45 protein-coding genes and 1 pseudogene (1 of these 46 running past the window's edge) are annotated in these 57,671 nt (G+C 41.1%); 29 read left to right on the forward strand and 17 right to left on the reverse strand.

Annotated elements, in window-relative coordinates; all coding sequences use genetic code 11:
- Both QQJ93_RS14705 and QQJ93_RS14710 read right to left on the reverse strand, forming a co-directional pair.
- Positions 1-588, reverse strand: the beginning of a protein-coding gene (locus QQJ93_RS14705; RefSeq protein ID WP_089123099.1) for a nitrate reductase subunit alpha. Its footprint begins 3,189 nt before the window's first position; the window shows 588 of its 3,777 coding nt (coding positions 1-588); it begins with the start codon at positions 586-588; the stop codon falls past the left edge of the window.
- Between the two features lie 368 nt (positions 589-956).
- Complete coding sequence (locus QQJ93_RS14710) at positions 957-2,351, reverse strand: NarK family nitrate/nitrite MFS transporter (protein WP_089123098.1); 1,395 nt, start codon at positions 2,349-2,351, stop codon at positions 957-959.
- Between the two features lie 298 nt (positions 2,352-2,649).
- On the opposite strand from QQJ93_RS14710, the gene narX reads away from it, so the two are divergent.
- The 10 genes from narX (at position 2,650) to QQJ93_RS14760 (ending at position 15,206) form a co-directional block, all read left to right on the forward strand.
- Positions 2,650-4,479, forward strand: coding sequence for a nitrate/nitrite two-component system sensor histidine kinase NarX (gene narX / locus QQJ93_RS14715; RefSeq protein ID WP_160117480.1), 1,830 nt, complete (start codon positions 2,650-2,652; stop codon positions 4,477-4,479).
- Positions 4,480-4,491: 12 nt separating this feature from the next.
- Complete coding sequence (gene narL / locus QQJ93_RS14720; RefSeq protein ID WP_089123096.1) at positions 4,492-5,145, forward strand: two-component system response regulator NarL; 654 nt, start codon at positions 4,492-4,494, stop codon at positions 5,143-5,145.
- A gap of 239 nt (positions 5,146-5,384) precedes the next feature.
- Positions 5,385-5,981 (forward strand): class I SAM-dependent methyltransferase, encoded by a 597-nt coding sequence (locus QQJ93_RS14725; RefSeq protein ID WP_089123095.1) that lies wholly within the window; start codon positions 5,385-5,387, stop codon positions 5,979-5,981.
- 7 nt (positions 5,982-5,988) lie between these two features.
- Positions 5,989-7,083 (forward strand): HNH endonuclease, encoded by a 1,095-nt coding sequence (locus tag QQJ93_RS14730; RefSeq protein WP_089123094.1) that lies wholly within the window; start codon positions 5,989-5,991, stop codon positions 7,081-7,083.
- Positions 7,084-7,297: 214 nt separating this feature from the next.
- The gene (locus QQJ93_RS14735; RefSeq protein ID WP_089123093.1) at positions 7,298-7,987 is read left to right on the forward strand and encodes a GntR family transcriptional regulator; all 690 of its coding nucleotides are present in this window, start codon (positions 7,298-7,300) and stop codon (positions 7,985-7,987) included.
- Between the two features lie 35 nt (positions 7,988-8,022).
- The gene (gene prpB / locus QQJ93_RS14740) at positions 8,023-8,925 is read left to right on the forward strand and encodes a methylisocitrate lyase (protein WP_089123092.1); all 903 of its coding nucleotides are present in this window, start codon (positions 8,023-8,025) and stop codon (positions 8,923-8,925) included.
- A 313-nt stretch (positions 8,926-9,238) separates the two neighbouring features.
- Positions 9,239-10,369 (forward strand): bifunctional 2-methylcitrate synthase/citrate synthase, encoded by a 1,131-nt coding sequence (gene prpC, locus QQJ93_RS14745; protein ID WP_089123091.1) that lies wholly within the window; start codon positions 9,239-9,241, stop codon positions 10,367-10,369.
- Positions 10,370-10,401: 32 nt separating this feature from the next.
- Positions 10,402-12,993 carry a Fe/S-dependent 2-methylisocitrate dehydratase AcnD gene (acnD, locus tag QQJ93_RS14750; RefSeq protein WP_089123090.1) on the forward strand — a complete coding sequence of 864 codons (2,592 nt, stop codon included), beginning with the start codon at positions 10,402-10,404 and terminating at the stop codon, positions 12,991-12,993.
- A gap of 13 nt (positions 12,994-13,006) precedes the next feature.
- On the forward strand, positions 13,007-14,239 hold the full coding sequence (gene prpF / locus QQJ93_RS14755; protein WP_089123089.1) for a 2-methylaconitate cis-trans isomerase PrpF: 1,233 nt from the start codon (positions 13,007-13,009) through the stop codon (positions 14,237-14,239).
- A 133-nt stretch (positions 14,240-14,372) separates the two neighbouring features.
- Entirely contained in the window at positions 14,373-15,206 is an 834-nt protein-coding gene (locus tag QQJ93_RS14760; RefSeq protein WP_089123088.1) for an alpha/beta hydrolase, read from the forward strand.
- 73 nt (positions 15,207-15,279) lie between these two features.
- Here the strand turns inward: QQJ93_RS14760 and QQJ93_RS14765 are convergent, their stop codons facing one another.
- Positions 15,280-16,950, reverse strand: a complete 1,671-nt coding sequence (locus QQJ93_RS14765) for a mechanosensitive ion channel family protein (protein ID WP_089123087.1) — start codon at positions 16,948-16,950, stop codon at positions 15,280-15,282.
- A gap of 316 nt (positions 16,951-17,266) precedes the next feature.
- On the opposite strand from QQJ93_RS14765, the gene speA reads away from it, so the two are divergent.
- From speA to QQJ93_RS14780, 3 genes are all read left to right on the forward strand, one after another.
- A complete protein-coding gene (speA, locus tag QQJ93_RS14770) occupies positions 17,267-19,180 on the forward strand; it encodes a biosynthetic arginine decarboxylase (RefSeq protein ID WP_089123086.1) in 1,914 nt (637 codons plus the stop codon).
- A gap of 2 nt (positions 19,181-19,182) precedes the next feature.
- A complete protein-coding gene (gene speB / locus QQJ93_RS14775) occupies positions 19,183-20,124 on the forward strand; it encodes an agmatinase (protein ID WP_089123085.1) in 942 nt (313 codons plus the stop codon).
- A 153-nt stretch (positions 20,125-20,277) separates the two neighbouring features.
- The gene (locus QQJ93_RS14780; protein ID WP_089123084.1) at positions 20,278-21,117 is read left to right on the forward strand and encodes an isopenicillin N synthase family dioxygenase; all 840 of its coding nucleotides are present in this window, start codon (positions 20,278-20,280) and stop codon (positions 21,115-21,117) included.
- A 77-nt stretch (positions 21,118-21,194) separates the two neighbouring features.
- Here the strand turns inward: QQJ93_RS14780 and QQJ93_RS14785 are convergent, their stop codons facing one another.
- Together QQJ93_RS14785 and QQJ93_RS14790 are read right to left on the reverse strand one after the other, a co-directional pair.
- On the reverse strand, positions 21,195-22,085 hold the full coding sequence (locus tag QQJ93_RS14785) for a 1-aminocyclopropane-1-carboxylate deaminase/D-cysteine desulfhydrase (RefSeq protein WP_089123598.1): 891 nt from the start codon (positions 22,083-22,085) through the stop codon (positions 21,195-21,197).
- Positions 22,086-22,537: 452 nt separating this feature from the next.
- On the reverse strand, positions 22,538-24,880 hold the full coding sequence (locus QQJ93_RS14790) for a YgiQ family radical SAM protein (protein ID WP_089123083.1): 2,343 nt from the start codon (positions 24,878-24,880) through the stop codon (positions 22,538-22,540).
- A 268-nt stretch (positions 24,881-25,148) separates the two neighbouring features.
- Here QQJ93_RS14790 and QQJ93_RS14795 point away from each other — a divergent pair, with 268 nt between their 5' ends.
- Both QQJ93_RS14795 and QQJ93_RS14800 read left to right on the forward strand, forming a co-directional pair.
- The gene (locus QQJ93_RS14795; RefSeq protein WP_089123082.1) at positions 25,149-25,823 is read left to right on the forward strand and encodes a hypothetical protein; all 675 of its coding nucleotides are present in this window, start codon (positions 25,149-25,151) and stop codon (positions 25,821-25,823) included.
- 106 nt (positions 25,824-25,929) lie between these two features.
- Positions 25,930-26,124: a DUF4250 domain-containing protein gene (locus QQJ93_RS14800; RefSeq protein WP_027697251.1), complete on the forward strand. Its 195-nt coding sequence runs from the start codon at positions 25,930-25,932 to the stop codon at positions 26,122-26,124.
- A gap of 89 nt (positions 26,125-26,213) precedes the next feature.
- On the opposite strand, the gene metR is transcribed toward QQJ93_RS14800, so the two are convergent.
- A complete protein-coding gene (metR, locus tag QQJ93_RS14805; protein ID WP_089123081.1) occupies positions 26,214-27,125 on the reverse strand; it encodes an HTH-type transcriptional regulator MetR in 912 nt (303 codons plus the stop codon).
- A 516-nt stretch (positions 27,126-27,641) separates the two neighbouring features.
- Between metR and metE the strand changes: the two genes are divergently transcribed.
- Positions 27,642-29,990 (forward strand): 5-methyltetrahydropteroyltriglutamate--homocysteine S-methyltransferase, encoded by a 2,349-nt coding sequence (gene metE / locus QQJ93_RS14810; protein WP_089123079.1) that lies wholly within the window; start codon positions 27,642-27,644, stop codon positions 29,988-29,990.
- Between the two features lie 65 nt (positions 29,991-30,055).
- Here the strand turns inward: metE and QQJ93_RS14815 are convergent, their stop codons facing one another.
- Positions 30,056-30,859, reverse strand: a complete 804-nt coding sequence (locus QQJ93_RS14815) for a hypothetical protein (protein ID WP_089123078.1) — start codon at positions 30,857-30,859, stop codon at positions 30,056-30,058.
- A 117-nt stretch (positions 30,860-30,976) separates the two neighbouring features.
- Positions 30,977-31,414 (reverse strand): META domain-containing protein, encoded by a 438-nt coding sequence (locus QQJ93_RS14820; RefSeq protein WP_089123077.1) that lies wholly within the window; start codon positions 31,412-31,414, stop codon positions 30,977-30,979.
- Positions 31,415-31,692: 278 nt separating this feature from the next.
- On the opposite strand from QQJ93_RS14820, the gene QQJ93_RS14825 reads away from it, so the two are divergent.
- Both QQJ93_RS14825 and QQJ93_RS14830 read left to right on the forward strand, forming a co-directional pair.
- Entirely contained in the window at positions 31,693-31,953 is a 261-nt protein-coding gene (locus QQJ93_RS14825; protein ID WP_089123076.1) for a DUF1289 domain-containing protein, read from the forward strand.
- Between the two features lie 22 nt (positions 31,954-31,975).
- Positions 31,976-32,707 (forward strand): SDR family oxidoreductase, encoded by a 732-nt coding sequence (locus QQJ93_RS14830; protein WP_089123075.1) that lies wholly within the window; start codon positions 31,976-31,978, stop codon positions 32,705-32,707.
- A gap of 122 nt (positions 32,708-32,829) precedes the next feature.
- Here the strand turns inward: QQJ93_RS14830 and rplY are convergent, their stop codons facing one another.
- The 9 genes and pseudogenes from rplY to QQJ93_RS14875 all read right to left on the reverse strand — a co-directional run bounded on the left by rplY (position 32,830) and on the right by QQJ93_RS14875 (position 42,835).
- Positions 32,830-33,108, reverse strand: a complete 279-nt coding sequence (rplY, locus tag QQJ93_RS14835; protein ID WP_089123074.1) for a 50S ribosomal protein L25 — start codon at positions 33,106-33,108, stop codon at positions 32,830-32,832.
- Positions 33,109-33,273: 165 nt separating this feature from the next.
- Positions 33,274-34,275, reverse strand: coding sequence for a gluconate operon transcriptional repressor GntR (gene gntR, locus QQJ93_RS14840; protein ID WP_089123073.1), 1,002 nt, complete (start codon positions 34,273-34,275; stop codon positions 33,274-33,276).
- 77 nt (positions 34,276-34,352) lie between these two features.
- Positions 34,353-35,852 (reverse strand): NADP-dependent phosphogluconate dehydrogenase, encoded by a 1,500-nt coding sequence (gndA, locus tag QQJ93_RS14845; protein ID WP_284186110.1) that lies wholly within the window; start codon positions 35,850-35,852, stop codon positions 34,353-34,355.
- Positions 35,853-35,861: 9 nt separating this feature from the next.
- Positions 35,862-36,350: pseudogene (locus QQJ93_RS14850) on the reverse strand (gluconokinase); the annotation flags it as partial.
- Positions 36,351-36,410: 60 nt separating this feature from the next.
- Entirely contained in the window at positions 36,411-37,733 is a 1,323-nt protein-coding gene (locus QQJ93_RS14855; RefSeq protein WP_089123071.1) for a TRAP transporter large permease, read from the reverse strand.
- Positions 37,726-38,277 (reverse strand): TRAP transporter small permease subunit, encoded by a 552-nt coding sequence (locus QQJ93_RS14860; RefSeq protein WP_089123070.1) that lies wholly within the window; start codon positions 38,275-38,277, stop codon positions 37,726-37,728. Before QQJ93_RS14860 ends, QQJ93_RS14855 begins: the two co-directional genes overlap by 8 nt.
- 75 nt (positions 38,278-38,352) lie before the next feature.
- Positions 38,353-39,366 (reverse strand): TRAP transporter substrate-binding protein, encoded by a 1,014-nt coding sequence (locus QQJ93_RS14865; protein ID WP_089123069.1) that lies wholly within the window; start codon positions 39,364-39,366, stop codon positions 38,353-38,355.
- A 243-nt stretch (positions 39,367-39,609) separates the two neighbouring features.
- Positions 39,610-41,400 carry a DNA repair helicase RadD gene (gene radD, locus QQJ93_RS14870; protein WP_089123068.1) on the reverse strand — a complete coding sequence of 597 codons (1,791 nt, stop codon included), beginning with the start codon at positions 41,398-41,400 and terminating at the stop codon, positions 39,610-39,612.
- A gap of 178 nt (positions 41,401-41,578) precedes the next feature.
- Positions 41,579-42,835, reverse strand: coding sequence for an outer membrane protein transport protein (locus tag QQJ93_RS14875; RefSeq protein ID WP_089123067.1), 1,257 nt, complete (start codon positions 42,833-42,835; stop codon positions 41,579-41,581).
- A 723-nt stretch (positions 42,836-43,558) separates the two neighbouring features.
- On the opposite strand from QQJ93_RS14875, the gene rsuA reads away from it, so the two are divergent.
- The 11 genes from rsuA to QQJ93_RS14930 all read left to right on the forward strand — a co-directional run bounded on the left by rsuA (position 43,559) and on the right by QQJ93_RS14930 (position 57,665).
- The gene (rsuA, locus tag QQJ93_RS14880) at positions 43,559-44,254 is read left to right on the forward strand and encodes a 16S rRNA pseudouridine(516) synthase RsuA (RefSeq protein WP_089123066.1); all 696 of its coding nucleotides are present in this window, start codon (positions 43,559-43,561) and stop codon (positions 44,252-44,254) included.
- A 243-nt stretch (positions 44,255-44,497) separates the two neighbouring features.
- On the forward strand, positions 44,498-45,688 hold the full coding sequence (locus tag QQJ93_RS14885; protein ID WP_089123065.1) for a Bcr/CflA family multidrug efflux MFS transporter: 1,191 nt from the start codon (positions 44,498-44,500) through the stop codon (positions 45,686-45,688).
- A gap of 30 nt (positions 45,689-45,718) precedes the next feature.
- Positions 45,719-46,363 (forward strand): DUF2913 family protein, encoded by a 645-nt coding sequence (locus QQJ93_RS14890; RefSeq protein ID WP_089123597.1) that lies wholly within the window; start codon positions 45,719-45,721, stop codon positions 46,361-46,363.
- A 183-nt stretch (positions 46,364-46,546) separates the two neighbouring features.
- On the forward strand, positions 46,547-47,218 hold the full coding sequence (locus QQJ93_RS14895) for an ABC transporter ATP-binding protein (RefSeq protein WP_089123064.1): 672 nt from the start codon (positions 46,547-46,549) through the stop codon (positions 47,216-47,218).
- A complete protein-coding gene (locus QQJ93_RS14900; RefSeq protein WP_089123063.1) occupies positions 47,199-49,652 on the forward strand; it encodes an ABC transporter permease in 2,454 nt (817 codons plus the stop codon). The genes QQJ93_RS14895 and QQJ93_RS14900 overlap by 20 nt, the downstream gene beginning before the upstream one ends.
- A complete protein-coding gene (locus QQJ93_RS14905; protein ID WP_089123062.1) occupies positions 49,652-50,776 on the forward strand; it encodes a lipocalin-like domain-containing protein in 1,125 nt (374 codons plus the stop codon). The genes QQJ93_RS14900 and QQJ93_RS14905 overlap by 1 nt, the downstream gene beginning before the upstream one ends.
- Before the next feature lie 220 nt (positions 50,777-50,996).
- Positions 50,997-52,166, forward strand: a complete 1,170-nt coding sequence (gene nhaA, locus QQJ93_RS14910) for a Na+/H+ antiporter NhaA (protein ID WP_089123061.1) — start codon at positions 50,997-50,999, stop codon at positions 52,164-52,166.
- A gap of 510 nt (positions 52,167-52,676) precedes the next feature.
- Positions 52,677-53,318, forward strand: a complete 642-nt coding sequence (psrA, locus tag QQJ93_RS14915) for a TetR family transcriptional repressor PsrA (RefSeq protein ID WP_089123596.1) — start codon at positions 52,677-52,679, stop codon at positions 53,316-53,318.
- Between the two features lie 81 nt (positions 53,319-53,399).
- On the forward strand, positions 53,400-55,697 hold the full coding sequence (locus QQJ93_RS14920) for an acyl-CoA dehydrogenase (protein ID WP_089123060.1): 2,298 nt from the start codon (positions 53,400-53,402) through the stop codon (positions 55,695-55,697).
- A 204-nt stretch (positions 55,698-55,901) separates the two neighbouring features.
- Complete coding sequence (gene fabV, locus QQJ93_RS14925; protein ID WP_089123059.1) at positions 55,902-57,104, forward strand: enoyl-ACP reductase FabV; 1,203 nt, start codon at positions 55,902-55,904, stop codon at positions 57,102-57,104.
- A 96-nt stretch (positions 57,105-57,200) separates the two neighbouring features.
- Positions 57,201-57,665: a methyltransferase family protein gene (locus QQJ93_RS14930; RefSeq protein ID WP_089123058.1), complete on the forward strand. Its 465-nt coding sequence runs from the start codon at positions 57,201-57,203 to the stop codon at positions 57,663-57,665.
- The last annotated feature ends 6 nt before the right edge of the window (positions 57,666-57,671 follow it).

Here is a 57,671-nt window from a genome sequence, read left to right on the forward strand (position 1 = left end):
AGACATGGCAGGAATGGGAGAAAACCCAGCGATACGATCTGGGCCGTGTTCTTTAGCTGTGTGAACGTTAGCTGCAGCAATTAACTCGTTCACATCTTCCCAGTTAGCTCGCACAAAACCACCACGACCACGAGCTTTTTTGTATTGCTTCATTTTCGCAGGTTCAGAGCTTATGGATTTCCAAGCGTCAACAGGATCATTATGTTGTTGCTTGGCCTCTTGCCATAATTTTAGCAAACGCTTACGTATCATTGGGTACTTTACGCGGTTAGCACTATAAAGATACCAAGAGTAGCTTGCACCACGAGGACAGCCACGGGGTTCATGGTTTGGAAGATCTGGACGAGTTCGTGGGTAGTCTGTTTGTTGTGTTTCCCAAGTCACTAGGCCATTTTTTACATAAATTTTCCAGCTGCAAGAGCCGGTACAGTTAACACCGTGAGTAGATCGAACAATCTTGTCGTGTTGCCAGCGACTACGATAGCCATTCTCCCAATCGCGATTGGTCTTTAATGTTTGGCCATGATCATTTGAAAAGGTTTCACCGAGCTGTTTAAAGTAACGAAACCGGTCAAGAAATTTGCTCATCCGGAGATCTCCTCATCAGGTTTTTCACCTGTAGTTATATGTATTTGTTTGTATTGACATTGGTCAGCCCGAGCAGAATAGGGTCCATAAAGTGGGGGAATATTGATTTTGATCAAGAAGCACTTCGTCCTAACGAGAGGTAAAAAAGTGTGATACCTCCAATTGGGTATCGTTGATGCTTTTATAATTTATTGTTTTATATGAATTATTTTTATTTGCAGAGGTGTTTTAAGTCGTGGTAGATAGAGGTGAACTATTGAGGGGTATAAGGAATTCAATGGGGTTTTTTAATGAACTGAGAATAAAAAAGCAGCCTGATTAATATATCCAAGCTGCAACTTTTTTACTTAATAATGGTATATGTGTGGTTATTTTCTCTCATAACGACCATATATTGCCCAAGTTAAAATGATACATACGATATAAAAGCCTAGAAACACTTTCATTGCGCCGAGAGGGGAGCCAGTAAGTGCCAAAGATGTCCCGAAAGCTTTAGGGATAAAGAAACCACCAATTGCACCTATTGCAGAAATAAACCCTAATGCTGCTGCGGAATCTTTAATGGCTCGTGCTTGTGCCTTTTCTTCATTGCCGCCATTTTCACGAAGCATTCTTTCTACGGTTAATTGCCTAAATACAACCGCAATCATTTGGAAGGTAGAGCCACTTCCTAAACCCGCTGTAGCAAATAACAACATGAAGCCAATAAAAAACAATGGGAAATTACCGTTGACCGATGCTTCTCCTGGTAAAAAATAGAAAATTGAAGCGGTAAATATAGCCATTAATATAAAGTTAACAGTAGTCACTTTTATTCCACCGAGCTTATCGGATAATGCGCCGCCTACAGGTCGCATCAATGCTCCTAATAGTGGGCCTAAAAATGCGATATGGATAATATCTACCGTTGGAAATTGAGTTTTGGTTAACATTGCAAAGCCAGCAGAAAAACCAATAAATGAACCAAAGGTCGATAAATATAAAAAACTTAGTACCCACATATGAGGCCGTTTTAATACTGGTAACTGATCCGATATTGATGCTTTCGCCGTGGCGAGATCATTCATACCAAACCATGCCGCTAATGTGGCGATAACGATAAACGGTACCCAAATCAACGGGGCATTAGCGAGCCAGAGCATACTACCGTCAGGTTGCAGAGAACCAGAAACAAAGAAACTAAAGATCCCCATAGAAACTGCAAGAGGCGCTAATAACTGCATCACACTCACACCAAGGTTGCCTAATCCACCATTAAGGCCGAGCGCACCACCTTGTTTATGCTTAGGAAAGAAAAAACTGATGTTGGACATACTAGAAGCAAAATTGCCACCGGCAAAACCACACAGTAGGGAAATAAAAATAAAAATAGAATAAGAGGTATTAGGGTTTTGAATCGCAATAGCTAACCAAATACAAGGTATTGCAAGAAATGCGGTAGTGAAGGCTGTCCAGCGACGGCCTCCCACAATTGGCACCATAAATGAATACGGAATCCGCATGATCGCACCGGAAACAGAAGGCAGTGCGGTTAATAGAAATAATTGGTCAGTGGTAAAATTAAACCCGACTTTATTTAGATTGACAGAAACAGTACTGAACATCATCCAAACGCAAAATGACAACAACAAGCAGGGAATCGAAATCCATAAATTCTTGCGTGCAATATGTTGTCCTTCTTGTTGCCAAAACATTGGATCCTCAGGAACCCAATGCGTTAAAACCTTGCTGATATTTTTATTCTTATGAATGGTTGATTCCATTTCCAAGTCCTTAGTTAGGGGGTGGGAACTTGGATTAGCTTTGAACTATTTTTGGCAGGGCTTTTTGACACATATCAATTGAATAGTGATTTTTGAGTGGTGCTACGATACAAGATGAACAATGTAGGTAGTCCTATTTTTTATAATATTATTATAAATATCAGTATCTTAATTTTCATATTAAAATATTTCAACTGAATGAGAAGGCACTTGGATATTAAGTGATACCTACAAATAGCTATATGGTTCTATGAGCAAAAGCATAGAATATCAATTCATTCTTTTGACAATGATAGCCATGATGCAATTTCAATATCAGAAATCGAAATTAAAACGAGGGGTGATTACTCGCCTTTGGAACCCTTTTTCTCTTGTCAGTAAAGTTTCAGCATCCATGCTAGTGATCACTGTGTGTGCGATTATTGGAATGTTGGTTTCTGCTTGGTTTGCAAATAGCATTCAAGGTAATGCTCATGCCATTAACCGAATTGGTTATATGAGAATGCAAAGTTTTGAGCTGCTTTCATTATTACCACTCAATCCACAGAAAGATAAAGTTTTATCCGCCATTGATAAAAGTAGCCATTCCCGATTTTTTGAAGACTATCTTCATCAAAGAGGGTTGTCTAGCGAGTATAAAAAGGTCCATACCTATTGGTTAGAAGCCGTAAAACCGAATCTACTGATAGCCAAAAATCCTGATGACGTAAGAGACATCGTTACTCAATATGTTGCTCAATTAGATCAATTGGTTTATTTGATCGATCAAGAAACCGAACATCGTTTATGGATTCTAAAATCACTACAAGCAACCTTTATTATTTTGTTAATTGTGATTTTATTTACCAACATCATTCATCTACGTCGTCGTATATTCCATCCTTGGCGTCAGCTATTAACCATGTCTTTTCACTTAAAAAATGGTCATTTACAATCTCGTTTTCCAGCGACCAATAAGAAAGATGAATTGCATCAGCTAGGCATTATGTTTAACAGCATGGCCGATAAACTAGAAAGTATGTATGCCAACTTAGAATCTTTGGTAGAAACAAAAACGCAGAGCCTAACTCATAAAAACATGTTGCTTGATTTCTTATATCGCTCAAGTGGCGTTCTTATCCTAGATAAAAATGAAAGATATTGTGCTCTATTTTCCCCGATCGTTTCTGAGCTTAAAGATATCACTGGTTATCAAAATATTACCCTAGAAATTGCCGATTATCATAAATCAGGAAATTGCCAAGTAGTTTCAACGGCACAATATCAGCGACCAGCTAACTGCTTAGATAACCACTGTGACGCTTGTTTTTACGCGATGCCTGATTCTCAAGAAGATGTAGGAGCGGTGAAAGTATGGGAATTAGAAGATGGACTGCGTAGCTACGGTAGATTAAAAATTGATTTCTTCTCTGGGCAAGTGACTTCCGAAGATGATTTACAATTAATTGATACTTTGAGTAAACAGATCACTCGTTCTTTAGCGTCGAAATACCAAGAGTATCTTAATAGTGAAGTCTTGTTGGCTAATGAAAGAGCGACCATTGCGCGTGAATTACATGATTCGATAGCACAATCGTTGTCTTGTCTGAAAATACGCCTAAGTTGTTTGCAGATGCAAAATACTCAGCTTTCCGATGAGCAAAAATATTTAGTTAAAGAAATGCGTCAAGAAGTGGATGCTGCCTATAGCCAACTTCGGCATCTGCTCACCACTTTTAGGTTGAAAGCTACGGAGCCCGGTCTACTTCCTGCATTAGAAAATACCATTGAAGAGTTTAATGAAAAACTCGGTTTATTAATTCAATTAAATTTTGATACACCAGCAAATAGTATTTCTGCTCATCAAGCGGTACATATTATCCATATTGTGCGAGAAGCGTTATCGAATATTTATAAACATGCTTATGCCACTGCTGTTGAAATTCATGCCAAATTTGATCCTATGGAACAGAAGGTATCTATTGCTGTTATTGATAATGGCTGTGGTATGAAAAGCATTAGTGAGCCTACCAATCACTATGGTTTAACGATCATGAGAGACCGAGCAAACTCACTACCAGGTACGATCAATATTGAATCTGAACGAGGCGTTGGCACCCGAATTGAGATTGAATTTTCACCCCAATAAAAAGGTATGACTATGGAATCACAACACACAGATAAGTCGACAATATTATTAATTGATGATCACCCAATGTTATGTGGTGGCGTGAAACATTTAATTGAAATGAATGGGTCGATGCAAGTGATTGCCGTGGCTCACACAGGGGTAGATGGCATTACATTAGCCAAAGAACATGATCCAGACCTTATTTTGTTAGATCTTAATATGCCGGAAATGAATGGTTTAGAGATTTTACGTGAGCTACGTAACTGTCACTTATCGAGCCGAGTTGTAGTGTTTACGGTATCCAATTATAAAGGTGATCTCACTAATGCAATCAAATTAGGTGCTGACGGTTATTTACTTAAAGATATGGAGCCAGAAGAATTGATCCAAGCGATAGAGCAAGCTTGTAACGGTCAGATGGTATTAAGTGATGATATGGCTCCACTTTTAATGGAAGCCTTACGTAGTAAAAAAGGCACTTCACGCGGTATTGATTGCCTAACTAAGCGTGAGCTTCAAACCTTAAAGTTAGTGGCAACTGGAATGACAAACAAGATGATTGCTCGCAAGCTGGATATCACAGAAGGAACAGTAAAAGTACATGTTAAAAGCTTGCTGAAAAAATTAAATTTACGTTCACGTGTAGAAATGGCAGTGTGGGTTCATGAAGAAAATATTTGTTAAACTTGAATAAATTCATTCAGCAATACTTGTAATAATATTTTTCGTTAAATATGAGGTTATCAATAAAATCATAATGTTATTTAATAAGGTATTATGTTTTATTCTTGCCACATTCTAAGCCCTAGCTGAAATTCTGGGGCTTTTTTGTTATGCAGGTCTCTACATTTTCTTTATCTTCCATCGCCATATCCAATTGAGTCATATATCATTATAAACAAATGACTTACCTATGGTTTTCTATGTCTCAAACTATTGCTGTTTATAACCAAAAAGCTGAGCAATTTGTTGATCAATATGATTCCGTTACTTTTGAATCGGTTCATAAATCTTGGCAAGAATATTGGCCTCAGTCAGGCTATAAGATCTTGGATATAGGTGCTGGTTCTGGACGTGATTCACGTTGGTTTGTGAATCAAGGTTGCTCCGTTGTGGCAGTAGAACCTTGTGAAAATTTGCGCCAATTAGGACAGACAAACTCACCAAGCTCTATTCAATGGGTTGGAGACAACCTCCCAAATTTAATCCACGTTGAAGCGTTATCTCGACAATTTGATTTGATCTTATTATCTGCGGTTTGGATGCATATTCCGGTTGGGTTACGTCTGACTTCATTAAAGGCTTTAGTTAAATTATTAAATACTCAAGGTAAGATCATCGTTACACTGCGTCATGGTGACTTTGATGATGGACGAAAAGGCTACGATGTCTCGATGAAAGAAATTGAAAATTTAGCCAGACAAGTGGGCTTGATGATATGTCATCAGTCTGGCTCTGATGATGTATTGCAACGTAACTCAGTGATTTGGGAAACGGTTGTATTGAGACAACAAAATTAGAGTGAATATGACGCCAATTCATCACCAACAACAGCAGCTAGATTTTATTGCCTACATTCAACGTTTGCTTGTAGAAGGTGACTTTTCTGCAACTTATAAATTTGCGTTATTACATGCGTTAGCTGATGTGTGTGTTGAGCAACCACTGGTATATGAAAATAGCGAATTAAATGTTCCACTCGATTTGCTCGCTGAAAAGCTTATCGTGTTGTATTGGCACCATGCTGTACCATTTTCATCAGAACATACTGGTGAAATGGCTCTACTGAAACAAAATAGTGGTGGACAATCTAAAGTCATTTCGGTGCTTTATGAATGCCAACAAAATAACATCCTCAGTTTACGAGCGTTAAAACAAAGTTCGCAATGGCCAAGCGTTTTTAAAGCTGCCATGAACACCTTAAAAGATGGGCCTCTCTGGCGTCTACAAATTCTGGCTAAACAAGAAGAGTGCTTTCTTTATCCCCATAGTAAAGGCCAATCGTACATTACATTAAAGCCGGGTATTGCTTCTTGTTTTAGACGTTTTTACGATCTGGTTGTCTACCTAGCCAAAAACTCGTGGCTACAAAAAATTCAAAGCATTAAGCATAATCAAAGTTTGATTGGCCCACAAAGTCAGTTGCATGATTTTCTATTTGGTTTAGACCGCAATGCACTAGGCAAAGCAAAGCCGATACTCGAAGAATTACAACATGGTCTGTGTTTTTACTGCCAAAAGCCGCTAAATAGAAATACAGAAGTTGATCACTTTATTCCTTTTGCTCGTTATGCCAATGACCTAGGGCATAACTTTGTCGCTGCCCATCGAACTTGTAATAACAATAAACGTGATTTCTTAGCAGGGCAGAAGCATAGAGAACACTGGGAAGATCAAAACCTCGTCCAGTTTAAAGCAACGATTGAATCTGAGTTGAGCGACTATTTTCATTGTGATGCCGATAAGTCTCGCGCGGTAAGTAATTGGGCCTACCAAGTCGCAAACAATAATGGCGCCAAACTTTGGCTAGCAAAAGATAGCTTTGAATTAGCGGTAAGTCAGCCATTGCAATATAGCCAACCGTTGGGTTTAGTGGCTGAAAAACCTGCGAAATATGAGTGATTGAAAAATTTAGCTTATATCTTGCATTGATCTTTTCATTGTCACTTGTCTTACTCCCTACAATCATTTCCCCCACCACGCTCACATTCTCACTCTCTTTTCTATCAAAAAACTCAAAAGTGTCGACAATCTATTTGACAGATTCGTGTTTTATTGCTTAATTTATCACCATTAAATCTTAATTGTTGACACTTTGGTGTCGGAGTGAGTGTGAATGGCGAATATGACAGACAGCGTGATAAGCAATATTTCTGATGTAAAAGAGCACACTAAATCAGAAAGTTTGACCGAATATTTGATTGAAGCGATTGTAAACGGTGAAATTCTTCCGGGGAGTAAAATCTCTGAACCTGAGCTCGCTAAGCGTTTTTCCGTTAGCCGTGGGCCGTTGCGTGAAGCGATCATGAGGGTGGAGGCGTTAGGATTAATCGAGCGTATTCCCCATGTTGGTGCACGCGTTACTACCTTTTCACAGCAAAAACTTATCGATTTGTATGCGGTTCGTGAAGCCTTAGAAGGCATGGCAGCTCGCTTGGCAGCCCGTTGTATGACCGATGATGAAATTGATGCGTTAGAACAGGTATTGTCGACACATTCAGAACATATCAATCAATCGGATGGTCAGTCTTATTTTCATCAACACGGTGATTTTGACTTCCACTACTGCATTATTAAAGCCAGTCGTAATACTCAATTGATTACTTTGTTATGCGATGAGTTGTACCACCTATTGCGTATGTATCGTTATCAATCCCCACGTTCGCATTCACGTCCAGTAGATGCACTCAACGAACATTTATTTATTTTTCAGGCTATTAAGAATCGTGATGAGGAATTAGCGGAAATGCTGATGCGTCGTCATATTTCAGGCAGTCGAAAGCTTATCGAACAGCAAATAGGTTAGAACAGGTCATCATATGTAAGTTAAGGAGAACAAACATGTCAGTAGTGACTCAAGGACAAAAATTTAGGCTTGCAGTCGAGCAAAATGACCCGCTGCAAATAGTGGGTACGGTTAACCCTTATTGCGCCATGATGGCAAAAAATATCGGACATCAAGCGATCTACCTTTCTGGTGGTGGTATTGCCAATGCATCTTATGGTTTACCTGATTTAGGCATTACTACTTTGAATGATGTGCTGGTGGATGTTGAGCGTATTACCAATGCGTGTGATCTCCCTTTGTTAGTGGATATCGATACCGGTTTTGGTGGCGCGTTTAATATTGCTCGCACAATTAAAACAATGGAAAAGGCAGGTGCAGCGGCAGTTCATATGGAAGATCAAGTGGCGCAAAAGCGTTGTGGACATCGACCTAATAAAGCGATTGTTAGTCAGCAAGAAATGGTCGACCGAGTAAAAGCGGCGGTGGATGCTCGCAGCGATGAAAGTTTTGTGGTGATGGCGCGAACCGATGCTTTAGCGATTGAAGGCATTGATAAAGCGATTGAACGTGCGATTGCCTGTGTTGAAGCCGGTGCGGATATGATTTTCCCTGAAGCAATGAACCAATTGGAGCAATATGTTCAGTTTTCAGAGGGGTTACAGTCAGCGGTTGGGCGTCATGTGCCGATTCTGGCCAATATTACCGAATTTGGTCAAACGCCATTATTTAGTGGTGAGCAATTAGCCAAAGCTAAAGTGGATATGGTGCTTTACCCATTAAGTGCATTTAGAGCGATGAACCGTGCTGCAGAAAATGTTTATAAGTATTTATTGGTTGAGGGCAATCAAGAAGCGTTACTTGATCAAATGCAAACCCGGGCGGAGCTTTATCAGCATCTTAAATATCATGATTATGAGGATAAGTTGGATCGACTATTTTCTGAGGAACAGAAATAGAGCCGGGAGGCGCGATGCTGTGCTCGGAAGTTGAAAAGCGAGAAAGATTGTTTCGGGTTGCGTGTGGCGAGTTGCGTGGAAGAGCAGAGCCGATAGTCGGGGACGCTACACTCGGGATCCAAACAGCGGGAAAAATTGTTTTGGATTGAATGTGACGGATAGTGAGGAAGGCTTTTACTCGCAACTCGAAGCGAAGCGCTCTCGGATCTCGAAACAAATTATTAATAACGTGAAAGGGTTTCACTGAAAAAATAAGCGTCCATGAACGCTGTTGCCAAAAGAGCAAACGCAGTGAAATTGAAAAGGAGTTCAAATGACAAATAAAACTTTAGCTGGAGCCGGCTTACGTGGACAAAGTGCTGGTACAACTTCGCTGTGTACTGTTGGCAAATCAGGCACGGGGTTAACTTACCGTGGTTATGATATTACCGACTTAGCCAATCATGCCCAATTTGAAGAAGTGGCACATTTATTACTTGTTGGACATTTGCCTACTCAAGCTGAATTAGACGCATATAAAACTCGTTTAATTGATTTGCGTGGCTTGCCAGATGCGCTTAAACAAGCATTAGAACTTATTCCAGCAGACGCTCACCCAATGAATGTGATGCGTACTGGTTGTTCTGTGCTCGGTAACTTAGAACAAGAAACTGATTTTTCACAACAACAAGCAGCAACTGAACGGATGTTAGCGTTGTTTCCGGCGATCATTTGCTATTGGTATCGCTTTAGCCATGATGGTGTGCGTGTTGATACCTTTGATAAAACAGAAAATTCCATCGGTGGTTATTTTCTAAAATTATTGACCGGTAAAACGCCGAGTGATTTACATAAAAAAGTCATGCATTGTTCTTTGATTTTATATGCCGAGCATGAATTTAATGCTTCGACGTTTACCGCGAGAGTTTGTGCTTCCACGCTTTCTGATATTTATTCTTGTATTACTGCGGCGATTGGTAGCCTACGTGGCCCTTTACATGGCGGGGCTAATGAAGCGGCGATGGAAATGATACAAGATTGGAAAACCCCAGATGAAGCAGAAGCCAAAATTCTACAAATGCTCAAAAACAAAGACAAAATCATGGGCTTTGGGCATGCGATTTATCGTGAATCCGATCCGCGTAATGCACTGATTAAACAGTGGTCGAAAAAGCTTTCTGAAGCAGTCGGTGACACACAGCTTTATGCGGTTTCAGAGCGTGTCGAAGCGGTAATGAAGCGTGAAAAAGATTTATTCTGTAACGCCGACTTTTTCCATGCGTCTGCTTATCACTTTATGGATATACCAACCAAACTCTTCACGCCAATATTTGTTATGAGCCGGCTTACTGGCTGGGCGGCGCATGTGTTTGAGCAGCGAGCCAATAACCGAATTATCCGTCCAAGTGCCGATTATGAAGGGCCAGAGCATCAAGCGTGGTTACCAATAGAACAACGATCTTAATCACTCCAGTTGACAACACACAAGGACGTAATATGAATAATCAATATCGAAAAGTATTATCCGACACTGGGCTGGAGTATTTTGATGCGCGTGCAGCGGTGGAAGATATTCAGGTTGGCGCCTATCAGGGGCTGCCTTATACCTCGCGCGTGTTGGCCGAAAATTTAGTGCGTCGTTGTGAACCTGAAAATCTACAAGCGTCATTATGTCAACTTATTAAGCGTAAACGAGACTTGGACTTTCCTTGGTATCCAGCGCGAGTGGTGTGTCACGACATTCTTGGTCAGACTGCGTTAGTTGATTTAGCCGGCTTGCGTGATGCGATTGCCGAACAAGGTGGCGATCCGGCCAAAGTGAATCCGGTAGTGGAAACCCAGTTAATTGTCGATCATTCATTAGCGGTGGAACATGCTGGTTTTGAAGGCGATGCGTTTGAGAAAAATCGCGCCATAGAAGATAGGCGTAATGAAGACCGATTTCATTTTATTGAATGGTGTAAAACTGCGTTTGAAAATGTCAGCGTGATCCCTGCCGGTAATGGCATTATGCATCAAATTAACTTAGAGAAAATGTCGCCTGTAGTGCAAGTAAAACAGGGAATTGCCTTTCCTGATACTTGTGTCGGTACCGATAGCCATACACCTCATGTTGATGCATTAGGGGTGATAGCCATCGGTGTTGGAGGGCTAGAAGCGGAAACGGTAATGCTTGGACGTCCGTCAATGATGCGCTTACCGGATATTGTTGGCGTAAAACTGACCGGTAACCGTCAACCGGGTATCACCGCTACTGATATTGTTCTGGCGATAACTGAATTTCTGCGCAATCAAAAAGTCGTGTCAGCCTACTTAGAATTCTTCGGTGAAGGAGCACGTGATTTAACTATTGGCGATCGCGCAACTATTTCCAATATGACGCCTGAATATGGCGCATCTGCGGGCATGTTTTATATTGATGAGCAAACCATTCAATACTTAAAACTGACTGGTCGTGATGATGAGCAAGTTAAATTGGTGGAACAATACGCCAAACAAACCGGTTTATGGGCCGATGATTTAATTAATGTGGATTATGAGCGAGTACTAGAATTCGATCTTTCTAGCGTGCAGCGCAATATGGCTGGCCCATCCAATCCACATCGTCGCTTACCTACTAATCAATTAACCAAGCGTGGTATTGCCGGCGCTTGGCAACAAAGGCAAGGTGAATTGCCTGATGGTGCAGTAATTATTGCTGCTATTACTTCCTGTACTAATACAAGTAACCCTCGCAATGTGGTGGCCGCAGGGCTAGTGGCGAAAAAAGCTAATCGACTCGGTTTAGTGCGTAAGCCTTGGGTGAAAACCTCATTTGCACCGGGCTCGAAAGTAGCCAAGTTATATCTTGAAGAAGCAGGGCTATTATCTGAATTAGAGCAACTTGGATTTGGCATTGTCGGCTATGCTTGCACCACTTGTAATGGCATGAGTGGCGCGCTTAATCCTATCATTCAGCAAGAAATTATTGAGCGTGATGTCTATACCACGGCGGTGTTATCCGGTAATCGTAACTTTGATGGGCGAATTCATCCTTATGCAAAGCAAGCTTTCCTAGCTTCACCACCTTTAGTGGTAGCTTATGCCTTAGCTGGCACCATACGGTTTGATATTGAAAAAGATGTGTTGGGACATGATGGGCAAGGCAATCCGATTTACCTTAATGATTTATGGCCAAGTGATGAAGAAATTGATCAAGTGGTGAATAAACATGTCAAGCCTGAACAATTTCAGCAAATCTATGTGAAGATGTTTGAAAAAGATACTGGTACTTATCACACCAAGCCGCTGTATGATTGGCGTGAAATGAGCACTTATATTCGCCGTCCGCCGTATTGGCAAGGGGCACTCGCTAGAGAATGCAGTTTAAAAGGTATGAGACCACTGGCTATTTTAGGCGATAACATTACCACCGATCATTTATCCCCATCCAATGCTATTTTAGCCTCCAGTGCAGCAGGGGAATACCTAGCCAAAATGGGCTTGCCAGAAGAAGATTTTAATTCTTACGCCACTCACCGAGGCGACCACTTAACCGCCCAACGTGCCACCTTTGCTAACCCTAAACTGTTCAATGAAATGGTTGTCGAGCATGGTGACGTCAAACAAGGCTCTTTGGCGAGAATAGAGCCAGAAGGCAAAGTCACTCGCATGTGGGAAGCAATTGAAATCTATATGCAGCGCAAGCAACCTTTAATCATTATTGCGGGGGCCGATTATGGCCAAGGCTCATCACGTGACTGGGCGGCCAAAGGCGTTCGATTAGCTGGTGTTGAAGCGATAGTAGCCGAAGGTTTTGAACGTATTCATCGTACTAATCTTGTTGGTATGGGCGTGCTACCGTTGCAATTTAAACAGGGTATTAACCGACATACTTTGGCGCTTGATGGTACTGAGCTTTATGACGTAAAAGGGGAAATTACTCCAGGTTGTGATTTGGTATTAGTGATTAGTCGCACAAATGGTGATCAAAAAGGCGAACAAGTTGAAGTAGAAGTGACCTGTCGTTTAGATACAGCCGATGAAGTATCGGTTTATCAAGCCGGTGGTGTATTACAACGTTTCGCACAAGACTTTTTGGCTCACTAAAAGGATGATAAATATGAATCAATCAGTGACAGTGTCACAAGCGTCTAGGTCGCTACAAATAAAAGTTCCAGCAACCTACATGCGCGCCGGAACGAGTAAAGGTGTGTTTTTCAATTTGGCGGATCTCCCAGCCAGTGTTCAACAAGCTGGAGAAAGTCGCGACCGATTTTTACTGCGGGTGATTGGCAGCCCAGATCCCTACGGTAAACAAATTGATGGGATGGGCGGTGCAACCTCAAGTACCAGTAAAGTGGTGATTTTATCCAAAAGCGATAGCTCAGATCACGATGTTGATTACCTTTTTGGTCAAGTGTCAATCGATAGTCCTTTTGTTGATTGGAGTGGCAACTGTGGAAATTTGTCTTCTGGTGTCGGTGCAATGGCGCTGCATATGGGGTTAATTGATGAGGGTAATATTCCAGATCAAGGGCTTTTACCTGTTCGAATTCGTCAAGTGAACATTAATAAAACCATAGTGACGCACGTGCCGATTAAGCATGGTCGAGTACAAGAGCTAGGAGATTTTGAGCTAGATGGTGTCGCTTTTCCTGCGGCGGAAATTCAAGTGGATTTTATTGACCCCGCTGATGGTGAAGCTGCCGATGGTAAAGGTTCGATGTTTCCTACTGGTAATGTCGTAGATGAGCTTGAAGTACCGGGAGTAGGCTGCTTTCAAACTACCTTTATTAATTCTGGCATTCCCACCATGTTTATCGATGCGCAAGCACTCGGTTATCAAGGCACAGAGTTGCAACACGATATTAATAATGATGACAAAGCGTTGGCGATGTTCGAAACCATTCGTGCTTATGGCGCGGTCAAAATGGGTTTAATTGAACATGTTGATCAAGCTAAGCTGCGACAACATACCCCCAAAATTGCTTTTGTTAGCCCACCGAAAAGTTATGTGACCTCTAGCGGCCAACCGGTGAACGCCAATGATATTGATGTGTTAGTTCGTGCTTTATCTATGGGAAAACTCCATCACGCCATGATGGGAACAGCGGCAGTGGCCATTGGTTCTGCGGCAAGTGTACCGGGTACTATTGTTAGTCGCGCCGCTGGTGGCGTAGAGCGTGAATCTGTCGTGTTTGGTCATCCATCTGGCACATTAAAAGTTGGCGCTAAGGCGACTTATGCTTTGCTTGAAAATGGTGAGCAAGATTGGAAAATTGAAAAAGCCAGTATGAGCCGTAGCGCACGTATTCTGATGGAAGGTTGGATTCGAGTTCCCAATGAATTTTAATCACAGAAGTTTAAGTGGCATCATATTCATTAGTCGCCTCACAGCAACACGAGTAACTTTAAGTATAATACCCAAGTCGTTTCAAGGTACTGAGTTCACTTGGTATTAACTTTTTCTATTTTAAGGATGAAGCATGCAGCAAGATGTTGTGTATTTTTCAGATGATAAACGAGTTAGCTTAACATCTTATATCCAACCCCAATGCAATGAACTGCCAAATCAAACCGCATTACCAGCGTTGATTATCTTCCCCGGTGGTGGTTATAAAATGCTGTCAGAAAGAGAGTCTGAGCCGGTTGCTTTTTCTTGGTTAGCCAAGGGTTATAATGTGTTTATCCTACGCTATTCCATTCAAGAATATGCTGCATTTCCTCAACCTATGCTCGATGCCTTTAAAGCGATTACCCATGTTCGTCAGCAGTATCAGCATTATAATATTGATCCCGATAAAATAGCCTTGCTTGGTTTTTCCGCTGGTGGCCATTTAGCGGCAAGTGTTGGTACTTTGTGGAATCGTGAAGAGTATCAACGCTTGGCCGGGGTAGAAGGAGAAGAGCACAAGCCTAATGCGCTGGTTTTAGCCTATCCGGTAATTACCACCGATTGGATGAAGTTAAATATCGAAGCTAATTTGAAAAATATCTTACGTGATAAATTTGATGATCCGAAGATGATTTCGACGGTGACTTGTCACCGCAATGTTGGTACTCATACACCACCGACATTCCTTTTCCATACGACAGAAGATCAATCTGTACCGGCTTCAGATAGTTTGAAATTTGCCGCGGCGTTAGATGATAATCAGATCCCATATGAGTTACATATTTTTCAACGCGGCCCTCACGGTATCTCACGAGCGAATGCTTTAACCGATGATGGAACAGGGTTGAAAATTGAACCGGAAGTACAATGTTGGGGGGATTTATGTTCAGCCTGGTTAGATCGCTTGTTTGAGCACAATCGATAAACTTAACTTAATAAAAAAGCATTCCTGATGACCCAAAGGCTTCTAGGAATGCTATTTATTTCTACTGAATAATTTAAGCGTCGCGATTGTTATTCTCTGAAGTCGTATGTTTTACCGTAGCTAGTGCCTCAGGATTATTAATGTGCAAGTGTACATCCCGTTGTGGGAATGGGATGTTGATTCCTTCTGCATCAAAGCGCATTTTTACCTCACGAGTACAATCGCGCATTACATCCATATAATCATCGGTTCTTACCCAAGGTCGAACAATAAAATCGACAGAAGAATCATTAAGTTTATCGAGTTTAATCATTGGCGCTGGTGTTTTTAAGACTCGTTCATCAGCGGCTAATATCTCTTCAAATATTTTTTCAGCTTGTGGAATCGAGTCGCTATAACTGATACCAAATACCATATCAACACGACGCACTTTTTCATAAGTTCGGTTAATGATCACTTCCATCCAAATTTTTGAGTTTGGTACTAATAGCACTTCATTATCAAAGGTACGTATGGTGGTGTTGACTAAGCTTACGTTACTAACGGTTCCTTCTACACCAGCCGCATTAATCCAATCACCTTCATCAAACGGGCGGTAGATGAGTAGCATCATGCCTGAGGCAAAGTTTGATAGGGTATCTTGTAGCGCAAAACCAATAATGATACCGGCGACACCAAGGCCGGCAATCACAGGGGTTAAATCTAAGCCGATTTGCGCAAGAGCAATTAATAAACCAACGCAAAATATTAATTTCACGGACATAGAAATAATAAATTGCTGCATTAGGTTACTTAGTTTGAGGTGAGGAGCTTTCACCGCTTTGTTTAAAATTCGATGAATAAATTGAGCAATGATTTTGGCAATTGCCATGATTAAGACAAACATGAACACATTGAAAATAATGCTTGGGCTGTTCGATAGCATCCAATCAGTAAATTGGTTTGCCCAACTCACAAAAGTGGATTTGAGTACGGCCCAACTTAATAAATCATGGGTGATATCACCAGTGGCGACAAATAATTCATGTCGTAATTCTACAGTGTTGATCCCTAGGTTGTCGGCGGTATCAACTAAATTTGATAATGCTTTACTGTAGGTATTAATGTCTCGGCTTAAGTAAGACAGTTCTAAATTGATTTGCTCAGCTTGACCTGCTGGTAGCCCATCAAGCTGACTTTGTAGCTGCTTACGATGGGTTAACGCATAATTTAATGCAGCAGAAGTATAATGAGCAAGTTGATTTAAACGAACTTTAAATGGCTTGAGCTTTTGATCGACATTGACCCCAAGTGTTTCCAACCAAGCATAGTTTTGATATTGCTCGGAATATAATACCGCTTGTACCACTCGCATTTCATTTAAAGGAATTTGCTTTAACAAGCGATCTTCTTTACTTGATTGCTCAATATCATCTTGTAGAGAGTCTAATTTTTTCTCTACATATTTTAGGTAGAAATCGTAGTATTTGGTTTGCAGTTGGATTTGCTCAGTTAAAAATTTTGAATCATGGTCAGTACGATCCATCGCATTACTGAGTTCTTGGCGTAATCTATCGTTCATATTGTAAATTTCTAATTGAACGATAGCTAAGCGATCACCTTTTAAGGTTTTGGCTCTGTCTGCCAAGTCTTTCATGGTAGATGTGATCTGACTAATTTCAGATTTACTTAACGTATCTTCGTTTGATTGAGCAAACGATGGCATTGAAAAGCTGATAAGCAAAATTAGGATAAAATAGCGCATGGGCAAACCATCTTTATATTGTTAATTACAGCTATTATTACTGACTGGTAGTCAAACGCAACATGCTTATACCTAAACCACTTGGATGATAGCTCTGAATTCTGCATCTTGAAGTCACTTGGGTATACATTATTTTTATGATTATCTCTAACTGAAATCATTCAATTTACTTGCGATAACGACAAAATTTTCTCATTGGACTCATTTTACGTTTTATAAGTTAATGCGCGTTAATTAGCGTTAGCTTCTAATAAAAGATCTTTCGCTAACATTATGATGTAACTAATAAAATCAATGTAACCGGTGAGGTAATGATGTGGAAAACTCTTTGAACTTAGAACAAATTCGTGCCAACTATAACGTTCGTCATTGGAGCCAAGGCTTTTATGGCATTAATGATGCGGGAGAAATGACGGTTTCTCCGCGCCCTGGGCAAGAACATATTCAAGTACCTTTGAGTGCAATTGTGAAGCAAATGGAAGCTCGTAATTTGACGCTGCCAGCTTTGGTTCGTTTTCCACAAATTCTACATCAACGCGTTCACAACGTATGTGATGCATTTAATCAAGCGATTGAAGAATACAATTATAGCAACCGTTATTTGTTGGTTTATCCGATCAAAGTTAACCAACAAAAAGAAGTGGTTGATGAGATATTGGCAAGCCAGAAAGAGCTTGAACAAAAACAGCTTGGTTTAGAAGCAGGCAGTAAGCCTGAACTTTTAGCTGTACTTGCTTTAGCACAACAAGCCAGTTCAGTGATTGTGTGTAATGGCTATAAAGACCGTGAGTACATTCGCCTTGCTTTAATTGGTGAAAAGTTAGGTCATAAAGTCTTTATCGTTTTAGAGAAATTATCTGAACTTGATTTGGTACTGTCGGAAGCTAAATCATTAGGTGTAACACCTCGTATGGGCTTACGCATTCGCTTAGCTTCGCAAGGTGCAGGTAAATGGCAATCAAGCGGTGGTGAGAAATCGAAATTTGGTTTATCTGCTAACCAAGTGCTTACTGTGATTAATCGTTTAAAAGCGGAAGATCAATTAGATACGCTACAACTTGTACATTTTCATCTTGGTTCACAGATGGCCAATATTCGAGATGTACGCAATGGTGTGAGTGAAGCGGCGCGTTTCTATTGTGAGCTACGTGATATCGGTGCTCAGTTAGATTATATGGATGTCGGCGGTGGTTTGGCAGTCGATTACGATGGTACTCGTAGCCAATCACACAGTTCAATGAACTACGGTTTGGCAGAATATGCACGCAATATCGTTTCAACTATTGGTGATATTTGTCAGTTATATAACCAACCAGAGCCAACGATTATTTCAGAGTCTGGCCGCTCATTAACTGCGCATCATGCTGTGTTGATCACTAATGTTATCGGTACGGAGAGTTATAAAGTAGAAGATATTTTCGAACCAGAAACCGAAGCGCCAACGTTATTACATAATATGTGGCGTAACTGGGAAATTTTATCTCAAGGTACTGACGATAGAGCGTTAATTGAAATATATAATGATACTCAAAGCGACCTAGCTGAAGCGCATAATCAATTTGCTACAGGCGTGATTAACTTGCAGCATCGTGCTTGGGCAGAGCAAGTGTGCTTACGCATTTGTTATGAGTTACGTAATCAATTGAGTAATAACAACCGCTTTCATCGTCCAATTATGGATGAATTGAATGAGCGTTTAGCGGATAAGTTTTTTGTGAACTTCTCTTTGTTTCAATCACTGCCAGATGCATGGGGAATTGACCAAGTTTTTCCTGTTATGCCACTGACTAATTTGAATCAAGTAGAGCAAACTCGCGCGGTAATGTTAGACATTACTTGTGATTCAGATGGTGTCATTGATCAATATGTTGATGGCCAAGGCATTGAAACCACATTGCCAGTACCTCGTTGGGATAAAGATACTCCGTATTTAATGGGCTTTTTCCTCGTTGGTGCATATCAAGAAATTCTTGGTGATATGCATAACTTGTTTGGTGATAGCCATTCTGTGGTGGTGAATGTCAATGAGCAAGGTGAACCTGAAATCGTTTCGATCAATGAAGGTGATACGGTAGAAGACATGTTGCGTTATGTGCACATTGAAGTAGATGATATTCGTCGTAACTACCGTGAGCTAGTAGCGACTCGTGTGGCAAGTGGTGAGCAACAACAGATCCTTGCAGAATTAGAGCAGGGGCTATCTGGTTACACTTATTTGGAAGATATTTAGTAATGAATAAGTTTGATGATTTGTTTAATAAGCCTGATTACTCACTGTACTCAAATTCAATGAGTTTTGTGCGTAGACCAATGGTGCAAAACCCTGTAGAAGCGCAAGCGGATGTTGTGGTATTAGGTGTGCCGTTTGATATGGCAACTTCTGGTCGTTCTGGCGCACGTATGGGCCCTGATGCAATTCGTCGTGCTTCAGTGAATCTTGCATGGGAAAGCAAAAAGTTTCCGTGGAATTTTAACTTATTTAAACAAACTAATGTGGTCGATGCCGGTGATTTAGTCTTTGATTGTGGTGACGCCGAGGATTTAACCCAGCGTTTAGAAGCAGCAGCAACAGAAATCATAGCTAGCGGAAAAACCTTATTAAGCTTGGGTGGCGATCACTTCATAACACTGCCTTTATTGCGAGCGCATGCGAAGAAGTACGGTGAAATGGCATTGATTCATTTCGATGCTCATACTGATACTTACAGTAATGGCAGTCGCTATGATCATGGCACTATGTTTTATCATGCGCCAAAAGAAGGATTGATTTCACGTGAACATTCGGTGCAAATTGGCATTCGCACCGAATATAAGCAGCAAGGTCATGGTTTTAATGTGATAAATGCAATGGAAGCGAACGATTTATCGGCAGCAGATATTGTTGAAAAAATTAAAGCGATAGTCGGTAATAAACCAGTTTATTTGACCTTTGATATTGATTGCTTAGACCCTGCATTTGCACCGGGAACTGGCACACCTGTGTGTGGAGGTATGACGTCGGATAAAGTGTTGAAAATACTGCGCAGCTTACAAGACATCAACTTGATCGGAATGGATGTTGTTGAGGTTTCGCCGGCGTATGATCAAAGTGATATTACGGCGTTAGCGGGCGCGACGATTGCACTTGATTTGTTGTACTTATGGACTCAGCAACGCATGATCGACAATGCTTAATTAAATTTATTGTTGCTGGTTGATGATGAATGAAACGCACAACTTGAAATGGTTGTGCGTTTTTTGTTGCAATAATATTGGTTCAAGGTTTGCTTTCATGTCGGCAGATATCTACAATTCGCGCATATTTTCTTAGACAATAAAAACATAATTATGAAATTAAAAACGGTTGATTATCTTGCTGACAATGCGGCTGAGCAATTTGTTCAGTCACTTCGCGACACAGGCTTTGGTGTATTAAAAAATCACCCAATTCCTAAGGAACTAGTAGAGTCAATTTACGATAATTGGCAACAGTTTTTCTTATCAGAGCAGAAGCACGACTTTCACTTTAATGCCAGCACACAAGACGGTTATTTTCCACCTTCAGTTTCCGAAACAGCGAAAGGCCATAGCGTTAAAGATATTAAAGAATATTTTCATGTTTACCCTTGGGGGCAAATTCCTGAGCAATTAAAAGCGCAAATCTTAGATTACTATCAACGTGCAGATGCTTTTGCTCAAGAATTATTAAGCTGGGTAGAAGAGTATGCGCCTCAAGAGGTACAAGAGAAGTTTTCTATCGCACTCTCAGAAATGATTAAAGACAGTGATAAGACTTTATTACGTATTCTTCATTATCCACCAATGACAGGTAATGAAGAACCTGGGGCGATTCGTGCTGCAGCACACGAGGATATTAATCTTTTAACGATTCTACCTGCGGCGAATGAACCTGGACTGCAAGTGAAAACATTAGAGGGTGAGTGGCTAGATGTTCCTTGTGATTTCGGAAATCTAATTATTAATATTGGAGATATGCTGCAAGAAGCATCGGGCGGCTACTTTCCATCTACAACGCACCGAGTGATAAATCCAACAGGAGAGCGTCAAGAAAAGTCTCGTATTTCATTACCATTGTTCTTGCACGCAAAACCGGATGTGGTGCTCTCTGAGCGCTATACAGCTCATAGTTATCTAATGGAACGCTTACGAGAGTTAGGATTAATTTAACTCAAAAGATGCCTTTAAAACCTATGACGGAATCTGGAAGGAGGAGCATAGGTTTTTTATTATTTGGATTTTGGCGGTTAGGTAAATTTCCGCTGATAACGCTTTTCCATACTCACATTACCTAGCAGGCCACCTTGATGAATATACAGTAGTGGCTGGTTTGGGTTTTCTTTTCTCCAGTATTGTAAACATTGCCACATGTATGGATCGTAGAGTAGGTCGAACTCAACCTTGGTCTGCTGCTTTAATGCTTGCCACATTTGGTAGTCTTGCGCATATAACTTACCAAATTGGTGCTTAGATTTTTCATCTGCCGTGAGAATGGCAGGGTGCAAAGGTTCATTTAAACTATCAAATTGCAGGGTTAAATAATCTTTGCCGCCGACGCAGGCACAAGTGAGGACTTCAACATTGTGCAGCGCGAGATGCTTGGTTAAATACAGCGCGGTGGTGCCAGTGCCAGAGGGTAGTGTAACCGCTAAGCTACTGATGTTTTGTGAATTTTTCCAATCAATAATCTCTTGAGCTAACTGCTTGATGCCACGCTCAGCTATTGGGCTTCTACCGCCTTCTTCAACAAATAAACATCGTTCATCTGGCTGACGAATTTGTTGAATGTAGTCATTAGGATGAAGCTCGCTTACTTCAATGAGTTTTGCGTTTAGTGATAATGCGGCCTGATAATTACCAGTAGGGTTTTGTTTTAGCCAATTCGGGATATGAGAGACGTAAAACTCCAGTTGCCAGCCTTTTAATTTTGCGAGTGCGGCAAGGCTGTATAATGAATTCGCTTGGGGAGAACCATAACCAATTAAAGTGGTAACGTTGGGGAAATCATCTTCAAGCAGCGCCATAAATTTGCGGGCTTTATTACCTGAAAATTCAGGATGAAGTAGGTCATCCCGCTTAAGATAAAAGGAATGACCATTGAAAGTGTGCTGAGTGATGGGGGTGTTGGCTAGTTTCATTTTGACCTCTGTCATCAAGTACAGCGAGCGAAGATACGGGATCTCCTACAGCGTCTTGAGACTCAATTGAGGGAGTCACATATTGTAGGAGATCCTGAATCGCGTTCGTGCCTCACTTGTTCAGGATGACGCTGGTTACTCGGGCATTTCGTTTCTCGTGGCTCGTCACTCGAATGGTGCCTTGATCTTCCAATAAACGAATCGCGCGAACGGCATAAAATGATGTCATTCCAGCCGAGCCTCAGCGAGAGCAGGAATCTACTTACAACGCGTTGAGACTCAATTGAGTGAGTAACGTATCGTAGGAGATCCTCAACTGCGCTTCTTCGTCGCTTTTCAGGATGACGCAGTTTAGTGGGTTTTTCGTTTCTCGTGGCTTGTTACTCGAACGACGCTTTGCTTTTTCAAGTAACGAGAAGTGTAGTGCTCGAAATACGAGTTACGCTCTAAGACTATCTCGCGCGACTCCCAGCAGGTTTACCTTTTGGCTTCCCTTTAAAACCAGTGTTTTTACCTTGATTTGGTTTACTTTGCCCTGCGGGCTTACGGTTATTCGTTGTTGGCTTTTTATTACCTGTAGATTTACCGTTGCTTTGAGGGCGCTCACCACCTAAACCTGGCTGTCCTTTAGAACCCGTGTGTTTAGTCGCAAAACGATTAGCACCATGACGGCCTGATTTACGACGTTGCGCTGGCGTTAAGGTATCCACTGCATCTTCGGCTGGTACTAAACAGCTTGGCTTATCACCAATTAAGTGCTTTTTACCCATGTTAATCAAGGCTTCACGGATCATAGGCCAGTTAGCTGGATCGTGATAACGCAATAAGCCTTTATGTAAGCGACGTTGACGTTCACCTTTAGCCACCGGCACATCTTCACGTTGTTTGTATTTAACGCGTTTCAATGGGTTGGTTTCTGAGTAATACATTGAGGTCGCATTACACATTGGCGATGGGTAGAAGTTCTGTACCTGATCACATTCAAAGTTATTGCTCTTGAGCCATAGTGCTAAGTTCAACATATCTTCATCTTCGGTACCTGGGTGAGCCGAAATAAAATAAGGGATCAAATATTGCTTTTTACCAGCCTCTGCACTGTATTTTTCAAACATTTGCTTGAAGGTGTCATAAGTCCCCATACCCGGCTTCATCATTTTATTTAATGGGCCGTTTTCAGTATGTTCCGGTGCAATTTTTAAGTAGCCACCAACGTGATGAGTAACCAGTTCTTTTACGTATTCTGGGGATTCAATCGCTAAGTCATAACGCACACCTGATGCGATCATGACTTTCTTAATGCCCGGCACTTTACGTGCAGCGCGGTATAAATCAATGGTGTGCTGATGATCAGTATTAAGCTTGTTACAGATACCAGGGAACACACAAGATGGACGACGGCAGTTAGCTTCTGCTTTTGGATCAGAACAACCTAAACGGTACATATTCGCCGTCGGGCCACCGAGATCTGAAATTGTGCCAGTAAAGCCCGGTACTTTGTCTCGAATGTCTTCCATCTCATTCAAAATAGACTCTTGTGAGCGGTTTTGAATAATACGACCTTCGTGCTCGGTAATAGAACAAAAAGAACAACCGCCAAAACAACCACGCATGATATTTACCGAAGTTTTAATCATGTCGTAGGCTGGAATTTTTGCCTTGCCATACATTGGGTGTGGACGACGTGCATACGGTAGACCAAATACAAAATCCATTTCTTCTGTTGAAAGGGGGATTGGAGCTTGGTTCACCCATAATTCACGATCGCCATGTTTTTGAATCAAAGCTCGGCCCGAATATGGATTGGTTTCTAAGTGCATAATACGGCTAGCATGCGCATATAGAATTCGGTCGTTATTTAATTTTTCAAATGGTGGTAAACGAACCGCAGTGCTTTTTGAATCGTGACGTGGCTTTCGATCCAATTTTATCGGCTGTGGTTGAATTTCAATCGGCTGTGCTTGCGCTTTTTGAGCATCTTCCGCTTGCTGATCTTTAGACTGAGTATCACAGTTGCTTTCCACTTCATACGGATTGATTGGTACGAATACCGCTTTACTTGGCTTTTCAATACGTGATGAATCGATAATGGTGTAATGCTCAGGTACGGCAGGTAAGTTCACCGCAGTGCCACGGATATTAGTCATGTCACTAATTGATTCTTGATTGGCAAGGCGATGCGCCACTTCAACCAATGCGCGTTCAGCGTTACCAAAGAGAAGAATGTCGGCTTTTGCATCAAATAATACTGAACGACGAACTTTATCTGACCAATAATCGTAATGCGCGATACGGCGCAAGCTTGCTTCAATACCGCCTAGAACAATTGGGGTTTCTTTATAGGCTTCACGACAACGTTGTGAGTACACTAAGGTTGCACGATCAGGGCGTTTGCCACCTTCGTTATGTGGAGTGTAGGCGTCATCGTGACGAAGTTTTTTATCAGAGGTATAACGATTGATCATTGAATCCATGTTACCAGCGGTAATGCCGAAAAATAAGTTCGGTTGACCTAGCTTCATGAAATCATTTTTATTCTCCCATTTTGGTTGCGCAATAATGCCGACACGAAAGCCTTGCGCTTCCAGTAATCGACCTATGATCGCCATCCCAAAACTTGGGTGATCAACATAAGCATCGCCCGTTACAATGATAATGTCACAGCTATCCCAGCCAAGTGCATCCATTTCTTTTCGACTGGTCGGTAGGAAAGGAGCAGGACCAAAACACTCCGCCCAATACTTTGGATACTGGTCGATAGGTGTTGGCTTGGTGGATTGTTGGATGTCGCTGTACATAAAATGACCTCTAATTTGGGATGCCAAAGTATACAGATTAAGACCAAGATCGACTAGGATAAAAGTAAACTATTTTCATTATATGCCCTTATTTATATAGGGGTTAAAGCATTATAGTGCAAACCAAAGGCGGCGTTAGCTGAAAGCGAATTACCAAAGCCTTAGCTGGAAAATATCACGATGGATTAAGCAAGATTTTTTTCGTCAGTTTTGGTAGAGTCCGCAACGAGTTAATTATCGAGGTCAACAGACCCTAGGATCTAGCCTGATGTATTCGTATTTATTAAATGTTATTCCGCCGATGTTATTTGGCGCTCAATGTGTTTTGTTAATGGTGTTGATCAAGGGGGAGATTTGTCCAGGTCAGCGCGGTCGCATTCATAAGCAACTCCCCGTGATTGGTGTCGCATGGTTAGCAATTAGCCCATTATTTTGGCCACTAGCATCGGTTGGTATTTTAATTTTGGCTTTCTTTTCTCAAGTGAAAGTTAGTAAAACTCGAGATTCAGGCCCACTTTGGTTACTTAAAGTCGCTAATGGTTTTGCGCTGGCTTATAACGTGTTTTTCATTCTAGGTTCAGACCGCCCACAAGGTTTGTTTATGCTCTTTGCTATGTTGTTCCTAGGCGCAGGTTTAAGTCATGTACTATTAACTTTTGCTCGTACCCGCTTGCAAGCTTTTCACCGTTTATTGCCTGTTGCCGGTATTGTTGGCGCGATGCTGATTTGCTTAGCGGTACTATGGCAAACCCAGCAATATAGTTTGAATTACTTGCACAATACCATTTGGTCTTTAGTGAGCTGCTTTGGTTTGATTCTGTTGGGAATTGTCGCTTCAACCTGGCATATTTTTACCCAGAAAACTATTACTAAAACACAACCTGCGATTGGTTTAATAATGAGTCTAGCTGCTATGGTAGGCTTTGCTGGATTATTGTTTTAACTTGCCCTTTGGGCGATAGTTCTGGATCCTGTATATTGAAGTCACTTGGGTATATTGCAAACAACAACTATTCTTAGATTGTGACTTTTTCTTAAGGAGCACTCAGATGGACTTAAGCAATGTAAAACGCTGGGATAGTATTATTTTACTTGGCATTGTGAACGAAAAATTAAGATTAGAATGCGACAGCTTTGAAGAGCTAGTCACTATGTATGAAATGGATGTAGAAGACTTGGTTGGTAAGCTCGATGTGCTTGGATATCAATACGATCCATTGACTAATCAGTTTAAGGCGAGGTAGTTTTCGAGTATCGGAATCTCGTTGCTCGTGACTTGAAAAAGAACCCCCTCGAGCCACGAGAAGCGAAGCGCCCGAGCACCTAGCTACGCTTACACCATCTTTATCCCATCTAAATGATTTTGACACTGCTGTTTCGCGGTGCTAAAGAACGCCTGTAAATATCGTTTTTCTTTTTCTGAATGCCTAGTGGCAGCAAATAAGCGTCGCCATAAGCCCTTACCTAGGGGCTTACTCGTAATAAGTCCCTGTCGTGAAAACTCACTGATTGCCCAGTTTGGCAAAGCTGCTACGCCTAATCCTGCCGACACCATTTGTACCAACATTAAAGTATTATCTGCTTGTTTCCACTTAGCTGGTTCAACCCCAGCAGGTTGCAAGAAATGTTTCACGACATCTAAGCGCTGCTTTTGTACAGGGTAGGAAAGCATTGTTATCGCTGCAAGATCTTCGGGTTCGATGAATTTTTTATTTGCTAATGGATGATTGGTGGCTGTGATTAAACGCATTTCAAAATCAAATAATGGTTCATAATGTACTTCTGATCGCGGTTGAATATCGGATGTGATCACTAAATCGAGCTCACCTGCTACCAATGCGGGTAAAGGTTCAAAGCCAAAGCCTGATGAAAAATCGAGCGTGACACTCGGCCATGCGATCTGATATTCCTTTAATGCTGGCATGAGCCATTGAAAACAAGAGTGGCACTCGATTGCCATGTGTAAACGGCCATGCACATCTTCTTTTAAGCTTGCGATATCATTTTCCGCCCGAGCAATTTTCGGTAACACGTCATCGGCCACTTTTAAAATAATCGCGCCTTCTGAGGTAAATTTAATCGGGCGAGTTTTACGTAGAAATAATTTGCCACCAATACGAGATTCAAGATCTTTTAACTGATGAGAGAGGGCTGACTGAGTTAAGTGCAATGCAGTTGCAGTTGCAGTTAAAGATCCAGTATCACGCAAGACTGACAATGTCCGTAAATGCTTTATTTCTATCATTACTTACCCTCATGATGGAAAACTTTCCTTTATACCCAAGTAACCTCAAGATGCGAGTTTCAGCAAGATTAAAACAAGTTTTAGGCAAGGCAAATTGAATATGATCATAGATTCTATCTCTGTTCAATTTAACGCAGCATAAAGCTTGTTTTAACTTGCCCTTTGGGAGCTTCATCCAGCCCTTAGCCAGTGTCAGATTTAATTGAAAGGTGTTTACATTCCGCATAAATCTTCCTCGTCTAAGAACTTGGATGATAGCTCTGAATTCTGCATCTTGAAGTCACTTGGGTATAAAATTACTAATAAAACTACTCCTTTATTTTGTGATTGTAAACGTCTAGATGGCTACTTTTTGTTATAAGTTGAAATTAATTCATAATGATTGTGAATGAATAGACATTGCTCATGTTACTGCAAAGGTTGATGATTTAGCCATCTAGACAGATAAATGTAGTGATAATGCTTTACTACAACAATTTGAATTACGCGCTTAAAAAATCATAAGGCAGGGAAAGTATGACAACACAAAATAAAACCATTACTCATATTTTAGGCTACCCACGTATTGGTGAGAAACGTGAGCTGAAATTTGCTCAAGAGCAGTACTGGAAAGGTGAAATTGATCAAAATACATTAAAAGCAGTAGGCAACGAGTTGCGTCAACGTCATTGGAATGACCAAACTGCTAGCGGTTTAAGTTATGTAGCGGCAGGTGATTTTGCTTGGTATGACCATGTACTGACAACGAGTCTTCTTCTTGGGCACGTGCCAGCAAGGCATTCAAATGGTGGATTCCCAGATTTGGATACCTTATTTAAAGTGGCGCGTGGTCAATCGGCTAATAGCGAAGCTTCAAGTTGTGGTTGTGGGTCTTCTCATGAAGAGAGTGCAGGCGCAGCAGCATCCGATATGACCAAATGGTTTAATACTAACTATCACTACATTGTGCCGGAATTCAGTCAAGACGATAACTTCCAAGTGAGTTGGCCACAATTATTTGATGAAGTGAACCAAGCTATTCAAGCTGGACATAATGTGAAACCGGTTTTATTAGGCCCACTTAGTTACTTGTATTTAGGTAAAGAAGTGAATGAAGAAGAAGTTGAAAATGGCTTTAACCGTTTATACCTATTAGCTCGAATTCTTCCTGCTTATCAAGCAATTCTTTCAAAATTAAAAGCGCTCGGCGTTGAATGGGTACAAATTGATGAGCCTATTTTAAGTCTAGAATTAGAAGACAAATGGTCTAGTGCGTTCAAACTGGCGTATCAAATCCTACAAGGCGAAGTGAAGCTATTACTGACTACCTACTTTGATTCAGTGGAAGATAATTTGGCGAAAATTGTTGAGCTACCTGTTGATGGTTTGCACATTGATTTATCGGCCTCACCAGAGCAACTTGAAGCGGTTAATAACGTGATCCCACAAGATTGGGTACTATCAGTTGGGGTTATTAATGGCCGCAACGTTTGGCGTGCAGATCTTGAATCTTGGCTGACAAAATTACAGCCAGTCAAAGCTCAGCGCGGTGATAAGCTGTGGGTAGCAAGTTCATGCTCTTTATTGCATAGCCCAATTGATTTAGAACTTGAAATTGAATTATCAGAAGAAGTGAAAAGTTGGTTTGCGTTCGCGAAACAAAAACTCAATGAAGTGAGCTTATTAGGTGCAGCACTAGATGGTAATAGTCATGCGGTTGCAGCATGTTCTAGTTATAGCGAACCAATTAAAGCCCGTTTAAGTGCCGAACATGTAAATAAACCTCAAGTACAGCAGCGACTAAACTCATTAACTCAAGCGCTTGTTGAACGCAGTGCCGTTTATTCAGAAAGAGCACATCATCAAGCGGAAGTATTAGGTTTACCTTTATTGCCGACCACGACGATTGGTTCATTTCCTCAAACTGCAGAAATTCGTCAACAGCGTAGTGCATTCCGCACGGGTAAGCTAAGTGAAGCAGATTATGAGCAAGCATTAAAAGGTCATATTCAAGATGCTGTGAAGCGTCAGGAAGCTCTTGATTTAGACGTTCTTGTACATGGTGAAGCGGAACGTAATGACATGGTGGAATATTTTGCTGAAAACTTATCTGGCTTTCAGGTAACTCGTTTTGGTTGGGTGCAAAGTTATGGATCGCGTTGTGTGAAACCTGCGATTGTGGTGGCAGATATTGAACGTGAAAAGCCGATGACGGTAGATTGGTCGGTGTATGCACAATCGCTAACTTCAAAGCAGATGAAAGGCATGTTAACTGGGCCGGTGACAATATTATGTTGGACCTTCCCACGTGAAGACATTACGCGTAAACAAATCGCTCAGCAGCTTGCGTTTGCATTACGTGATGAAGTGGATGATTTACAAAATGCTGGCATTAATATTATTCAAATTGATGAACCAGCTATTCGTGAAGGGTTACCATTGAAAAAACGTGACCATAAAGCGTATTTAGAATGGGCGGTGGACGCGTTTAAGTTATCGGCAGCCAGTGCGAAGCCTGAAACTCAGATCCATACTCACATGTGTTATAGCGAATTTAACGAGATCATTGATTCGGTAGCCGCGCTCGATGCAGATGTTATCACGATTGAAACTTCGCGCTCCAATATGGAATTATTAAAAGCATTCGAAGAGTTTAATTACCCAAATGAAATTGGACCGGGTGTGTATGACATTCACTCACCAAACATTCCGACGCAAGAGTGGATTATTGGACTACTTGAAACTGCGTCTAAGAAAATTCCAGTGGAGCGTTTGTGGGTTAACCCGGATTGTGGTCTAAAGACTCGTAATTGGGCTGAAACGGAAGCCTCATTGCACAATATGGTGGAAGCTGCGAAAACGTTACGTAAGCGTTTTCAAGCTTAAGTTATAGTCAAGTAACTTCAAAACATCAGTTGCAACAAGAATAAAACCAGCCGCGTGCTGGTTTTTTATTGGGTAACGCAAATGACATTGAAATAGTCACTCGGGTCATGATCTCGAGTAGTAATTTGGTTTTGAATACGTGTGACCGTTCTATTTGGATCTAACCAAAACTGCGATTTCACGGCATACTTCATCATAAATTCCATATTCGACAACATATAATTGTAATCACGAGCACTGGCAATCTTACTATTAGATTCTCGGCATACTGCTTGGGCTTGGGTAAAGGTAAAGCTCCCAATATAGGTTTTGTTATACCGAGTGGTTTTGCCTTGGTAGTTGTCATCATAAATAGGCAGTAGTGCCGTCGAGCCGCCGATAGAAAATACCGGCAACATATAAGGCATGACTATAGTCTCAGTTTGTTCTAGTTTTTCATCATTACCCTCATCAGATGAAGAAAAAGAAATCGTGTCAGAAGTTTGTGATTTGGTATAAAACTTGAGTAATGCATCGCGATAGCCGCGGCGGTTTAATTCAGATAAGGCGAGCTGTGCGTTTTCAAGTGATACCGGACCAACCATCATACGATACCCATAATTATATGGTTGGGCGGCAATGGGATAATCAAGCTTGCTTTGTATTTCACCTTTTATATTAAGGTAAGACTGGAAGCTGGAAGCAAAAAGGTATTGAACAAAATATTGTGTTGAAGGGGTGATGTTATCTAAGTTAGTTGAGTTATATGGCTGTAGGTCGCAGTCTTCCGAGACTAAATATTCATTACCAATTGTTGATTGAGTGATTTGGCATGCTTGAGAAAGAAAGGGCAGTGATGATAATAAAATCCCCAAACAATATTTAAACACAGTCGAACTCCATTCTACCTATTCCACTAATTAGTTATGCTACAACGGCTCTGCATGAAGTTCGACTAATTTTAAATAAATATACCCAAGTCACTTGGGTATAAAGCTTAGATGGGATCAATATACCCAATCTTTCAGAGTGTAAGTCAGCTTGTGCTGGTCATTAGAAAGGGTCATAGTTTCTTTGCCCAGATCAATTTTGCTCCACGCTGATAATGTGCTTGCAACGGCACGTTCAATATTCATCGCTTCGCCTTGACACATTTTCATTGTCATCGCCATTTTTTCAATACGGAATTCACCTGTTTTTGGGTTGATTTCAGCTTGTCCATGGAAACCATTACAGCCTGCATTACCGTGGGAATTCATCGCTTCACCGATTTCAAGATCAGGCCTACTATCATTATGGGCTTCTGGTATTTCTTTGCCATCAACTTCTGTTAATACCCAACGATGATGCTGTAGGTCGGCAGGGGTTACAAAATCAGCTTTATCGGTTGAAGAACAAGCGGCCAGTAATACAGGAACACTTAATACTGTGATCAGCTTTTTCATTGGTCTCTCTCCATATAGGTAGACTATGCTTTACATCAATAAGGTTAATTAAAGCATTTATATTTCTGTAGATTAGCAAATTATTGTTAGCGGAGCATTATATTTGCTTGAAAGGTATTACATTTCTTAAAAATCTTGCTTGTTCTAAAGACTTGGATGATAGTTTTGAATCATGTATTTTGAGATTACTTGGGTATATTGACGAACTGATTAATTTATAAAAAGAATGCAACGTCACATACAATTGCCAATGTATTTAGGAATATGAAGGAGGGCACATGGAACAATTAGAGTTTTTTTCAGTGCCGAGCCCGTGTGTTGGCGTTTGTACCGTCGATGAAAAAGGATATTGTCAAGGCTGTATGAGAAAGCGTGAAGAGCGTTTTAACTGGCTTAATTTCACTCCCGCTCAGCAAAGACATATCATTAAATTATGCAAGCAGCGCTACTATCGTAAACGCTTAGCCCAACGTAATGTTATTCCAGTTACCCAAGTCGATAATGAAGAAGATTTACCGCCTCAAGGTAACTTATTTTGACAAGATGATTTACAAGGAATGTATGGATAAAGTTGTATTAGTAACAGGTGGGGGCCGAGGTATTGGTGCCGCAACTTCAATATTGTTAGGTCAACAAGGTTACTTGGTATGTGTCAATTACCGTAAGGATCGTATTAGTGCTGAAAGGATTGTTTCCGAAATTCAAGCACAAGGTGGCGAAGCTTTAGCGGTTCAAGCTGATGTCGCTGTAGAAGAACAGGTGACAGCGATGTTTGATTTGATAGCGAATACTTTTGGCCATGTGACTCATTTGGTGAATAACGCGGGTATTCTTTTTACTCAATCAAAATTATCTGACATTAGTGTTGAGCGCTTTGAGCGAGTATTACAAACTAACGTCATTGGCTGCTTTTTATGTTGTAAAGAAGCGCTTAAGAATATGCCGGAGTCTGGAGCCATTGTGAATGTGTCTTCTGCTGCATCCAGAACAGGCGCTCCGAATGAGTATGTTGATTATGCCGCTTCAAAAGGAGCGATGGACAGTTTAACTAAAGGACTGTCTCTTGAAGTTGCCACTAGAGGGATTCGGGTTAATAGTGTCCGACCGGGTTGTATTTATACAGAGATGCACAAAGATGGTGGAGAGCCAAATCGAGTAAATCGTCTTGCTAGCAAAATTCCATTACAGCGTGGTGGTACAGCAGAAGAAGTTGCACAATCTATTGCTTGGTTGTTATCTGATGAAGCATCGTTTGTGACTGGAAGCTTTATTGATATCGCAGGTGGGTTATAAAAAGGCGAAAGCCCGAAAGTTGGTAGCAATCGGGCTTTCTAATTTTTATTGATTTTCGAGTGGTAAATTCGAATTCAATGGTATGCAAAAGGTGGATTCATCGAATCAAAGACTGGTAGGTCTTAAACGCGGATGAAGTCCATGTGCTCAACTTTTGGCTTAAACGCGTGACGTTGAACGTCTTGCGGTTTAACTTTAAGTTCTTTGCCATCAACTACTAGAGTGATGCCTTCGTAGAACTCAGGCTTGTCCATTTGGTTGATAACTTCATCGTGGTTTAGAGCGATAGAAACAGGTGCTGCTTCTCCACCGTAAACGATTGCTGGGAATTGGCCAGCGTGACGTAGGCGGCGGCTCGCACCCTTACCTAGTTCAGTACGTACTACTGCTTCAAATTTCATAGTATTTACTCTCAAATTAGTAAATTAAAAGATGTTTAATCACGTAGCGACCTAGTGATTAAGCGTTGTTTCAAGCTTGATAAAATTATTAAGCATTGAAACGAGCGCGGATACTACCATTCAACAAGATATTCAGCAATAAAAATCCGTTGAATGAGTGTAGATTTATACGCTATCTCGTAACTCGATATTAAAACCCAAATCAATGATGGGCTTAGTTACCGGGTGCCCCGCTAATCGAAGCAGTATTTGCTCAGCAGATATGATGCCCATTTGTTCTCGAGGCGTAATCACTGTCGCTAACCTAGGTACTATAATGTTGGACAGATCATGTCCATGGAACCCAGCGATACCAATATCTTGAGGGACACGAATACCAAGACGTTGGCATTCATAAATAGCCCCAACCGCTAAATCATCATTGGTGCAAAATATCCCATTTGCTTGGGGATACTCTTGCCGCATTTTGTGTAGAAGGTCTGCACCTAAAGTGAAAGAAGAGGCGTGGGTCGTTTGCAGGCTTATCGGTGTTAAACCATGTTCACGCATCGCTTCTTCATAACCGGCTAATTTTAACTTTGTTCGGACGTCTAATCGTGCAGCAAAATAAACAATATGGTCGTGGCCTTTTTCAATCATGGCCTTGGTCATTGCTTTTGCTGCTGTATGATTATCGAACCCAATAGCTTGCTCAATTGAGGGCGATACCGTATCCATGATCTCAATGACCGGTATGCCGGCAGTTTTCAGCATTTTTTTAGTACGTTCGCTATGATGATTCTCCGATAGTATTAAGGCGTCAACATTATAAGAAAGCAGCATTTCGATACTTTTTTCTTCTTGTTGTTCACTGTAGCTATAGTGAGCCAACATTAACTGATAACCTGCCGGTTCTGTGATGCTTTCGATACCGCGAATGATTTCCGCAAATACTTGGTTAGTTAGTGAAGGAACTAAAACGCCAATTGAATGACTCTTAGCATTAGAAAGAATATCGGGGGCGCGGTTTGGTATGTAGCCAAGTTCGTCTACCGCCAGTTTTATTTTTTCACGCAATGCATCAGAGACGTTGTTAGGATCTCGTAAGCAGCGGCTTACCGTCATTTTGGTTACACCAACAAGGTTGGCAATATCTTGGAGTGTTGGCCTCTTATTTTTCGGTGCCATAGAATTCTCGATTACTTCAAATCTAGTCAGTGATATATCGTGTGAAAAAGGGGGGCTCTTTCACACGATATCAAAATTTAACGTTTTACTTCAATTCTTGGAGATTTACCCCATTCTACATGGTATTTATTGGATTCAGGTTGATCAATTCGAGAGTAGGTATGCGACCCAAAAAAGTCTCGTTGCGCTTGCAGTAAATTGGCCGGTAGCGTCTCGCAGTTCATCGAATCAAAATAGTTTAATGCAGAGCTTATCCCTGGCATTGGAATACCATGTAAACTGGAGTTTGACACGGTTTTTCGCCAACTTAATTGTCGATTTTCTACTTGATGAGCAAAGTGATCTGCGAACAATAAATTGTCTAACTTTGGTGTTTGTTGATAGGCATTGGCGATGTCTTGTAAAAAGGTTGCTCTGATAATACACCCTGCTCGCCAGCCTTTAGCTATATCAACAAAGTTGAGTTGCCAGTTTTGTTGCTCTGACGTTGCTTTCATCAAATCAAACCCTTGGGCATAGGCACATAGTTTTGCGCAATATAATGCATCATGAAGCTCATTGATTATCGCGGATGGGTTTGTTTTATCGACGGGTTGTACTTTAGCTTTTAAACATTGAGCGCCAATTAGGCGTCGTGATTTTAAGCTACTTAATGAGCGAGCATAAACCGACTGAGTAATTGTGGGTGTAGGACAACCAATTTCTAAGCTATTAATCGCCGTCCATGTTCCCGTGCCTTTTTGTCCGGCTTTATCTAGGATCATATCAACGAGTGGATGTTCAGTTAAAAAATCCTGTTGTTTTAAAATATCCGCCGTAATTTCAATCAAATAGCTGTTCAGTATCCCTTTATTCCACTGGGTGAATATATCACCGATCTGGCTCGGTGGAAGCTGAAGTGCGCTACGTAAATAATGGTACACCTCACAGATGAGTTGCATATCTGCGTATTCAATCCCATTGTGCACCATTTTAACGAAGTGACCGGAACCACTAGGGCCAGTATAAGTTGCACACGGCTCACCATCATGAAGTGGTGGTACGGGAAGACCATTTGAATCGACTTTTGCTGCAATGGCATTCCACATTGGTTTAATGGATTGCCAGGCTTTTTCTGAACCGCTTGCCATTAATGCCGGACCTAAACGTGCACCTTGCTCACCACCTGAAACGGCGGTACTGAAAAATTGCAATTTTCCTTGATATTTTGCTTCACGCGCAATGGTGTCGGTCCACAAGCTATTGCCAGTATCAATAACAATGTCTTGAGGTTCTAACCCTGATTTTAGTAAATCATCAATAACTTGTTCTACGATATTACCTGCTGGAATAGAGAGGGCTACCACACGAGGTGATTTAAGAGAATTTAGCAATTCAGTTAATGAATTACATGGTAAAAAAGAGCCCTTATTGAGCTGTTGAGCTTCTTGAGATGTTGCGGATAAGTGTTGTTCATTGATATCAAAACCGGCGACATTGAATTGATTATCAAGCAAGTTTAAGGTCAGGCTTTTTCCCATTACACCCAGACCGATCATGGCGATATGACTATGATTTGAAGAAGGTGAATTGGACATAAGTATTCCTTGTTTTAGTTTTTGTTGAATATTGTGCAATACCGTTTCAACGGGGGGGGTTATATCTATGAATATCGCTTCATTAGGCATAGGTTCAACGAGAGTATCGAACTGACTTTCTAACATCGATTTTCCATTAAACCAATGGTTGTCCCTTTTTTGATGACGTTGCCAAATCGTGTCAAATTCACCTTGTAAGTAAATAAAGGTAAGGTCTTCATTGTTAATACGCAGAATATCTCTGTATTCCGGTTTTAATGCGGAACAAGCAATCACAGCCGACTCATTATCGATGAGTAGTTGATTCAGTGTATGTAACCAATCAACACGATCTTCATCCGTTAATGGGATCCCTTGGCGCATTTTATCGACATTACTTTGTGGGTGAAAATCATCACCGTCGAAAAAAGAGTAATTTAAGCTTTGTGCAAGTAAGTGACCAATATGGCTTTTCCCACAACCGGAAACGCCCATCACTACTATCTTTTTATTGTTCATAATACTGCCTTAGCTAGGCCCTAGAACACTAAGGCCAGCATGATAATTGTGATTGATTTATTACTGCCACCATAGGGCGAGTTGAGGGAAGATAATGACCAATGCCAAAGCCACAATTTGCAAGCCAATAAAAGGCAGCAATGATGAGAATATTTCACCTAGGCTAATGTCTTTTGGTGCCACCGATTTTAGGTAAAATGCAGCAGGTCCGAATGGTGGTGATAGGAAAGAAACTTGCATATTCATACAGAACACCACACCAAACCAAATAGGATCAAAACCAAGGTTGATGATAATTGGCACAAAGATTGGCATAGTAAGTAAGGCAACACCAACCCAGTCTAAGAACATGCCTAAAACCAGTAAGATCACCATCATGATAAGTAGTGTTCCCATGGCGTGACCACCACTTAAAGCGAGAATGGTTTGTTCGACAAAGTCGATGCCACCCATTAGGTTGTAAACACCCACCAAAGCGGTTGCGCCAATACCAATCCAAATAATCATGCCGCAGGTGCGCATGGTTGCGATGGCGCTTTCTTTAAGCATGTTCCAGTTCATTTCTCGACGAATAATCGCGCTCACCATTATGCCGACTACACCTAAAGCCGATGCTTCGGTAACTGAGGCAATGCCGGTGTAAATACTCCCCAGCACAACAGCAACTGATAAAATAGGGAAAAACAGTGCTTTAAAATAACTTGGGCGATTTAACGCATCTTCTGCCAACTCTTCTTTGGTAGGCAGCGGCGCTAGACTTGGATTTAAAAAGCTGCGAATTAGCACATAAGCGATGTATAACAACGCAAGAATTAGAGCTGGAACAAAAGAAGCTTTGAATAAATCGCCAATGGAAACACTGGCGGTAAGGCCATAAATGATCAACACAATACTTGGCGGCAACATAGTACCTAACGCACCGCCTGCACAAGTCGTACCAATCGCCAGTTTTCGGTCATAACCCAAGCGAAGCATTTGTGGTAACGCAAGAATACCAAGTAATACGGTTTCACCACCAATCACGCCAGACATTGAAGCAAGTAGCACTGCAACTAGTAACGTTTGCACGGCAACACCACCTCGAACATTACGTCCAACCGATTTCATTGCATCAAATAAATCACGCGCAATACCAGAACGATCAAGTAGGGCTGCCATTAAAACAAACATAGGTACCGCGAGGAATATATAGCCATCAACAAAGCTAAACATACGACTAGAGATAAGGGGCAGCGCATCGACACCAAACCAACCTAAAGTGAAGAATAAGGCAACAAAGCCTGTGACAAAAGCCAGCTGCATACCGGTTAGTAATAAACCGATCATCATCACCAACATGAGTAGGCTGGCGTAACCAATTCCAATAGCAGACAAATCAAACATCTTTACCGCTCCTTAATGCTTTGATTTCATGAATTATATGAAGAATAAATTGCAGCGATAAAATGCAAAAAATAACGAAAATCAGTGCCTTTAATAACGCTGGATAAGGCGGATTGAAATAAGAACCTGAGGTCTCAAGGCGAAATTCTCCCCAAGGGGTATACCAAGCGGTTGTTGTCATGATGTAGGAAGCCCATGCCATCATTAAAGAGAAAGCCAGGCCGACAATATGGTGCACCATATTCAATACACGACGCGTTTGGGCTGATACAGCGTCGTAGATCAATACCACTCTTACGTGTTTATCGGTTGCAAATGCATAGATACCGCCGATCACAAATAAGCTGCCGCCAACAAAAGAAGCGGTTTCGTGTACCCAAGTAGTCGGGGCATCAAACACATAGCGCATTAATACTTCATAGAAAGAAATAAACACGGTCAAAATGAAAAGTAGACTAAGCGCATGGCTGACTTTAATTATCCAAGCATCAAGACGATTTTTAGGCGCATCTTCAGCCTCTGGAGGCGTTGGGATATCCTTCATAACACAACCTATTTAAGCAAACGAAAGGGAATAATGAGGACGAAGAGTGTCGCCCTCTGGAGTAACCGTTGAAAACTACAGTAAGCCGTTTTCTTCTAGATATTTGGTCACAGAGTCATAGACTTTTTGAGCATTTGGAGAACGTTCTGCAAATACTTTCCATTGTGTTTTGGCTATTGCGCGGAACTTTTTACGTTCTTCGGCAGACCAGTTATGAATGGTGATATTTGGATCTTGTTCCGCTTTTGCTACCGCAGCCTGGTCGGCAATACGAAGTTCGGTTGTCATATCGTTGGCAAAATCACGTACCGATACAGTCAGGATTTCTTGTAGATCCGGTGTCATTTTATCCCATTTCTTTTGACTAATTGAGACATCAATTAATGGTAGAGAATGGAAGCCCGGTTGAACTGGGTGGGTGGCAATATCATTCATGCCGGCTTTTTGGTTAGTTGAAAATACTGTGTAGTCAGCGGCATCAATCACGCCTTTACTTAAGCCTGTAAAAACTTCAGAACCAGGTAAGTTAACTGGTGTTGCACCCGCAGCGGCGAAAACTTGTTGAACTAAACCTTCCGGTGCGCGAATTTTTAACCCTTTTAAGTCTGCGACACCATCAAGAGGTACTTTGGATACCAGAGACTCAACGCCAGTCGTCGAACCGCCGATGAATTTTACCCCATAAGGCTTATAGAGCTCGGTCATTAGTTCATAACCGCCGCCGTAGTTGATGTATTGTAGTAATTGCCCAGTGTTTGACCAAGCACCGACCATATTACCTATTAGACCAAAAGCAGGATCTTTACCGGAGAAGTATTCCGTTGCCGTTAATTGGCCATCTAAAATACCTTGACGAATAGCATCTAAAGTTTCGGTATTTTTTACAACGCTACCAACAGGAAGTAGAGATATTTTGATGCGGCCATTTGACATGGTTTCAACACTTTTGGCCCATTTTTGTTGGACTTGGAAATTTTTATCGCCCGATGGATCGGAAGATTGAATTTTAAGATTAAAGTCAGCGGCTAAAGCAGAGGTGGAAAATATTCCAGCTAAGGTGACAGTAAGCAAAGTGCGTGTCAGTTTCATTTTATCGTCCTTTTGATTGCACATGTAGAGGCATTACGTATTGGTATATAAGTTCCGATTATAAGAATAATGTTACCGGTAACTTGTAATGAAAATGTTACCGGTAACTATTGGCTTGCGCTATTAACTGGATCACAAAAAACGATCTGCTGAATGATTTAACAAAAAAGAGAGACCAATAACATTAATGTTTATCAGTGGCACTAAGAACATGAATAGGAAACGATGCAATTGAAAGGTGAATTAACTCAGTTCATCCGAAAATATCTTATCGCGGACTTTCCAGAATCGACCGGATTTCCTAGCGATAATAAACAATGGTAAACGGAATCTATGCTGGTGGTTGACCACTTTGGTTGGTGAGCTTTCTTCAAATGGACGGTGCCTATCAGCAAGGTGAGGACGTACGAATTGCTCGGCAAAGTTTTGCTTTTGCTTTTTGGTGGTCAATGACCAGAATTCATGAACTAACGCGTGAGGTTGATCGTCATTACTTTCACTTGAGTAGGTGACTTTAAGTTGCGATTTTCCATCTTGAGTTTTATGGACGTTGAGCTGCATGTCCTTACATTCGAACACGAGTGCGTCTTTGAGGTTTAGTGCATCACGCAACTTTTTATCTGGGTCGACTAGGGTGGCGTCACATTGATGGCATATACGTGCGGCAATGTCGTTATCCGCACCACATTCAGAGCAAAATTTGGCTTTAAAACGATAGTCACAGTGTTCTCGCTCACCTGTCGGTTTGTCTTCTTCGTCTAAGACTTCAAAGTAACCTTGGCAACGGCGGCCAAAATGTTCGATTAACATGCCATTGTTATCGAGTTTACCCCAAAAGCTATTGTTGAAGCCGCAAGCAGGGCAAGGAATTGTGACGGCGTCACTCATTGGGTCGGGTTTGGTTTCGCCGATTTCAGGTTGGTAGAGATCATAATTATTGCCCGCATAGTCCAACACTAAACATTCGGTTTTATTTTCCGCTAAACGCAAGCCACGACCGATGATTTGTTGGTATAAGCTGACGGATTCCGTTGGGCGCAAAATTGCAATAAGGTCAACATGAGGAGCATCAAACCCGGTGGTTAATACTGACACGTTGACTAAAAATTTAATCTGCTTAGCTTTGAACTGATTAATGATCCGATCACGCTCTTTTTGATGAGTATCACCAATCACTAACGCTGATTCTACTGGTGGTAGTAAGCTGAGGATTTCTTGCGCATGCCGAACCGTCGCAGCAAAAATCATAATGCCTTGCTTGTCTTTTGCCAGTTCAATAATTTGTTCAATGATTTGTGGTGTCGCGCGTTTAGATTGTTCTATTACTAAATCCAGATCCGCTTCTTTGTAGCGTCCAGCCAATGCAGGTTTTAGATGAGAGAAGTCGTAGCTCAATACAGGGGCATCAATCATTCTAGCTGGAGTTAAGAAACCTTCATCCAATAAATACTGAATCGGTAATTCAAAAATACAATCGCGGAAAAAACGTGGTTCTTGTGACTTAACTTGGCCAGTTTTCCCACGAACTTGATATTGATAGATCCACCCCATACCAAGGCGGTAAGGGGTCGCGGTGAGCCCAAGTACTTTAATGCCAGGGTTGATTGATTGTAAGTGTGAAATCACCTTGCGGTAACTACTTTTCGGGTTGTCAGGTACACGATGACATTCATCAATGACTAATAATGAAAACTGGTTGGCAAAAGCATCAAGGTTACGTACTACCGATTGTACGGAAGCAAATACGACTTGTTCGTCCGATTCTTTCCTACCTAAACCCGCTGAGAAAATGCCACCTTTAAGCGGGCGATCTTCTGTAGAGTAACTTTCGTATTTAGCATGATTCTGTTCAACGAGTTCCTTGACGTGCGTTAGCATCAGAACACGTCCTTTAGCAAGACGAGCGAGCTCAGCAATTACTAAGCTTTTTCCTGCGCCTGTCGGCAGTACAATGACGGCAGGATCGCTATTATTACGAAAGTAATGAATAACGGCTTTTACAGAGTCAGCTTGGTAAGGGCGAAGTTTGAACATGATAAATAAACGGATGATAAATAAAGGTGAGAGAATAATCGGCTTGAGTGGGAAATGCTAGTTACGTTTTTCGAATTTCGGGCACTTCGTTTCTCGTGGCTCGGCTTTGTTGTAATTGATTCGAAAATAGAAAACCCACCGCGATGGGTGGGTTTTTGATAGAGCGTTTAAGTCAAACTTAGAATGTGTAGTTTAACTGTACAGAACCGATGTAAGCTGGGCCTGATGAATTGAAGTTATTTGTAGTTGCTGGATTTCCCTGAACTAATTCTTCAGAAAAATTACCTGACTTGCCATCAATATAAGCAAAACCAGCATCAAGAGATAAATCTTCAGTCCATAAGTAAGTCATACCGGCTGTGTACCAATAACGGTCAGTATCTGGGATACTTAACGTTGCTTTACCAGCTTGTTCATCATAAGCAAAACCTGCACGCAGAATTAAGCTATCTGTTGGTTGATAAGTCGTACCAATTGACCAACGTTGGTTGTCTGAATAATCTTCTTTTTTGTTAAAACATGTCCCTGATGTAACAATGCAAGCATCACCTGTTGCTGTTAATTCAGAGAATTTACTATAGTTCGTCCACTGCCAGCTATAGTGAACAGCCCATTGATTATTTAGTTGGTGGAAACCTGATAGGATCACGATATCAGGAAGCTCAATATCTAAATCTGCATCATTTGTTGACCCTGGCTGCCCTGTTAATGCTCCCGTCCCATCAGTAAAATCACCATCTTCAAATTTTAGTTTTACAGCTGATTTATAAGAAGCAGAGAAGCGGTTGTTCTCGTTGATTTCATATAAGGCACCCACGTTCCAACCATAACCAAAGGTATCACCTTCCATTTTAATTAAAGTACTTGAAGGTGTTGTTCCAGGAATAGATGGGGCAAGAGCGCCAACAGTTCGCTTTAGCTCAGCTTTTGCATAGACCAGATCAAAGCCTGCACCAATACTAAATTGATCATTGATACGGTAAGCAATATTCGGGTTAAATTTAAAAGTAGTTAAGGAAGTGTGACCAGATGCTGCACCAGCTAAAAAATCAGAAGGATAATCTGTTGATACGCCGTAATCGGTGTACATACCAATACCCCAAGCCCACTTATCATTGATAGGATTCACATAATATAGAGCAGGTACAAAATGAGATGGAGCAACATCATCAGCGGAGTCACCTAAAGTGTTATTTTTCACATCAATTTCAGGTTCTATCCAAGACGCAGCACCAGAAAATTGTTTTTTATCAAATAACATCATTGATGCGGCGTTTGCTGACATTTCACTTGCGTTGTCACCGACGGCACCAGCACCAGAAAATGCACGGCCTAGGCCAGAGGCAGAGTGTTCGACTACTTGGAAACCAGCAGCATGAACTTGAGAGGCAAGAGCAATCGAAATTGCTAATAACGAATATTGTGTTTTTTTCATTGTCATCCCTTACACATTAATTATTTTATTGTGTCGCATCGATTTGGTCCGATGTGTTGTTAATAGTTTTATTACTTAATGTGATAATTTGGTATTTAAATTTGCAAAAAATGCTACAAGGTTAATAATTTTGCAATTTATCTTATTTCTTTCGATAAATCAGGTATGACCAGTGTAACTGATTGATAATTTCATAGTTTCTTTGCTGTTTATTTTTTAAGCGAATAATGGTAGGGATGGTGCCTAATACTAAGGTCTAACTATGAGTTAACTTTTTGATTTCATTTTAGACTAAGGTCTAGGGTCTTAATTTGTCGCATGAATAATGTTTTGTTATTTTATGGGGATAATTGCCCTTAAAAGCAGTATTAAGTTAATTGTGACAAAATGATACAAAACTATTTAAGTAAGGCAGTAAGTCGATAAGAAATAATATACTCAATACATGTTGATTGTTATTTGAGCAGATCGAGGCTGGTTTTCAAAGAATCTTCTTTATATTTTCACATGATCTTTAAATTTCATATTTTCCTTTAATTTGGTAATGAATCAATTTTGTGAAATAGCTCAACTAATGGAGCAAATGTCTCTATAATGTCGTTGGAGTTGGGGATAGTGAATCTTTTACTGTAAGAATCCTCACGAAAGACTAACCACCCTGGTATTTATAGCAACATTATGCGCTGACTCGTTAAACAAGCGGTAGTCAGACTAGAGGTATTCATGCGTTTAGATAAGTTTTTATGTGAAACATTAGGGGTAACCCGTCGAGAAGCGACCATTTTATTGCGTCGTGGTGAAGTAACGGTAGATGGGAACACGGTTAAAGTTGCATCAGTTAAGGTGGGGGAAGAATCTCATGTTGAATGGCAAGAGCGCCATTTGCCTATGCCGGGACCTCGTTACTTTATGCTGTTTAAACCGGATGGCTTTGTTTGTTCACATGAAGATAGTAATAATCCGACGGCGTTTACTTTATTAGATGAAGTGAATATGGATAAGCTTCATTTTGCAGGTCGCCTTGATGTTGACACAACAGGTTTGGTGTTAATTACTGATGATGGTCAATGGTCGCATCGCATCACTTCGCCAAAACACAAGTGTGAGAAAACTTATCGAGTATGGTTAGAAGATGCGATTGGTGATGATTACGAACAACAGCTGCAAGATGGTATTCAACTAAGAAATGAAAAAGGACTAACACTCCCTGCAAAAATGGAAGTCGTGGATTTTTCTCAAAATGAATTATTGTTGACGATCTCGGAAGGCAAGTATCATCAAGTAAAACGTATGTTTGCCGCTCTAGGTAACAAAGTCGAACAATTACACCGTGAATCCATTGGTACGATTGTTTTGGATGAGTCGCTTGAACCTGGTGAATACCGTCCATTAACAGCTGAAGAAGTCGCTTCAATTTAAAAACATCACGTTATACTCAAGTGAATTCTGCATCTTGAAGTTACTTGGGTATAAACCCTTCGTACTTGAAGCCGCAGCTTTGTTGACGTCGTTCATTCGTCCCAAACATTTAGACAAGCGAAACTCATGAGGCCTCATTCACTTGTCGCCTCACTGCAACTTTAATTACTTTGGGTATACCTATTTCTCAAGCCGCGGGTATCAACTTGTGGTCTGTTTATTTTTCCTCTCAAAGGACATGCTATGCCGCAATCTTCTTTACCTAAAAGCAGTTTTGTTTTATTCCTAATTTTAGGTTCGATTGGTTTATTAACCCCATTCGCTATTGATATGTACTTGCCTGCAATGCCTACTATTGCTAATGATCTTATGGTGAATCATGGCATGGTGCAGGGGACATTAACGGCTTATACCGCGGGCTTTGCTTTAGGGCAGCTATTACATGGCCCTTTAGCGGACAGTTACGGTCGTCGTCCAATTTTAATGGGAGGAATTGTGTTCTTTGCAATTGCTTCGATTATTTGTGCGACTACGACAAGTATTGAAGCTTTATTATATACTCGGTTTGCGCAAGGTTTTGCTGGTGCAGCAGCTGCTGTGATCGTGCAAGCGGTGGTTCGTGATATGTTCGACAAAGAAGAGTTTGCTCGAGCTATGTCTTTTATTACTTTGGTTATCACCATTTCACCTTTGTTGGCTCCCATGATCGGTGGTCACCTAGCGGTTTGGTTTGGTTGGCGTTCAATTTTTACAGTACTTGCTGGGGTTTCTTTCTTTGTTCTATTAGCGGTACTGTTTAAAATTCCTGAAACATTAGCACCAGAAAATAAACAACCTCTACGCTTTAAAACCACTATGCGTAATTACTTTCAATTGATTACAAACCCTGTGGTCTTCGGTCTTATTTTTTGTGGTGCATTTTCGTTTGCTGGGATGTTTGCTTTTATTACCGCAGGCTCATTTGTCTATATCGATATCTATGGCGTAGCACCAGAATACTTTGGTTATTTGTTTGCGCTAAATGTTGTTGGTATGGTAGCAATGACTAGCTTTAATGGCCGTGTGGTTCGTAAAATGGGCTCGCATTGGATGCTGCGTTTTGGCCTTTGGTGCCAAACTTTTGCCGGTGTTGCGCTGTTGGTGAGTTGGCTATTAGACTTCGGTTTATGGGCGATTGTGCCTTGCGTGATTTTGTTCGTTGGTACCATTTCGATTATTGGTAGTAACTCGATGGGGTTACTGCTAAGCAGTTATCCTCAAATGGCGGGCACCGCTTCTTCACTTGCCGGTACACTACGATTTGGTACCGGCGCTGCTATTAGTGCATTGATTGCTTTCTTACCAAGTGGTTATGTATGGCCTATGGTGATAGCAATGTTCTTATGCGCGGTACTATCGGCAAGTTGTTATTGGTTATTGAGTCGAAATGCTTAAATGAATACAAATTTTGAATTAGAGAAAAGTATGCAATATTCACAAGAGATCCAACGAGTGGTGACCAGTGCTTTATTAGAATTAAAGCAGCAACATCAAAGCGGTAAACTGGCTAATACGCCGATTACTAATACCCACTTTTTGGCTCGTTGGGTAACGAAAAGCATAAAGAGTCAAGAGTTTGATAGCTGCGTGAAAGATGATTTGATTCGTTGGCAAAAACTGAGTCGTAGTAAAGGGGCTGGTAGTGAGCTTCTCGCAACGTTTGAACGTATTGAAAGATTATACCAACACTTTTTACCTGCGGACTCTGAGCCAAAAGCGATAAAAGATTCGGATATTGAAGCTTTTATGGACCACATGGAAGCGAAAGGGTGGGAAGTGGTTAATGAATTCGAGTTAACCGAAAAAACGCAAATTTTTGCAGATCAACCGAACTCATTTGTTTTATGTGCTAAGCAATGCGATGACTGCTTTGAAGGTGAGTTATTAACTAAACCGATGAGTTTTTATGTGAGAGGAAATCACGCAGCTTTTGTTACAGAGGCAACAGAGCAAGGTTTCTTACTGCATAAGCAAACCGATTATAAATCAATTGTGAAGTATCATGGTGAATACCTTGTTTACCCATATAATATTGGTCCTAAGTTAGCGGAAATCTCAATGAATTATTGATGTTTTTATTATTAATCTCAATTGGTTACATAGAGTTTATGGCTTTATTGAGTTTGTGTTTGATATTTGCTGTGTTGGTGTTACGTACCGTGGTAACTCAAGCCATATAGGGTAAAGATCTTCCTACAGCAAGCTAATTAGTGTAAATTTCCTTTCTTATTATTGGTCGCAGGTGCAAGTTTAATGCTTTATCTTAAAAATCTTTGTAAAGGCTATATTGATGGGGGTGTATTTAATCCCGTTTTACAAGGTGCTGAGTTAACATTAGACCGTGGAGCCCAACTTGCTTTAATGGGAGAAAGCGGCTCAGGAAAAAGTACATTATTGAATATTATTGCTGGATTAGACTCTTGTGATTCAGGAGAAGTCATTTGTTCTGAATTTCCGATGCACGATGCTCCTGATAGACAAAAAAATGCCTTTCGTCGTAATAATATTGGACTTATTTTTCAGCAGTTTAACTTACTAACAACGCTAAATATTGCCGATAACATCCGCTTTTGCCGCCAATTAAAAGGTTTACCTGAAAATCCACATCTCTGGCGTCAAATATTATCCTCACTTGATTTAATGCCATTACTTGGCCGTTACCCTGAAGAAGTATCTGGTGGGCAACAACAGCGTGCTGCGATTGCTCGTGCATTGTATATGGAGCCATCAATCCTATTAGCGGATGAGCCAACAGGTAGTCTAGATGAGAAAAATGCCGAAGCAGTGATGCGTTTATTGACGAGTCTGTCGAGTAAGATGAATTGCACCTTATTATTGGTGACACACAGTGAAAGGGTAGCGGCTCATCTTGATGGTTGTGTTCGATTGCAAGGAGGCGTGCTGAATGTTGTGGCCCGTAGCTAAAGCACTACTTGGCCATTATCGTCGCCACCCATTTCAAATCCTTTTGGTATGGCTAGGTTTAACACTAGGCATATCTTTGTTCGTCGGTGTTTTAGCGGTTAACTACCATGCCAAGCAGAGCTATGCTAATGGTGAAAAGCTATTTTCAAACCCTCTTCCATATCGAATCCAGCCGAAACTGACAGGTAATAAGATCCCTCAAGGCTTTTATATTCAACTAAGACGCAATGGTTTTCACCAATGTGCACCTTTTGATACTTATCGAGTTGTTACTGAAGATGGCATGCAACTCAATATTGTAGGTTTTGATCCGGTGATAATGTTGTCATTTCAGCAAAATCAAAAGTTCGGTTCTTCCGATATGCTTGAATTGATGCGCCCTCCATATCCTATTTTGATCAGCTCTCAATTATCGAATTACTTAGATGTGGTTGATAATGATTTTATTACTTTAAAATCAGGTGAAAAAATTGGGCCAATAAAAGTGGATACCCAGGGGAGGATTTCGGGCTCAAGACTAGTGGCTGACATGTCATTACTTCGAAAGCTTAATCGTAGTTCAGGCTTTGATATGATTGCTTGTGCCGCGATGTCACCGGCTAAGTTGGAAAAATTACGTGATTATTTGCCTGATGGTATTTCTTTACACCGTAATACTCGCGTTGAATTAGGCTCTCTTACCAAAGCTTTTCATATGAATTTGACCGCAATGGGGATGCTGTCTTTCCTTGTCGGCTTGTTTATTTTCTATCAAGCAATGTCACTTTCTTTTATCCAACGTCAGCCTCTAGTCGGTATTTTGCGCTTAACTGGTGTATCTGGGTGGCAGTTAACCAAAGCATTGTTGTTAGAAATAATGGCTTGGATTTTAATTAGTTGGTTGAGTGGCACTATGCTTGGATTAGCTTTGGCGAATCGACTGATGCCTTCGGTTTCAGCAAGTTTGAGTGATTTATATAATGCTGATGTTGGTCTATCAATTAAGTGGGATTGGGAGTGGATTCAATATAGCTTATTGATGTCTATCTTTGGCTGTTTATTGTCTTGTTTCTGGCCGCTTGTTCGATTGGTTCGCACTCAACCTATTCGGCTCGCTTCTCGTTTATCATTAATGCGTTTTGCTGGCCGTGAGTTTAGCTTACAAGCTTTTGTTGCCTGTATATGTACAGTGGCGGCGGTGGCCTTGTATCAATCACCGAGTAATCAAAAGGAAGGTTTCACTCTTATTGCTTTACTGTTAGTGAGTGTTGGCTTGGTAATGCCGTATTGTCTATGGAAGTTATTTACCAGTTTTTCTTACACTATGCCGTGGGTCAAAGTTCGTTGGTTCTTTGCTGATATGGCTGCCAGTATGAGCTATCGTGGAGTTGCAGCAATGGCATTTATGTTGGCGCTAGCAACCAATATTGGTGTGGTAACTATGGTCAATAGTTTTAAGGAAACTACAGATAAATGGTTGGTCCAAAGGTTATCTGCCGACTTGTATATTACTCCGACAATATCCTCTGCCGCGCGGATTAGCCATTGGCTTGAAACGCAACCCGAAGTAAAAAGTGTTTGGTGGCGATGGGAGAAATCACTTCAAGCTAATACGGAAACTATTCAGGTTGTAAGTTCAGGTGAGACGGAAGGTGAGCGTAAATCGTTAACCGTGAAATTGGCTGTACCACAATTTTGGCATCATTTACATCATGATCGAGGTGTTATGGTTAGTGAGTCGATGTCACTCAAACATAAAATTCACCCTGGCGATATTATCAGTCTACCTGAACCCTTAGGGGGGAATTGGCCTGTTTTAGGGGTTTATTATGATTACGGAAATCCATATAACCAGGTAATTATATCAGAAAGTAAATGGTCAGATACCTTCCAAGGTGAAGGCGATGTGGCTTTAGGGGTAGTATTAAATGATCAAGCGGCCCCAAGTGATTTAATACAGCGTATGGAAAAAACGTATAGTTTGTCTCCGGAAAGAATATATAACAATAACGCTATGCATACTAAGGCGATGATTGCGTTTGACCAAACTTTTAAGGTTGCGGAGACTTTAGGGAAAATTACGTTGTTCATTGCGGTATTTGGCTTATTTGTTTCGACCGTTGCTGGAGAAGTGTCAAGACAAAAGCAGGTTGCTTTACTACGTTGTTTAGGTGTGTCTGGTAGGGAGTTAGTTATTTTAGGAGCGTTGCAGTTGCTTGCGATAGGACTATTTACAGCTTTCATTTCTTTACCACTTGGTATCTTAGTAGCGCAGTTAATGGCAGATGTTGTTCTTAAGAATGCTTTTGGTTGGACTATGCAAATAACCTTGCTGCCTGAACAATATATTTCTACTTTTATTTGGTCACTCTCGAGTTTGTTTATTGCCGGGGCGTGGCCGGTTTGGCACATGGTCAAATCGACACCAATGAAATTGTTGAGGGACTCATTATAATGAAGACCAAACGATACCAATGGATGTTTAAAGTCGCTGTAATGACGCTTGCTTTCTTACTGCTGTTTGGCTTGTTAGCCCCTAATTTCGTCAAAGAGTTAGTGGCTAAAGAAATTGACCACCTTCATATTCAAGTGGAATCCAAAGAAGGTAATCAAGCAGTATATGATCCTGTTTTACCAGATTACACCATTAAATACGGTAAAGATTTTGCAGAGCATGGTGGCTTTCATAATGAGGTTTGGCACTACAGAGCCAACTTAAAAGGTGATGATGGTCTAGACTATGGCGTGCAGTGGACAGTTTATCGTGTTGCGAATGGTGATCATCAAGGCGTTGGTTGGGAAAATGCACAAATCTATACTGCGCAAGTCGTTGTTTCGACTTCCAAGCATTCATGGTCACAGCAGCGTATTGCTCGTGGAGGCATTGGGCAAGCTGGTGTAATGATGTATCCATTTAGGCTATGGATCGATGATTGGAGTTGGGTTTCAAATAATAACTTTGCTATTGCAAGCCAGTTGAATGTTAAAACGGACGATTTCCAAGTCACACTACAAAATGCAGCTTATGGACCTTTTGTTTTAAATGGTGATAAGGGTTATGAAAAGACGCATGATCTGATGTCTACTGCGTCTTATTCGTTCAGTGCTCCTTTTATTAAGGCGAAAGGGAGTTTGATTCTGAATGGTAAAGCAGTAAAAGTTTCAGGTATTGCTTGGTTAGATAAAGAGTGGGGTAACCATCTTGTTGCTAACCGTTCGCTACGTTGGGATACCTTTAATCTTCACTTGTCTGATGGTCGAGTTTTGTCCTTGACCCAATATCACAATCCACAAAATATTCGCTACATTTCAGGCTCTCTATCAAGTAAGAATGGCTCGACCATTAAGATTAAAGATAGTGAAGTGAGAATTTATCCAATTGAAAAGCAACAATTACTAAATGGAAGACTCTTACCTTTACGTTGGGTCATTGAGCTACCAAACTATCAAATAAGTTTAATTACTCAGTCTCTAAATAAAGAGTTATGGTTACCATTTTGGATTCCATCATGGGAAGGTCCTATCGAGGTGACAGGAAGCCATAAAGGTGTTGGCTTTATGCAATTGACGGGTTATTAGGAGTATCTACATTTATTATTTGTATGATTTTTAGTGTATTTACTGTGAGCTATTCATATTGTTGACTTTGTTGTATATATGAAAGACTTTTTGAAATTTTATTAATTCGGAAAATCCGAGTATTAGTATCTAAACAATCGATTTTTATAGTTTTAATTATCCATATACTATCGATGCATGTTTTGTCAGATGACTTACGCTAGACTAAGGAAAAGGTTTTATGCGCGATAAAGTAGTTAATTTTTTTAAGATGGAATCAGCAAGTGGCATCATTCTCGTGATTGCAGCTGTTATTGCAATGCTGATAGCCAACTCATCATACGGTTCTCTATACCAAGATACCCTTCATACATATATTTTGGGAATGTCAGCATCTCATTGGATCAATGATGGTTTAATGGCGGTGTTCTTCTTACTTATTGGTTTGGAAGTAAAACGCGAATTATTAGTTGGGGCATTACGTTCTAAAGAAACGGCGATGTTCCCCGCGATTGCTGCTATTGGCGGTATGCTAGCTCCGGCCTTAATTTACCTTGCATTTAACTATAGCGACCCTGTTGCAGCTAGTGGATGGGCGATTCCTGCGGCAACAGATATTGCTTTTGCACTCGGTATCATGGCGTTGTTAGGTCCACGTGTTCCTGTGAGCTTAAAAGTATTCTTATTAGCTTTAGCGATCATTGATGATTTAGGTGTAGTCGTGATAATCGCGTTATTCTACTCGAGTGACCTATCAAGTCTTGCTTTACTGGTTGGCTTCATTGCGACCGCTGTTTTGTTCTACATGAATATGAAAAATGTTACCAAAACACGTTGGTACTTGATTGTCGGTTTCATCTTGTGGGTGAGCGTTTTGAAGTCAGGTGTCCACGCAACACTTGCAGGGGTACTGATCGGCTTTGCTATTCCGTTGAAAGGTGAAGAAGGTGGCAAGTCTCCACTGAAATCACTAGAGCATGCATTGCACCCTTATGTGAACTTCCTTATTTTGCCTCTCTTTGCTTTTGCAAATGCAGGTATTTCTCTAGCAGGTGTGTCTCTAGCAGGCTTGTCATCAACTGTACCGATGGGTATCGCGCTAGGTCTATTAGTTGGTAAACCTCTAGGTGTATTCACCTTTAGCTGGATATCGGTAAAAGCTGGTTTAGCTCAATTACCGGCAGGGATTAACTTTAAGCAGATCTTTGCGGTTTCAGTACTGTGTGGTATCGGTTTCACTATGTCGATCTTTATTTCGTCACTGGCCTTTACTAATGTAGCTGCAGATTTTGATACTTACTCACGTCTTGGTATCTTAATCGGCTCAACTACCGCAGCCATTTTGGGTTACGTGCTATTGCATTGCTTCCTTCCTAAACAAGCTGCTGAGCAAGTGGTTACGGAAAAATAAATGAGTCAATGATAAAGAGGCCACTTCAAGGAGTGGCCTTTTTTACGTCTTAACAAAAATAAGAAGTGACTTCGATGCAGGCAAAAAAAAGCCCAAATCAATTTGAAATGGGCTAAAAACAATATAGGAGTTGTATATGAAAAAATTGCAGTTAGGTGTAAAAAACTGATGGATGAACAAACTAAGGCATGTTTCCAGCTTATTTCCACTTGCTACGTAATATAGGACTGGGTTAATTGCATTCGGTTCAATCTTTTTTCAAAAAAAATCGAGATTAGTTGTAACACATTGAATTTATTATACCCAAGTAACTTCAAGGTGTTTACATTCTGCATAAATCTACCGTGCCTAAAGGTTTGGGGGATAGCTATAAATTCTCCACTTTGAAGCTACTTGGGTATACATTTTAAATTTTCTAATGAACTATGTTTCGCATTTGTGATCTTTGCCGCTTGTTCAGTTGATCTATCCTGATAATATTCAAACAGGTGTTTAATACGAGTGATTGAAATGACGGCAAAGAATAAGACAAAAGCAAAAATCATGGATGTAGCGGAAGCATTGTTTGCTGAGCACGGCTTTAATGATACGTCATTACGTACGATCACCACCAAAGCTAATGTCAATCTAGCATCGGTAAACTACCATTTTGGAGATAAAAAAACTTTGGTTAGAGCGGTACTTAACCGTTACTTAGAAGCATTTATGCCCGAGTTAGAGAAAAGTCTAACAGAGCTAAATCAATGTGATGATTATACGATGACGGATGTGTTTAATACTTTAACGCACCCAGTATTATCTCTAGATAATCTTCGTCCAAATGGCGCAAGTCGCTTCATGTTGCTGATTGGTCGCGGTTATACCGATGTACAAGGACACCTGCGTTGGTTCATTACTACTCAATATAGCAGTGTACTTAACTTATTTACTGATTCGGTAAAAAAAGCCAACCCGGCGTTAGATGCTGAAACTTTATTTTGGCGACTACACTTCACTCTAGGTACTTGTGTTTTCACCATGTCATCAAGCAAAGCACTTGCGGAAATTGCTTATAACTCCTATGGAAAAAAAGTCGATTCCGATGTGTTTATTCAACAATTAATCCCATTTTTAGCGGCAGGGGTTGCCGCTCAGCCTAGATTTCAAGAATAGACATTGAAGAAGAACTTTTAAGTTTGGACTCGAACATAACAAAAACAACTAAACTAATAACGTGGATAAAAGGAATAGATTATGAGCTCGCTAAGACAAAAATGGATCAGTGACCCAGCGTTTAAATGGTTTAAACAAGTATTACCACCGTTGTCTAATACAGAAAGAGAAGCGATGGAAGCGGGTAGTGTCTGGTGGGATGGGCAGCTTTTCTCTGGTACGCCAGATTGGCAAACTCTGCATAACTACCCTAAGCCAACCTTGACAGAAGAAGAGCAATCTTTCATTGATAATCAAGTTGAAACATTACTTGCGATGCTTGATGACTATAAAGTTGTGCAAGAAGAACGTGATCTTCCAAAAGAAGTGTGGGACTACATCCGCAAAGAGAAGTTCTTTGCACTGATCATAGATAAAGCCTATGGCGGCTTGAATTTCTCCGCTCATGCAAACTCAACGATTGTGACCAAAATTGCCACTCGCAGTATTAGTGCCGCTGTAACCGTAATGGTTCCTAACTCTTTAGGCCCGGGTGAACTGTTATCGCATTATGGTACTCAAGAACAAAAAGACTACTGGCTACCACGTTTATCTGACGGTACCGATATTCCATGTTTTGCTTTAACTGGCCCAGAAGCTGGCTCGGATGCTGGCGGCATTCCAGATAAAGGTGTGGTGTGTAAAGGCATGCATAATGGGGAAGAAGTTTTAGGTGTTCGCCTTAGCTGGAATAAACGTTATATCACACTTGCGCCCGTGGCCACTGTCCTTGGTCTAGCATTTAAACTTGACGATCCAGATCACCTACTTGGCGATAAAGAAAATCTTGGTGTTACTTGTGCGTTGATTCCTGCCGATCATGAAGGCGTTGAAATTGGTGAGCGTCACGATCCGCTAGGGTTAGCCTTTATGAATGGTCCAACTCGCGGTGAAGATATCTTCATTCCTATGGACTGGCTAATTGGCGGTGCAGATTATGCAGGTAAAGGCTGGCGTATGCTGGTGGAATGTTTGTCAGCGGGGCGTGGTATTTCTCTACCGGCACTTGGTACTGCGATTGGTCACCTTACTAGCCGTACAACCGGTGCTTATGGTTATGTACGTAAGCAATTTGGTATGTCGATCGGTAAGTTTGAAGGGGTGGCGGATGCCATGGCGCGTATCGGTGGTATGACGTATATGCTAGAAGCGGCGCGTACTTTAACCACAACTTCATTGGATATGGGTGAAAAACCGGGGATTGTTACCGCGATTGCCAAATATCACATGACGGAAATGGCGCGTACCATCTTAAATGATTCAATGGATATTCATTCTGGCCGAGCGATTCAAACTGGCCCAATGAACTACTTAGCGCATCATTACTATGGTGTACCGGTTGCGATCACCGTAGAAGGGGCGAACATCTTAACTCGTAACCTTATGATTTTCGGACAAGGTGCAACTCGTTGTCATCCATTTGTACTACCTGAAATGGAAGCGGCGGCAAATCCAGATGAAAAAGCCGGTGCAAAAGCGTTTGATGAATTGTTATTCAAACACATGGGCTATGCAATTAAAAATAGCCTAGGGGCGTTTAGCATGGCGTTAACGGGCTCTCGCTTTGCTAAATCTCATACCTCTGGTGCGACGAAGCAATATTACCGCGACATGACTCGTTTAAGTAAAGCATTAGCGGTAACGACAGACTTTGCTATGTTAACTCTAGGCGGTGAACTAAAACGTAAAGAGATGCTATCGGCGCGTCTTGGTGATGCATTGAGCTACTTATACTTGAGTTCAGCAGTGTTAAAGCGCTATGAAGATGAAGGCCGTCAGCAGGACGATCTAGATTACGTTCATTACGCAATGAATCATTGTTTAAGTCAGGCTGCTAATGCTTTAGAAGAGGCGTACCGTAATATTCCTAGCCGTATTGCAGGTAATCTTCTTAAACTGTTGGTTTTCCCATTAGGCAATCGCTTTAAAGCACCGTCAGATAAGCAAAAAACTAAAGTGGCAGAAAGTTTAATGACTCCGGGAGCACATCGCGAACGTTTAACGCACCTTTGTTATATCGGTGACGATGAAAATGATAGCGTTGGGCTTATCGAACGAGCGTTTATTGCTATGTACGGTGTGAAGCATCTAGAGCGTAAAATGATGAAAGCAGTCAAAGATGGTAAGTTAGCAAAATCTGGTTCGTTAAATGAGCGCTTACAAGCGGCGGTTGAGCAACAAATCTTAACTCAAGACGAAGCGGAGCAAGTGATGAAAGCGGACGAAATTCGTTACCGTTCAATTCAAGTTGACCACTTTAGCCATGATTTCAGCGAAATTCGCACCCATGATACAGATAAAAAGGAGAAATCGTCAAAAAAGCTTGATAGCGCGGCTTGATATGAACGCGCGTATATCATACAAAATAGATGATTCTTGAGTATACTTAACGATAACGCCACAGCTACTGTGGCGTTTTTGCTTTGGTGGAGTTATAGCTAAACAGGTCTAACCACAAGTGTATAAAGCAAAAAAATGCAGAAATAAGATGCGAAACCTCGGATAAACTTTTATCCTACAGGGGTTTTTTAAAGGAAGCTGAATATGATCATCAAACCGAAAATCCGTGGATTTATCTGTACAACAACACACCCTGTGGGTTGTGAAGCAAACGTAAAAGAACAAATTGCCTATACTAAAGCTCAAGGCCCGATTGCTAACGCACCAAAGCGCGTGCTAGTGGTTGGTTCTTCAAGTGGCTATGGCTTGTCATCTCGTATTGCAGCTGCATTTGGCGGTGGCGCATCAACAATCGGTGTGTTTTTCGAAAAGCCTGGCACAGAGAAAAAAACTGGCACAGCGGGTTGGTATAACTCAGCAGCTTTTGACAAGTTAGCGAAAGAAGAAGGTTTGTACTCTAAAAGCCTAAATGGTGATGCTTTCTCAAATGAAGCAAAACAAAAAACGATTGAACTGATCAAAGCTGATCTAGGCCAAATCGATATGGTGGTTTATTCATTAGCGTCACCAGTACGTAAGATGCCAGAAACCGGTGAAGTAATTCGTTCATCGCTTAAGCCAATTGGCGAAACGTACACTGCAACTGCAGTTGATACCAATAAAGACGTTATTATTGAAGCCAGTGTTGAGCCAGCAACAGAGCAGGAAATCAAAGATACTGTCACTGTAATGGGCGGCGAAGATTGGGAACTTTGGATGGCAGCATTATCTGAAGCTGGTGTACTAGCAGAAGGTTGTAAAACTGTCGCTTATAGCTACATCGGTACTGAGCTAACATGGCCAATCTACTGGGATGGTGCACTAGGTCAGGCAAAAATGGACCTAGACCGTGCAGCAACCGCATTAAATGAAAAGCTAGCGGGCCTTAACGGTACTGCGAACGTTGCCGTACTGAAGAGTGTTGTCACTCAAGCAAGTTCTGCAATTCCAGTCATGCCTCTTTATATCGCGATGGTATTTAAGAAAATGCGTGAAGAAGGCGTACACGAAGGTTGTATGGAACAGATTCACCGCATGTTTACTCAACGTCTATACAAAGAAGATGGCAGCGCGCCACAAGTGGATGACAAAAACCGCCTTCGTCTAGATGATTGGGAGCTACGTGAAGACATTCAACAGCATTGTCGTAACCTATGGCCTCAAGTAACCACTGAAAACTTGAAAGAGTTAACAGACTACGTTGAGTACAAAGAAGAGTTCTTGAAACTATTTGGTTTTGGTGTTGACGGTGTTGACTACGAAGCTGACGTAAACCCTGAAGTTAATTTCGACGTTCAAGATATTTAGTCTTACACGTAAGAATGAATAAAATGTAAGGCGCTCCTTGGGGCGTCTTTTTTATTTTTTCGAAACAGTTTCGTAAAGGACACCAATAAGGTCAATATGCAGTTATTAGAGTTAAAAATAAAGCCACCGATTGTTTCTGTGATTGCTGTAATGATAATGTTTGGGCTCGACTACTGGCTACCCAGTGACAGACTAGGTGTAGGGCAATATCGATTAGGGATTGTACTGGGCTTAGTGCTTATTGGTTTTATGCTTGCGGTTATTGGTGTAAAGACGTTCATTCAAGCAGAAACAACTATTCATCCCGATTTAAAGCATGCCACCAACAAACTTGTTACTAATGGTATTTATCGACTTTCACGAAACCCAATGTACTTAGGGATGCTACTTAATTTATTGGCGATTTCAGTGTGGCTTAATAACTGGCTAACGATCGGGGTATGTATTGGTTTTGTTTGCTATATCTCTCAATTTCAAATTAAACCTGAAGAACGTTTCCTACAACAAAGGTTTGGTAAACAATATACAGATTATTGCAAAAAAGTACGTCGCTGGTTATAAAGTTTA

Source organism: Vibrio algivorus, from assembly GCF_030161215.1.
Classification (GTDB): Bacteria; Pseudomonadota; Gammaproteobacteria; order Enterobacterales; family Vibrionaceae; genus Vibrio; species Vibrio algivorus.

Bases quoted from the DNA above. Each gene is read 5' to 3' on its own strand.
- QQJ93_RS14710 (WP_089123098.1), bottom strand. From the start codon at position 2,351: ATGGAATCAACCATTCATAAGAATAAAAATATCAGCAAGGTTTTAACG.
- narX (WP_160117480.1), top strand. From the start codon at position 2,650: ATGATGCAATTTCAATATCAGAAATCGAAATTAAAACGAGGGGTGATT.
- narL (WP_089123096.1), top strand. From the start codon at position 4,492: ATGGAATCACAACACACAGATAAGTCGACAATATTATTAATTGATGAT.
- QQJ93_RS14725 (WP_089123095.1), top strand. From the start codon at position 5,385: ATGTCTCAAACTATTGCTGTTTATAACCAAAAAGCTGAGCAATTTGTT.
- QQJ93_RS14730 (WP_089123094.1), top strand. From the start codon at position 5,989: ATGACGCCAATTCATCACCAACAACAGCAGCTAGATTTTATTGCCTAC.
- QQJ93_RS14735 (WP_089123093.1), top strand. From the start codon at position 7,298: ATGGCGAATATGACAGACAGCGTGATAAGCAATATTTCTGATGTAAAA.
- prpB (WP_089123092.1), top strand. From the start codon at position 8,023: ATGTCAGTAGTGACTCAAGGACAAAAATTTAGGCTTGCAGTCGAGCAA.
- prpC (WP_089123091.1), top strand. From the start codon at position 9,239: ATGACAAATAAAACTTTAGCTGGAGCCGGCTTACGTGGACAAAGTGCT.
- acnD (WP_089123090.1), top strand. From the start codon at position 10,402: ATGAATAATCAATATCGAAAAGTATTATCCGACACTGGGCTGGAGTAT.
- prpF (WP_089123089.1), top strand. From the start codon at position 13,007: ATGAATCAATCAGTGACAGTGTCACAAGCGTCTAGGTCGCTACAAATA.
- QQJ93_RS14760 (WP_089123088.1), top strand. From the start codon at position 14,373: ATGCAGCAAGATGTTGTGTATTTTTCAGATGATAAACGAGTTAGCTTA.
- QQJ93_RS14765 (WP_089123087.1), bottom strand. From the start codon at position 16,950: ATGCGCTATTTTATCCTAATTTTGCTTATCAGCTTTTCAATGCCATCG.
- speB (WP_089123085.1), top strand. From the start codon at position 19,183: ATGAATAAGTTTGATGATTTGTTTAATAAGCCTGATTACTCACTGTAC.
- QQJ93_RS14780 (WP_089123084.1), top strand. From the start codon at position 20,278: ATGAAATTAAAAACGGTTGATTATCTTGCTGACAATGCGGCTGAGCAA.
- QQJ93_RS14785 (WP_089123598.1), bottom strand. From the start codon at position 22,085: ATGAAACTAGCCAACACCCCCATCACTCAGCACACTTTCAATGGTCAT.
- QQJ93_RS14790 (WP_089123083.1), bottom strand. From the start codon at position 24,880: ATGTACAGCGACATCCAACAATCCACCAAGCCAACACCTATCGACCAG.
- QQJ93_RS14795 (WP_089123082.1), top strand. From the start codon at position 25,149: ATGTATTCGTATTTATTAAATGTTATTCCGCCGATGTTATTTGGCGCT.
- QQJ93_RS14800 (WP_027697251.1), top strand. From the start codon at position 25,930: ATGGACTTAAGCAATGTAAAACGCTGGGATAGTATTATTTTACTTGGC.
- metR (WP_089123081.1), bottom strand. From the start codon at position 27,125: ATGATAGAAATAAAGCATTTACGGACATTGTCAGTCTTGCGTGATACT.
- metE (WP_089123079.1), top strand. From the start codon at position 27,642: ATGACAACACAAAATAAAACCATTACTCATATTTTAGGCTACCCACGT.
- QQJ93_RS14820 (WP_089123077.1), bottom strand. From the start codon at position 31,414: ATGAAAAAGCTGATCACAGTATTAAGTGTTCCTGTATTACTGGCCGCT.
- QQJ93_RS14825 (WP_089123076.1), top strand. From the start codon at position 31,693: ATGGAACAATTAGAGTTTTTTTCAGTGCCGAGCCCGTGTGTTGGCGTT.
- QQJ93_RS14830 (WP_089123075.1), top strand. From the start codon at position 31,976: ATGGATAAAGTTGTATTAGTAACAGGTGGGGGCCGAGGTATTGGTGCC.
- rplY (WP_089123074.1), bottom strand. From the start codon at position 33,108: ATGAAATTTGAAGCAGTAGTACGTACTGAACTAGGTAAGGGTGCGAGC.
- gntR (WP_089123073.1), bottom strand. From the start codon at position 34,275: ATGGCACCGAAAAATAAGAGGCCAACACTCCAAGATATTGCCAACCTT.
- gndA (WP_284186110.1), bottom strand. From the start codon at position 35,852: ATGTCCAATTCACCTTCTTCAAATCATAGTCATATCGCCATGATCGGT.
- QQJ93_RS14855 (WP_089123071.1), bottom strand. From the start codon at position 37,733: ATGTTTGATTTGTCTGCTATTGGAATTGGTTACGCCAGCCTACTCATG.
- QQJ93_RS14860 (WP_089123070.1), bottom strand. From the start codon at position 38,277: ATGAAGGATATCCCAACGCCTCCAGAGGCTGAAGATGCGCCTAAAAAT.
- QQJ93_RS14865 (WP_089123069.1), bottom strand. From the start codon at position 39,366: ATGAAACTGACACGCACTTTGCTTACTGTCACCTTAGCTGGAATATTT.
- radD (WP_089123068.1), bottom strand. From the start codon at position 41,400: ATGTTCAAACTTCGCCCTTACCAAGCTGACTCTGTAAAAGCCGTTATT.
- QQJ93_RS14875 (WP_089123067.1), bottom strand. From the start codon at position 42,835: ATGAAAAAAACACAATATTCGTTATTAGCAATTTCGATTGCTCTTGCC.
- rsuA (WP_089123066.1), top strand. From the start codon at position 43,559: ATGCGTTTAGATAAGTTTTTATGTGAAACATTAGGGGTAACCCGTCGA.
- QQJ93_RS14885 (WP_089123065.1), top strand. From the start codon at position 44,498: ATGCCGCAATCTTCTTTACCTAAAAGCAGTTTTGTTTTATTCCTAATT.
- QQJ93_RS14890 (WP_089123597.1), top strand. From the start codon at position 45,719: ATGCAATATTCACAAGAGATCCAACGAGTGGTGACCAGTGCTTTATTA.
- QQJ93_RS14895 (WP_089123064.1), top strand. From the start codon at position 46,547: ATGCTTTATCTTAAAAATCTTTGTAAAGGCTATATTGATGGGGGTGTA.
- QQJ93_RS14900 (WP_089123063.1), top strand. From the start codon at position 47,199: ATGTTGTGGCCCGTAGCTAAAGCACTACTTGGCCATTATCGTCGCCAC.
- QQJ93_RS14905 (WP_089123062.1), top strand. From the start codon at position 49,652: ATGAAGACCAAACGATACCAATGGATGTTTAAAGTCGCTGTAATGACG.
- nhaA (WP_089123061.1), top strand. From the start codon at position 50,997: ATGCGCGATAAAGTAGTTAATTTTTTTAAGATGGAATCAGCAAGTGGC.
- psrA (WP_089123596.1), top strand. From the start codon at position 52,677: ATGACGGCAAAGAATAAGACAAAAGCAAAAATCATGGATGTAGCGGAA.
- QQJ93_RS14920 (WP_089123060.1), top strand. From the start codon at position 53,400: ATGAGCTCGCTAAGACAAAAATGGATCAGTGACCCAGCGTTTAAATGG.
- fabV (WP_089123059.1), top strand. From the start codon at position 55,902: ATGATCATCAAACCGAAAATCCGTGGATTTATCTGTACAACAACACAC.
- QQJ93_RS14930 (WP_089123058.1), top strand. From the start codon at position 57,201: ATGCAGTTATTAGAGTTAAAAATAAAGCCACCGATTGTTTCTGTGATT.